The organism is Viridibacillus sp. NPDC093762 (genome assembly GCF_050279675.1).
Classification (GTDB): Bacteria; Bacillota; Bacilli; order Bacillales_A; family Planococcaceae; genus Viridibacillus.
The window spans coordinates 1-43,976 of the sequence record NZ_JBNNUK010000026.1 but is presented as its reverse complement, the minus strand read 5'-3'; the positions used below and the strand labels follow the sequence as shown (position 1 = coordinate 43,976).

General features: G+C 35.7%; 41 protein-coding genes and 1 pseudogene. 36 read left to right on the top strand and 6 right to left on the bottom strand.

The window, feature by feature from the left end:
• The first annotated feature begins 351 nt into the window (after positions 1-351).
• The 12 genes and pseudogenes from ACQKM9_RS19985 (at position 352) to ACQKM9_RS19930 (ending at position 12,553) form a co-directional block, all read left to right on the top strand.
• On the top strand, positions 352-1,806 hold the full coding sequence (locus tag ACQKM9_RS19985) for a metallophosphoesterase family protein (RefSeq protein WP_427736133.1): 1,455 nt from the start codon (positions 352-354) through the stop codon (positions 1,804-1,806).
• Positions 1,803-2,210: an ABC-three component system middle component 6 gene (locus ACQKM9_RS19980; protein ID WP_241747058.1), complete on the top strand. Its 408-nt coding sequence runs from the start codon at positions 1,803-1,805 to the stop codon at positions 2,208-2,210. Before ACQKM9_RS19985 ends, ACQKM9_RS19980 begins: the two co-directional genes overlap by 4 nt.
• 2 nt (positions 2,211-2,212) lie before the next feature.
• The gene (locus tag ACQKM9_RS19975; protein ID WP_427736132.1) at positions 2,213-3,973 is read left to right on the top strand and encodes a DUF2326 domain-containing protein; all 1,761 of its coding nucleotides are present in this window, start codon (positions 2,213-2,215) and stop codon (positions 3,971-3,973) included.
• A gap of 672 nt (positions 3,974-4,645) precedes the next feature.
• Positions 4,646-4,882 (top strand): dUTP diphosphatase, encoded by a 237-nt coding sequence (locus ACQKM9_RS19970; protein WP_427736131.1) that lies wholly within the window; start codon positions 4,646-4,648, stop codon positions 4,880-4,882.
• Positions 4,883-4,911: 29 nt separating this feature from the next.
• Positions 4,912-5,103, top strand: coding sequence for a Gp37-like protein (locus ACQKM9_RS19965; RefSeq protein ID WP_427736136.1), 192 nt, complete (start codon positions 4,912-4,914; stop codon positions 5,101-5,103).
• Between the two features lie 242 nt (positions 5,104-5,345).
• A complete protein-coding gene (locus ACQKM9_RS19960; RefSeq protein ID WP_427736130.1) occupies positions 5,346-6,221 on the top strand; it encodes an HNH endonuclease in 876 nt (291 codons plus the stop codon).
• A 123-nt stretch (positions 6,222-6,344) separates the two neighbouring features.
• Positions 6,345-7,127: a hypothetical protein gene (locus ACQKM9_RS19955; protein ID WP_427736129.1), complete on the top strand. Its 783-nt coding sequence runs from the start codon at positions 6,345-6,347 to the stop codon at positions 7,125-7,127.
• Between the two features lie 313 nt (positions 7,128-7,440).
• Positions 7,441-7,536: pseudogene (locus tag ACQKM9_RS19950) on the top strand (sporulation initiation factor Spo0A C-terminal domain-containing protein); the annotation flags it as partial.
• Positions 7,537-7,726: 190 nt separating this feature from the next.
• Positions 7,727-8,311, top strand: a complete 585-nt coding sequence (locus ACQKM9_RS19945) for a site-specific integrase (RefSeq protein WP_427736128.1) — start codon at positions 7,727-7,729, stop codon at positions 8,309-8,311.
• Between the two features lie 210 nt (positions 8,312-8,521).
• Positions 8,522-9,499 (top strand): tyrosine-type recombinase/integrase, encoded by a 978-nt coding sequence (locus tag ACQKM9_RS19940; protein WP_427736127.1) that lies wholly within the window; start codon positions 8,522-8,524, stop codon positions 9,497-9,499.
• Between the two features lie 755 nt (positions 9,500-10,254).
• Complete coding sequence (locus ACQKM9_RS19935; RefSeq protein WP_427736126.1) at positions 10,255-11,829, top strand: FapA family protein; 1,575 nt, start codon at positions 10,255-10,257, stop codon at positions 11,827-11,829.
• Positions 11,822-12,553, top strand: coding sequence for a glycerophosphodiester phosphodiesterase (locus ACQKM9_RS19930; protein ID WP_427736125.1), 732 nt, complete (start codon positions 11,822-11,824; stop codon positions 12,551-12,553). Before ACQKM9_RS19935 ends, ACQKM9_RS19930 begins: the two co-directional genes overlap by 8 nt.
• Here the strand turns inward: ACQKM9_RS19930 and ACQKM9_RS19925 are convergent.
• Positions 12,550-12,801, bottom strand: a complete 252-nt coding sequence (locus ACQKM9_RS19925) for a DUF2627 domain-containing protein (protein WP_038184901.1) — start codon at positions 12,799-12,801, stop codon at positions 12,550-12,552. The genes ACQKM9_RS19930 and ACQKM9_RS19925 overlap by 4 nt on opposite strands.
• Positions 12,802-12,937: 136 nt before the next feature.
• Between ACQKM9_RS19925 and ACQKM9_RS19920 the strand changes: the two genes are divergently transcribed.
• The 12 genes from ACQKM9_RS19920 to ACQKM9_RS19865 all read left to right on the top strand — a co-directional run bounded on the left by ACQKM9_RS19920 (position 12,938) and on the right by ACQKM9_RS19865 (position 29,536).
• Entirely contained in the window at positions 12,938-14,986 is a 2,049-nt protein-coding gene (locus tag ACQKM9_RS19920) for a sigma 54-interacting transcriptional regulator (protein ID WP_427736124.1), read from the top strand.
• A gap of 196 nt (positions 14,987-15,182) precedes the next feature.
• Positions 15,183-16,277, top strand: coding sequence for a branched-chain amino acid dehydrogenase (bcd, locus tag ACQKM9_RS19915; protein WP_427736123.1), 1,095 nt, complete (start codon positions 15,183-15,185; stop codon positions 16,275-16,277).
• Positions 16,278-16,463: 186 nt separating this feature from the next.
• Positions 16,464-17,891: a dihydrolipoyl dehydrogenase gene (gene lpdA / locus ACQKM9_RS19910; RefSeq protein ID WP_427736122.1), complete on the top strand. Its 1,428-nt coding sequence runs from the start codon at positions 16,464-16,466 to the stop codon at positions 17,889-17,891.
• Between the two features lie 16 nt (positions 17,892-17,907).
• Entirely contained in the window at positions 17,908-18,924 is a 1,017-nt protein-coding gene (locus ACQKM9_RS19905; RefSeq protein ID WP_427736121.1) for a thiamine pyrophosphate-dependent dehydrogenase E1 component subunit alpha, read from the top strand.
• On the top strand, positions 18,924-19,907 hold the full coding sequence (locus ACQKM9_RS19900; RefSeq protein ID WP_427736120.1) for an alpha-ketoacid dehydrogenase subunit beta: 984 nt from the start codon (positions 18,924-18,926) through the stop codon (positions 19,905-19,907). The genes ACQKM9_RS19905 and ACQKM9_RS19900 overlap by 1 nt, the downstream gene beginning before the upstream one ends.
• A 19-nt stretch (positions 19,908-19,926) precedes the next feature.
• Positions 19,927-21,228, top strand: a complete 1,302-nt coding sequence (locus ACQKM9_RS19895; RefSeq protein WP_427736119.1) for a dihydrolipoamide acetyltransferase family protein — start codon at positions 19,927-19,929, stop codon at positions 21,226-21,228.
• A gap of 118 nt (positions 21,229-21,346) precedes the next feature.
• Complete coding sequence (locus ACQKM9_RS19890) at positions 21,347-23,050, top strand: methylmalonyl-CoA mutase family protein (protein WP_427736117.1); 1,704 nt, start codon at positions 21,347-21,349, stop codon at positions 23,048-23,050.
• Positions 23,047-25,200 (top strand): methylmalonyl-CoA mutase, encoded by a 2,154-nt coding sequence (scpA, locus tag ACQKM9_RS19885; RefSeq protein ID WP_427736116.1) that lies wholly within the window; start codon positions 23,047-23,049, stop codon positions 25,198-25,200. Before ACQKM9_RS19890 ends, scpA begins: the two co-directional genes overlap by 4 nt.
• Positions 25,200-26,279: a methylmalonyl Co-A mutase-associated GTPase MeaB gene (meaB, locus tag ACQKM9_RS19880; RefSeq protein WP_427736115.1), complete on the top strand. Its 1,080-nt coding sequence runs from the start codon at positions 25,200-25,202 to the stop codon at positions 26,277-26,279. The genes scpA and meaB overlap by 1 nt, the downstream gene beginning before the upstream one ends.
• A gap of 656 nt (positions 26,280-26,935) precedes the next feature.
• Positions 26,936-27,376 carry a BrxA/BrxB family bacilliredoxin gene (locus tag ACQKM9_RS19875; protein ID WP_427736114.1) on the top strand — a complete coding sequence of 147 codons (441 nt, stop codon included), beginning with the start codon at positions 26,936-26,938 and terminating at the stop codon, positions 27,374-27,376.
• Positions 27,377-27,455: 79 nt separating this feature from the next.
• The gene (locus ACQKM9_RS19870; RefSeq protein ID WP_427736113.1) at positions 27,456-28,454 is read left to right on the top strand and encodes an aromatic acid exporter family protein; all 999 of its coding nucleotides are present in this window, start codon (positions 27,456-27,458) and stop codon (positions 28,452-28,454) included.
• A gap of 542 nt (positions 28,455-28,996) precedes the next feature.
• Entirely contained in the window at positions 28,997-29,536 is a 540-nt protein-coding gene (locus ACQKM9_RS19865) for a GNAT family N-acetyltransferase (RefSeq protein WP_427736112.1), read from the top strand.
• A gap of 365 nt (positions 29,537-29,901) precedes the next feature.
• Here the strand turns inward: ACQKM9_RS19865 and prli42 are convergent, their stop codons facing one another.
• Positions 29,902-29,994 (bottom strand): stressosome-associated protein Prli42, encoded by a 93-nt coding sequence (prli42, locus tag ACQKM9_RS19860; RefSeq protein ID WP_427736111.1) that lies wholly within the window; start codon positions 29,992-29,994, stop codon positions 29,902-29,904.
• A gap of 124 nt (positions 29,995-30,118) precedes the next feature.
• On the opposite strand from prli42, the gene mce reads away from it, so the two are divergent.
• Both mce and ACQKM9_RS19850 read left to right on the top strand, forming a co-directional pair.
• A complete protein-coding gene (gene mce / locus ACQKM9_RS19855) occupies positions 30,119-30,529 on the top strand; it encodes a methylmalonyl-CoA epimerase (RefSeq protein WP_427736110.1) in 411 nt (136 codons plus the stop codon).
• Positions 30,530-30,535: 6 nt separating this feature from the next.
• Positions 30,536-32,083, top strand: a complete 1,548-nt coding sequence (locus ACQKM9_RS19850; RefSeq protein ID WP_427736109.1) for an acyl-CoA carboxylase subunit beta — start codon at positions 30,536-30,538, stop codon at positions 32,081-32,083.
• 365 nt (positions 32,084-32,448) lie between these two features.
• Here the strand turns inward: ACQKM9_RS19850 and ACQKM9_RS19845 are convergent, their stop codons facing one another.
• The gene (locus tag ACQKM9_RS19845) at positions 32,449-32,958 is read right to left on the bottom strand and encodes a GNAT family N-acetyltransferase (protein ID WP_427736135.1); all 510 of its coding nucleotides are present in this window, start codon (positions 32,956-32,958) and stop codon (positions 32,449-32,451) included.
• Positions 32,959-33,246: 288 nt separating this feature from the next.
• On the opposite strand from ACQKM9_RS19845, the gene ACQKM9_RS19840 reads away from it, so the two are divergent.
• The 5 genes from ACQKM9_RS19840 to rnz all read left to right on the top strand — a co-directional run bounded on the left by ACQKM9_RS19840 (position 33,247) and on the right by rnz (position 38,028).
• Complete coding sequence (locus ACQKM9_RS19840; RefSeq protein WP_427736108.1) at positions 33,247-34,365, top strand: M20/M25/M40 family metallo-hydrolase; 1,119 nt, start codon at positions 33,247-33,249, stop codon at positions 34,363-34,365.
• Positions 34,366-34,393: 28 nt separating this feature from the next.
• Positions 34,394-34,879: a chemotaxis protein CheW gene (locus tag ACQKM9_RS19835; RefSeq protein WP_427736107.1), complete on the top strand. Its 486-nt coding sequence runs from the start codon at positions 34,394-34,396 to the stop codon at positions 34,877-34,879.
• 304 nt (positions 34,880-35,183) lie between these two features.
• Positions 35,184-36,434: a DNA polymerase IV gene (locus ACQKM9_RS19830; RefSeq protein ID WP_427736106.1), complete on the top strand. Its 1,251-nt coding sequence runs from the start codon at positions 35,184-35,186 to the stop codon at positions 36,432-36,434.
• A 25-nt stretch (positions 36,435-36,459) separates the two neighbouring features.
• A complete protein-coding gene (locus tag ACQKM9_RS19825) occupies positions 36,460-36,648 on the top strand; it encodes a hypothetical protein (protein ID WP_427736105.1) in 189 nt (62 codons plus the stop codon).
• 432 nt (positions 36,649-37,080) lie between these two features.
• Complete coding sequence (gene rnz / locus ACQKM9_RS19820; RefSeq protein ID WP_427736104.1) at positions 37,081-38,028, top strand: ribonuclease Z; 948 nt, start codon at positions 37,081-37,083, stop codon at positions 38,026-38,028.
• Positions 38,029-38,133: 105 nt separating this feature from the next.
• Here rnz and ACQKM9_RS19815 read toward each other — a convergent pair whose 3' ends face one another.
• Together ACQKM9_RS19815 and ACQKM9_RS19810 are read right to left on the bottom strand one after the other, a co-directional pair.
• The gene (locus ACQKM9_RS19815; protein ID WP_427736103.1) at positions 38,134-38,580 is read right to left on the bottom strand and encodes a VOC family protein; all 447 of its coding nucleotides are present in this window, start codon (positions 38,578-38,580) and stop codon (positions 38,134-38,136) included.
• A 190-nt stretch (positions 38,581-38,770) separates the two neighbouring features.
• The gene (locus ACQKM9_RS19810) at positions 38,771-39,964 is read right to left on the bottom strand and encodes a YbfB/YjiJ family MFS transporter (RefSeq protein ID WP_427736102.1); all 1,194 of its coding nucleotides are present in this window, start codon (positions 39,962-39,964) and stop codon (positions 38,771-38,773) included.
• A gap of 1,043 nt (positions 39,965-41,007) precedes the next feature.
• Here ACQKM9_RS19810 and ACQKM9_RS19805 point away from each other — a divergent pair.
• Complete coding sequence (locus ACQKM9_RS19805; protein WP_427736101.1) at positions 41,008-41,289, top strand: phage holin; 282 nt, start codon at positions 41,008-41,010, stop codon at positions 41,287-41,289.
• Positions 41,290-41,427: 138 nt separating this feature from the next.
• Positions 41,428-42,021 (top strand): hypothetical protein, encoded by a 594-nt coding sequence (locus tag ACQKM9_RS19800; RefSeq protein WP_427736100.1) that lies wholly within the window; start codon positions 41,428-41,430, stop codon positions 42,019-42,021.
• A 184-nt stretch (positions 42,022-42,205) separates the two neighbouring features.
• Here ACQKM9_RS19800 and ACQKM9_RS19795 read toward each other — a convergent pair whose 3' ends face one another.
• On the bottom strand, positions 42,206-42,520 hold the full coding sequence (locus ACQKM9_RS19795) for an antibiotic biosynthesis monooxygenase family protein (RefSeq protein ID WP_427736098.1): 315 nt from the start codon (positions 42,518-42,520) through the stop codon (positions 42,206-42,208).
• Between the two features lie 162 nt (positions 42,521-42,682).
• On the opposite strand from ACQKM9_RS19795, the gene ACQKM9_RS19790 reads away from it, so the two are divergent.
• The 3 genes from ACQKM9_RS19790 (at position 42,683) to ACQKM9_RS19780 (ending at position 43,842) form a co-directional block, all read left to right on the top strand.
• Complete coding sequence (locus tag ACQKM9_RS19790; protein WP_427736097.1) at positions 42,683-42,865, top strand: hypothetical protein; 183 nt, start codon at positions 42,683-42,685, stop codon at positions 42,863-42,865.
• A 21-nt stretch (positions 42,866-42,886) separates the two neighbouring features.
• A complete protein-coding gene (locus tag ACQKM9_RS19785; RefSeq protein WP_427736134.1) occupies positions 42,887-43,186 on the top strand; it encodes a DUF305 domain-containing protein in 300 nt (99 codons plus the stop codon).
• Positions 43,187-43,452: 266 nt separating this feature from the next.
• Complete coding sequence (locus tag ACQKM9_RS19780) at positions 43,453-43,842, top strand: hypothetical protein (RefSeq protein ID WP_427736096.1); 390 nt, start codon at positions 43,453-43,455, stop codon at positions 43,840-43,842.
• Positions 43,843-43,976 lie beyond the last annotated feature (134 nt).

Sequence of the window (43,976 nt, the reverse complement as noted above, 5' to 3'; positions counted from 1 at the left end):
CGACGTTGACGTGACATAATAGCACGCTCCTTTAAGTTGGTAGTCTAAGTGTACTAGCCCTTATTTTTTATGTCCAACTTAGTGTAGCCGATTCAATGATATAAGAACAAGGATTGAGTCTCTTAGAAATCAACAACAAATAAAGTTGAAGAGTGGAATAAAAACAAAAAAAGTAAACGTTCTGAAGAAATATTAATAAGAACTTTAAAATATAGAATAAAGGCCTTGGAGAAGAAAAAAGAATATTGAAAAAACAATTAGAGAAATTATATGGTGAGCTATACCAAAGTTCATAAAAAAAGTGCAATTCTGCTTATCAATTTGAGAATACAATTAAAGGGAGAGAGAAATTTGAATTTGCGTTTTTTACACATAACTGATATACATTTCCATTATAGCAACTATAATACAGTAAAAATGAGAGATGAGTTAATTAAATATATTGATGAACTAAAAAAAGAAAAGGATTTTGATTTTTTATTGGTAACTGGTGATATTGCCAATCAGGGTGGTTCTTATAATGATCAGGTGAAAACATTTCTAAATAGTATTGTGGAAACTATGAATATTACAAAAGCAGATGTGCATCTTATACCCGGGAACCATGATCTCACAAGAGGTGAAATGAGAACTATGGTTATAGACAGTATTTTAAGAGATCCTTCACCATCAGAAAAGCTTGACAGCCTTAAAGCAGAAACATATCAAACATTGATAAATGCACAATCAAATTTTTTCACTTTCTATAACGAATTTTTTGGGGAAGAATATCCAAAAGAAAAATTACACTTTGTCAAAAGCACTAATAACTACAATATATTATCAATTAATACATGTCTGATTTCGGATAAAAAAGGTGAAGAAGGGCATTTATTAATAGGAAGAAAAAGGTTCTATGATTCTATAAGAGAATTGTCTTCTAATAAAGATGAAAGTAAATTGAACATTGCAATTGGCCATCATACATTAGGATGTATTGAACATAGTGAGAGAAGAACTATGCAATCAAATTTTGATGATGCTGAAATTGATCTATATATATCGGGTCATGTTCATGATCCATCTCATAATATAACTCTAAACACTAGTGATAACCCATTTATTGAATTGGTTAGTGGAGCAATATTTTCTGATTCATATGCAGTACCTGGGTTCGTAGTAGTGGATATGAATTTGGAGGATGGTAATGCTGAGGCTTGTTATCACATTTGGAATACCTCAGATGACTATTGGTCAGTTAATAATCAAGTGAGCAGAAGAACTAAAACTGGGAAATTGGCTTTTAAATTAGAAAGGCTTTCAAAAAAAAAAGAGTTTGAAATAAAAGAGATCTATTTGCCGAATGATAGCGATGATATTGATGAAAATGAATTCAAACAATTTATAATTGATTTTCATGAAAAATTAAATTTTGAAGGCCCAACTCGAAGTAGTCTAGACAACAAAATTGAATTAGATAAAAAATTCTATAATATGAAGTGTAGTCCTACGTTCAAAAAACGATTTGATAAATTCTCTCGGTTTTTCGGAACGATTTATAGCATTATGGATTCCACAGCATATGTTAGCGCAGATAAGAAAGATCTTATAGCTGACATTATCATTGATAAATATTTAGAAATTCATAATATCTATAACAATGGAGATGAGATTTTTATCCGAATCGTTGAACAAATAATATTAGAGAATGGGAATTCGTTCCCATATTCTGAATTGATGACACAGAAGTATGTAAAGATTCTTACTGCATGGAGTATATTTGAATGCGATATTTTTAATGAAGATAAAAGGTGTGTAGAGCAATGAATAGTTTACATTATAGAGACTCCAGCGAGATTCTTAAGTTTTCTATTGCGAATTTCATAAAAAAAAATCGTACCCTTTCTTTGGGAAAGGAATGTATTTCTTTGGATAAATATAGGGAATCAAAAAAGATTGAGGTGAGTAAAACCACAATGAATTACTTTCTACTAACAAAGTACCGTTCTGTTGAAGAAAATGTCTTGTTTACAGCAAAGGTTCTATATGAGCTTTTAGAAACAAAAAATAAACATGTAGATCAGTTATTTCTTGAGTTTTCAAATAAACAAGGAATTACAATCAATATGAATGTTGAGAGAATCTTATATTTAGCTTTAACTTTTTTATTCTCATTAGGAAAGATAACAATAAATGAAAACATGATTGAAAAATTAGAGAATGGGGATTAGATATGATTTTAGATAGATTATATATTTTCACTCCGAATGATGGGCAAATTTTAAAAGAGTATCCATTTAATAAAAAGGGTGTAAATATAATTTTAGGTGAAAAAAGAGAAGCAAACAATGAGACTAATGGTGTTGGTAAATCAACTATGGTTGATTGTTTATCATTTTTACTTGGAAAAACAATTCCAGATTACTATCAAAATAATGGGGATTTATTAGAGAAGAATATCTATATTGCTTTAAAGGTAAGTCTTAAGGACACCACACATTTTCTAGCGAGATCGTTTAATGATCCTCAAAAAGGATTCGTGTTAGAAAACTCTGAAATGCTTTCGATGGATGTTTCTGAATGGAAAAAGGTATCTCTTAAGTCCTATAAGAATTACGTTGAAAATTTAATATTGACAGAAAAAAGAGAGAACATTACCTTTGCTGGTTTAAGGGAATATATCATAAGGGATGAAAAAACTGGGTTTAATGATATTTTGTTACCTAATAGAAATGGGTTGAAGCAATATATATTATTAAATTACTTGTTTACTCTACCTTATCAAACAGAATCTGAGATTAAAAAATTACGAGATATCATTGAAAAGATGAATAATGAAATAAAAATCATTGAATCAATGAGTGTAAACATAACGGATTTAAAGGTAAGAGAAGAAGAAGTTATTAGTCAGATAGATGAACTTGACAAAGCGATAGAAGAAGCGAAAACAGTTACTCATTTTCAAAATAGCACTGAAAATTATACTTTAGTAAAAAAAGAACTTAATGATATTCAAAATAAAATCTTTGAATATGAACATATTAAGAATCAGTATCAAAAAAACATTGAAAATTTAAAGGGAAAAGTAGATGAAATAAAACAACTTGAAGACGTTGAACAATTTTATAACGATTTAGTAGGTTTCTTCCCTAATGATGTAAGGGAAAATTACAAGAAAGTAAAAGAATTTTATGATTTTATGGTTGATAGCAGAGGAAATTATTTTAATGATAAAATAATCAGTTTAGATAGCAAGCTTAAAAAGTTTTATAGCGAAAAAGAGGTTTTAGAGAGAGAACTAGAAGAAACTTCAAAAATATTTAAAAGCGAGAAATATATTGAAGATATATCACTAATAATGGATAAAAAAAGAAATAAAGAAGTTGAACTTGCTGAAATTAAGGTTAGGATAAATGATTATAATAAAAAGAATGAAATAGTTGAAAATATAAATGAAATTCAACATAAGGTCTTGAGAATTAATTCATTACAATATGATGAATTTCTCTCCTTTAATGACACAAAAAAGAAACTCCAAACTTTATTTAACGTGCTGGTTGATGTTACATATAAACAACATGGCTTCCTTGATTTTGAATACGATAATCGAATTAGCTACAGAAGTAATTCTACCACTGGAAGAGTGAGAATAAGTTGTTCCATCCCTGATGAGAGATCTCATGGTCGTTTGCATATGAAAATTAACATGTTTGACTTAACGTGGTTTTTGCACAGAGTATTAAATAATTCTGATATAAACTTTTTAATCCATGATGGCTCTTATTCAAATCCTGACCCATATGTAAAAGGAGTACTATTAAAGTATTTAGATAATAAGTTGAAAGAAAATTCAATAGGACAGTATTTTGTAACTTTGAATAAAACAGAATTATTAGAAGCTGATTTGGAATTTTTTGAAGATGAGGGTATGGTAGTAGCAAAATTAGACAGATTAAACGATGATAAGAACAGGCTCTTTGGCTTTAGATTCTAGAGTATACATTTGACATGTTTCAGCTATAAACGAAAATCCATTAACAGTTGATCATTATCATTTATTTGTAATTCAAGCTGTGTAGCACAGCTTTCTAAGTCTCTTTGATTCACTAAATTGATTGATATAATTTAGAAACTCTATACAACATAATGATTTAGATAAAAATTTTTAGAGCATATTTGTCTTATTAGATGGGCAGTTTCCAGAGTTTATAGATAAAGGGTATTTACATTTTCAAAAATTGTTGAAGCAGCAGAAGATACAATGTGTAAACTTTCATCGTTAGTTTAATCTTGTTGTTCACTCTGGAATTTCTATGCTTAAGTGCTGGAAATTTAGTTAGTTGAAATATAAGATAAAACATGTGTTCTTGGATTTTCACTCTACACATTTTCTACGCAATCTAATCAAAAAAAACAGTGGCACCAACGCTTCAGGAGGCTATTAAATTCCCTCCTGGGACGTACAGTTAAACACAGTTCAAGCCTTGATGTGACAGGTTTTGGAACAGATAAGGGATGCTAACACAGATTATAACACTGTGGGAGTATCCCTTTTTTGTCCCTACAATGATCTAATATCTTCCAACTTAAATATATGGAGGAATCAGTATGACAAAGAGAAACAATAATTTTGATGTAGCACAGATATTAGCCTATTCGGTTGGCTTTGAAAAGCGGTGTAGCAGTTTTAAATAGTCCAGGTACTATTGATGCAGGTTATAGAGGGGAGATAGGTGTGATACTTATAAATCATAGCAATGAGATACTTCATGTGGAAAAACATATGAAGATTGCGCAAATGGTAATTCAAAAACTTCCTGAAGTTGAACTAGTTGAAACTAATTTGGAACTAGATGTATCAGATAGAGGAGAAGAAGGGTTTGGATCTACAGGTCTAAAATGATTAGTTAGAAGGGTTTGTTCTAATCTCTACTGAATAAATTTTGTAATAGTCAAAATGCGCTATTCGTGTATGGGCGTGATTGGCAGTTAGGGGATTATGTCACAATCAAACATGATGATTGGGGAGTACAGAAAAAAATGCGTATCATTACAATTAAAGAGGTCTTAGATGAAAATGGATTTAAACGATTCGTTGAATTTGTGAGAATATACCTTCGGTAATTCACATGAAACAAGAGATAAAAGTATAATTGTTCATCTATTTAATTGGGTGTACTCTCTTTGTGTTTAATTCTAAAGTCGAAAAACACGCCATTACTATTAGTAAGGTTTGTAATAATGTTATGACCATTGTATGTACGTATGTAAGATACTTTTCAATATATATAGCTAATTTCGGATAAAAACTGTAGTTAAGGAGATGACTATAAGTGGGCTAATAAAGCACAAGGAGGATTTATAAAATGGATACTAAAATGCTACTTAACACAGAATTAGATTTAATTAGCTTTATTAAAGTATTTGGTAAGTATGAAAGCTTTGCAGAAGTTTGGAAAATCCATAAACAGTTAAAAAAACAAAATGTAGAATTTACATTTGAAATGTATAATATACTATTTGATTTTGCTTTAGAGTATAGTGATGGAAAAAAAGTAATTCGTAGAATGAAAAAGTCCAATTTTGAAATTGAAAGTTTAACATATAATAGATTGTTTTGGAAGATTATTTACGAGGATGAAATGGATAATGCAATAGCTCATTTTGAAAGGGTTTTTAAAAGACCTGCATTATTTGATATGTTTTCAAACCCTACAATGAGAAAATATGAAAATGATACAGCTATTGAAACAAGAGAAAAACTAAAATATAATTATAATTTATTATTTGTAGTTGGTGACTTAACGGAAGAAGATTTTCAATTAGAAATACAAAGTGGAGAAGTTTTTCTTGATAAGTCCTATGATAGTCCAAGATTTATTAAAAGATCTGTTAAAAGTATAATTCGTAACCCTTTAGTTTCAGCAAAAGCTATTAATGATGCTAACTTTCAATGCGAAATTAATTCACAACATGAAACTTTTATTAATGCTAGCACTAGAAAACAATATATAGAAGCTCATCATTTGATTCCTTTAAAATTTCAAGAGCAGTTTGATTACTGTTTAGATGTAGTACCAAATGTTGTTTCGTTATGTCCAACTTGCCATAGAAGATTTCATCATGGGTTACAGAAAGATAAAGCAAGAGATATCGAAATTTTATTCATTAGTAGAAAAAATGAATTGTCATATTGGGGATTTGAAATAACTTTCGATAAGTTATTATCTATGTATAATTAATAATGAAACAAATATAGTGACTTTAATTTAGAGTAGTTAAAAATAACTGCCCTTTTTCATTTTATATACAATCATTTACTTTTTTATAGTATTATAGTTATATTATAGTTGAGGAGTGTTTATATGAAAAAGGTATATTCGTTTATATTAATGACTTTATTATTTGTTTCGTTTCTTTCTTTTAACTCTAATTATGTGAAAGCAGAGACATATACGTGGGGGAAAGTAACAATAAATGATCAAACAATGATTGGAAAGATACAAATAAAGAAAAAAACTAAAACTTATACAGAAATACGTGGTAAATATCTAGAGTTCGATACAGTGAAAAAAGGAAAAGAATATGGCGTGTATAGCTATGATGATAAAAATAAAATGTTGAAAATATCTAATAATTTATATGTTAAGAAAAATAGTAATGTTAAATATATGTCTATAGATTCACTAGTCGGAAAAGGTACAGTACAAGGTGTGGTGTCATATTATTACAATAACTTTATTGGATATAGACCAGATGTAAATGCTAGGGTTTCTTTGATTTCTTATGACTTGAATAAAGCTAATTATACTCCCTATCAACTTCAAATGTTTGGTATGTATGGTCAAGTACCTAGTGGCGATAAAAGTTTGTATTTCGCTAATGTAGATGGTAATGGTAATTACTCAATAGAGAATGTTAAACCAGGAAAATATATTTTTGTGATACGTTCTAATGGTAGAGTAGAAATAAGAATAGACGAATCAGCAAGTGGTATCTATGCTGATGAAATTAAAAGAATAATCGGTGAACCAATTGCAGATTACTTTATTGCAAATAATTTAAAACACTATAAGTATTATGTGAATGAAGTAACTGTTAGTAAAGATAGAGTTGTGACTATTAGTAAAAACTTTGGGTTGTATTGAAACCTAAGTATATGATGGCATGTTACTTAAATGTGATGTGCTTTTTTTATGGAATAAATTAGAGATTAAAGTTAATACAAAAATGATTTTTTTACACAATATCTACCTATATAAATGTGTGAATTGTCTAAATAACAATTCTCAAGTTAACTAAATAAGTTTTTGGTTTCATTCACCTTTACATCTCTTCTGGCTATTTGGTAAGATAAAGATAACAATACGGAACTAAATACCAATAAACCGTATAAAACAATACCAATAAACCTATAGATAATTTAATTAATTTAAGCGTTAGAAATCTTTATATATCAACGGCTATACTGTCCATCACTTAAAGAGCAAACCAACAAATAGCGAATTCATCGCCATGATTGCCGATAAAATTCGTATTGAAACGGTTGCTAGCTGAAAGGGTTAGGACATTGATAAATCTGGGTTTTAAGGTAGTTATCAGTTGTCAGACTTCGAAATTATTCATAATTATTCACAGATAAACTACCTAATTGAACCAATAATTAACTAAATATATGCGTGTAAATACTAGCGCACTTTCATTTATTGAGTTTTCAAAAATTCGATTAAGTTGGAGGTGTGTTTTTTTGCGTTCAAAAAGGAGGCAGATTTTAGAATTCGACTTACATGTGGATAGTTTCATGTTGCATTGTGATGCTAAACATTTATCTGCAAAGACATTAAAGAGCTATGAGCAAACATTAACGTTATTTGGAATTTATTTAAAACAGGAGTTGAAAATTGAAGATGCTACAAAGATTAAATCATCACATATAAGACATTACATTAAGTATTTGAGAAGTAGGGGTAAATACACTGTTACGGCTTCAGATAGGTCTTTAGAAATTAACTATCCAAATAGACGAGAAGATTATCAAAAGCCAATGAGCGATGTCACAATAGCAAATTACACAAGGAATATGAAGGTATTTTTTAATTTTTTGAAAATGGAACAAGAAATTATTGAAAATCCCATGAATACTGTAGAAGAGATTAAACCGAAGCGAAAGCAGAAACAACTATTATCACCAGTAGAAATTAAATTGATGTTAGGTGCTTATAATCTCACGAAATTTCACGAATATAGAACGTGGGTACAACTACATTTGATTTTCGACATACCCTTTTATACAAATTCACAATCTACTAATAATAAGTTATACATTTTATGATGTAGCCATACGAAAGTAATCTTGTTCTAAAGTGTAAATTGAGGTTTATACAATCTAAAGGAAAGTATTACAACTTAAAGCGGGGTGTGATATATTTCATTTAAGGTTAATGAGGTGGTTTAGAATAAAGTATTGCAAATTTATTTTAGAAAAGTAAAAAAACAAATTAATTGCTCGCTACAGAAGCAAATGGAGGAAAGAGAAGGGAAAATGGATATATCAGAATTCAAGGAGAGATTCATAAAAGAGCATCGAGTAGTCGGTAAGAATGGAGATATTAAGCCCTACTCTGATGAAACAAAAAGGGTAGTTAGAATCTTATTCGAAAAAATAAGGAATAGTGAAAATAATTACAATAAAGACGTTTATGCATTCGATAATACTCAATTCGAAGAAGCTTTAAAGTCATTAAAGGCTACTACTGTAAGAAGTCTTCAAAATTCAATATCAACATTAGAACAATATATAGATTTTGCCCTTGAAAAAGGTCAAGTATCAAAGGAAAAAGGGAATATTGCAGCTCAGTATAATACAAAGCATAAGATCTCAAATCTATTAGATGAAAAAGCAGAAGAGAATATGATTCTTACTAAATCAGAAGTCGATTCTTTAAGTGGGTATGCTCAGAATGCACAAGATGGAGTAATCCTTTGTTTACTATTCGATGGTGTATCGTATAAACGTAAATTTGTTGAGTTAAGAAATATCCGTATTCAAGATTGTGATATTAATAACATGGTTATTAATATTCCTCAATTAGTTGATGAGGATACTGGAGAGGTATTATCACCTAGAACAGTTCCAATTAGCAATCATACAAAAACTATGATAGAGAGCGCAATGAAAGAAGAGAAGTACGTAAGTCTTAAAGGTGAATCAAAACGCAATTACAAGATAGCTAGCAGTGATTATATCTTACGAGGTCTTCGAAACAACTTTCAAATTAAATGGGAGAATGTTTCTCAGAGAATAATTCGTATCGCAGAGTTAGAAGGGAATGAGTATTTAAACGCTACAAATATTTCATATAGCGGACAAATTCACTATGCGAGAGAGTTGATGAAAGAAGAAGGATTGTCGATTGTTGAAGCGTGTAGACGAATTATTATACGATTTAATATTAATGATAACGAATCTGCATACTTTTACTTAAAAGGTCGTATCGAAAAGAATAGAGGGACGTTTTAGGGTAGTTGTCAGTTGTAAGTCAGCAAAATTATTCACCGATAAACTGCCTAATTGAACCTATAATTAACTGAATATAAGCGTGTAAATACTACCGCACTTTCATTTATTGAGTTTTCAAAAATTCGATTAAGTTGGAGGTGTGTTTTTTGCGTTCAAAAAGGAGGCAGATTTTAGAATTCGACTTACATGTGGATAGTTTCATGTTGCATTGTGATACTAAACATTTATCGTCAAATACATTAATTATTCTAAAATACGGATAGGTCAACATAGTAGTGCTTAATTTACGCATAATTTTTCAATTTCATGAATTTTGGCGAAGAAATACTAGTGAACTTTATGAAAATACTAGAAAAAAGTAAATGGTATGGCTTCTTTTTAATTAAATACAATTTTGTAACATAGAATTAGTGTATAAATAGATATACGAATATTCAAAAAAATGGTACTATAACACTATATATATCTATTGCCTTAAAGTACCTAAATATCTACTAATCAACCTTCGCAACTTTCTTTTATAGATAGAATAAATGTATAGAGGTTCTGTTTATTTTATTGATATAATAAATAGACGGATAATTTCCATTTAACTAGTATTTAAAACTTCTAACTAATGAATATCTATTAACTGAAATTTAATTTATCAAGACTTGTTTTGAACGCGATTTTTTGGCGTTATTCTGTAAAAAAACAATTTAAAAACGATAATAAGTATAGATATTTATTATCGTTTTGAAGGATGGGGAGAAAATGTGCTAATTTTTGAAAATGATTATTTTTTTTTAAAAGAAGAAAATGAAAAGGTATTTTTAAAGACAGTAGGGGAAGGGTTTCCACTTAAGGAATTCGACAGTATTTTGAAAAAATATCCACGTATTAAACTGTCGAGCTTTGCTATTTTAAGAAAAGTGACTGCTACAGTGACGGAGCAATTTGAGGAAATTGGTATTTGGTTGCCGCCTATAGAAATTGTGACTTCTCGAGATCGTATGACTGCCACCATGTATGTCCACGAAGATCCGAAAACTGTGTTTACAGATGGTACTAAAATGCAGGAACAAATCAAAGAATTTGCAAATAATATAGGAATAGTGCATGGTTTTGTAGATTTGACTCTAGATACCGTATTATCAGGAAAACCGACTGTAGTTGCAATAGGAACGCCAGCAAAACCAGGGAAAAATGCAAAAATTACATATATAGAGCAGTCAGAGAGAAAACCATTGATCCGTGATGATGGTAAAGCGGATTATTTTGATATGAATTTTATCTCTGAAATAGAAGCCCATGCATGGTTAGGAGAAAAAATTCCTGCAGATTCAGGAGAACAAGGGAAGAATGTATTTGGCGAAAGCATTCCTGCATTACCAGGTAAAGACGCACCGTTAAAATATGATCAGAAAACTGTGTATGAAAAAGTTGATGAAGACGGAAAAGTAACCATCTATGCAACTGAGGGTGGAGTTTTGGATGATTCAGATGGATTCTTGTCAGTTCAAAAACATCTACCTGTTCCAAATGATGTTGGAGTAGGAACAGGAAATCTAAATTTCGATGGATCCATTAGTATTAGAGGTACAGTACTAGCGGGTTATTCAGTAGTAGCAACAGGTGATATTTCGATAGATGGCCCTGAAGGTGTTACGAGTCCGAAATTAATCGAATCTATAAATGGTGATGTTTATATTCGTGGCGGTATTTTTGGTAACGGTGAGTCGGTTGTACGCGCAGGTGGGAATATCTTCGTTAAGCATACAAATGAAAGTACGTTAATTGCAAAAGGCGACATTCAAATTGGGTCATACGCACTTGGATCCAATTTAAAAGCGAGTAGTATACTAGTTAATGAGTACAAGGGGAAAATTATTGGTGGACGTGCAGAAGCAACTAGTACTATTACTACTGCGATTTCTGGAAATCGCTTAGAGCGTAAAACGGAATTAGTTATTACAATGCCGGATCGAAAAGAAAGCATGCAAATAGTGAAAGAAAAAGCCGAAGAGATGAAATCTTTAGAAGCTGATATTGTAAATATTAAAGCTCGCATTACGCCATTATTAGATTTCATCGATAAGATGAATGGTGCGCAGAGAAAAGCGTTTGAGGATTCAAAAGTATTGTTACAAGAAAAAGAAAATGAATTAATGAAGATTGATAAAGAGGTGCAAACTATTTTGCAATCATTAAAAAGTATGGGAACGGAAAAGATTCAAATTACGAAGGAAGCTTTTCCAGGAACATATATTCAACTTGGTAAAAAATCGACGACATTAAATACGCAGACTTGTGGTAATTTTAAATTGGAGCAAGGCGAAATCAATGCCTAGACCCTTAGTTTTTGCACATCGAGGCGCCTCTGCTTGTGAGATGGAAAATACACTCAATGCATTCAAAAAGGCAGTTGAACTGAATGCAGATGGTATTGAGTTAGATTTGCAAATTACTAGGGATGATGTTCCTGTTGTGACACACGATTTAGATTTACGTCGCGTTACAGGAAGACGCAGGTTAGTAACAAATGTATCATTAGCAGAAATAAAAAGATTACGCGTAGGTAGACCATTTACTCGTAGATACTCGGGTCAAGAAATGCTGACACTGGATGAGTTAATAGCTTGGGTAGAGAAAAATCCTATCGCATTGAATATCGAATTGAAGGAATCCTTTATCGATAATCCTTTTGTATTAGAAATTGTTATAAATAAATGCTCCCACTTACCAAATGTACATTATTCATCTTTTTTCTTGGAAGTGTTGGAACATGCTAAGAAAATAAACAAACATATTGAAACTGCACTTATTGCCACGAGAAAGCTCAATTGGCAGCAGTTAAAAAACCTTCCATATATCGATGCTATTCATGCTAACAAAACATGGTATTATAAATCTGAATATTTAGATGCATGTTTAATAGCTAAAAAGAAGTGTCGGTTCTATAACATTACTGGTGATGAAGAGTATCTCAAAAATCCACATAAAGCCGTAGTTGGCTGGATTACAGATTTTCCTGGAAGAGTTAGATGTATACAAAAAAAGGACGCTGACCATTAACGGTCAGCGTTCTTTTGATTTGCAAATTTAGCTGAAACTTTCCCTTTTTTGCGATCGCGATGCAATAAAAAACCTGCAAAAAAGCCAAAACCAATGACAAAAAGTGCAATGCCAATAATGAATTGTAACCAAAGAAATGGTATTGGATCCACAAGCTTAGCAAATAAAGTGTCGCGCATTAATTTAATTCCACCTGCAGCCATTAAACCAGGTATAAGTAATACGATAAACGCTGCAAAACGTGCCATATACTTTCACTCCTCTAATCTATATTCATTTTTACCTGTTGGAGAAGCGTTGTCAAGGAAAGAAAGTTCAGATATGATGAACTTACATTGAATTATGCAAAAAATTGCACAATATTGTGAAAGGAAGTGAAGTTCCTTGCAAAGCATTCTAATTATAGGTGCAGGTGTTGGAGGTACAGCTATATTACAACTATTATCCAAATCTGAGCAACTTAGCACGGTAGCGATTGTAGATGTACGAGAGGATGCACCAGGGCTAGAGCTAGCTAGAGAAGTTGGCATTGCTACGGAGCAAGATTGGCGAGTTGTTTTAACAGATGAGATTGATATGGTGGTTGATGTCACAGGAGAACCTTCTGTATTTGAAGAACTGTTGCAGGCATTGCCGAAACGTACAGTTCTTATCCCAGGGGCAATTGCTTACTTAATTGTTCAATTGTTGAATGAAAAAGATTATTACATAAATAAAACCCAACATGCCGCATATAAACAGCAAATCATCTTCAATTCAATAGAAGAAGGTATGATTGGCATCGACCCACAAGGTCAAATTATCTTCTTTAATAGAAGTGCCGCACGAATGACCGAGGTTACTGTCAAAGAAGCAATAGGGAAACATATTAACGATATTATTATAAATAGTGCTCTACCACGTGTGTTTGAATCCGGTATAGCAGAAATCAATCAAGAACTGAAATTGTCCAATGATAAGAAAATTGTAACGTCTCGTTTTCCGATGATTGATGGTAGTGGGAATCGAATTGGTGCATTTGCTGTATTTAAAGATATATCAGAGGTCGTCAATTTAGCAGAAGAAATAACAAATTTAAAAGAAATTCAAATGATGTTAGAGGCGATCATTCAATCAAGCGATGATGCCATTTCCGTAGTAGATGAAAAAGGTAGAGGGATACTTGTTAATCCTGCGTATACAAGAATTACTGGCTTAAAACCAGAAGAAATTTTAGGGAAACCTGCTACGATTGATATTTCAGAAGGTGAGAGTATGCATTTAAAAGTTTTACAAACGAAAAAGCCTATTCGTGGTGTAAATATGCGACTAGGACCAAGCAAACGTGAAGTCATTGTGAATGTTGCGCCAGTTGTTGTGAATGATAGCTTAAAAGGAAGCGTAGGGGTTATACATGATATGACAGAAATGCGGTCCTTAACGAAAGAGTTGGATCAAGCGCGCACGATTATACGAAAGCTTGAATCTAAATATACATTTGAAGATATTATTGGTGATTCAGAAGAAATGGGCATTTCCATTGAACAAGCGAAATTAGCTGCAAAAACACCAGTTACAGTATTTTTGCGAGGAGAGTCAGGGACAGGTAAAGAATTGTTTGCGCATGCAATACATTCTGCAAGTGATCGCATTTACAATAAGTTTATCAGGGTAAACTGTGCGGCGATTGCTGAGCATTTACTAGAAAGTGAACTATTTGGTTATGAAGAAGGAGCCTTTACGGGAGCGAAACGTGGTGGAAAGCGCGGGTTATTTGAAGAAGCTGATAAAGGAAGTATTTTTCTTGATGAAATTGGAGAAATGTCTTTAAATACTCAGGCCAAACTATTGCGGATTTTTCAAGAGGGTGAAATTGTCAGAGTTGGTGGAACAAAGCCGATTTCAATTAATGTACGAATTATAGCAGCTACGAATGTAAATATGGAAAAAGCATTGTTAGAAGGTACTTTCCGAGAGGATTTATATTATCGATTAAATCGAATGCCCATTCATATACCACCGCTACGTCAACGAAAAGAAGATATACCGCCTTTAGTAGATCGTCTTCTTGTTAAGTTGAATCAGGAATACGGACGTAATATTCATAAAGTGACCTCAAACGCTTTAATGTTATTAATCGGGCATGACTGGCCAGGGAATGTGCGAGAGCTTGAAAACGTCTTAAGTAGAGCAATGATTTTCATGCAATCAAACGAAACTATTTTAGATGAGAGACATCTACCAAAAACACTTTTCCATTCCGTTCATCAAGAAAGTTACGTTGAAAAGTCTTTTTATGAAGGAACACTTGCGGAGCAACTTGAACAAACAGAGAAACAAATATTGCAACAAGTATTAATCGATAGCCAAAATAACAAAATGCAAGCTGCAAAAAAGTTAGGGATATCTATCCGTAGCTTGTATTATAAATTAGAGAAATACAACCTCGCATGATTTTGCATGCAAAAAACTGCATACCGCGCAAAATGTTGCATGTTTGAAAAAGACGAAATGTTGTCAAATATAGCATTTTGTCTTTTTATATGTTGGCACGCTTTTTGCTAATAATATAGAGACCTAGAAAACTAGGGTAAAAGATGACTAAGTTCTTTTTTAAAAGATTGGTCAACATATCAAAGGGGGCATTACAATGGAAATTTTCAAATACATGGAGAAATATGATTACGAACAATTAGTGTTTTGTCAGGATAAAACTTCAGGACTAAAAGCTATAGTAGCTATACATGACACAACTTTAGGGCCGGCACTTGGTGGCACTCGTATGTGGACATATGCTTCAGAGGAAGATGCAATTGAAGATGCTTTGCGTCTAGCACGTGGCATGACTTATAAAAATGCAGCTGCGGGGTTAAATCTTGGTGGAGGCAAAACAGTAATCATCGGAGATCCTTTAAAAGATAAAAATGAAGAAATGTTTCGTGCGCTAGGAAGATTCGTACAAGGCTTGAATGGTAGATATATTACAGCAGAAGATGTAGGTACAACTGTAGCAGATATGGATTTGATTCATGAAGAAACAAATTATGTAACCGGTATTTCACCTGCATTTGGTTCTTCGGGTAACCCATCGCCAGTAACTGCATATGGTGTATTTGTGGGCATGAAAGCAGCTGCTAAAGAGGCATTTGGTAGCGAGCACTTGGAAGGTAAGAAAATTGCTGTACAGGGCTTAGGAAATGTAGCGTACACACTGTGCAAATATTTACACGAAGAAGGCGCACAATTAATCGTCACAGACATAAATGAAAGTGCTGTAAAGAGAGTGGTAGAGGACTTTGGTGCAACTGCGGTTGACCCAACAGATATCTATGCCCAAGATGTAGATATTTTTGCACCATGTGCACTTGGTGCTATTATTAATGATGAAACTATTCCACAACTAAGAGCAAAAGTCATTGCAGGATCAGCTAACAACCAGTTAAAAGATTCAATTCACGGAGATATTATTCATAATGAGGGTATTATTTATGCGCCAGATTATGTTATTAATGCAGGTGGCGTAATCAATGTCGCGGATGAATTATATGGCTACAACCGTGACCGTGCGATGAAGCGAGTAGAAGGAATTTACGATAATATAGCGAAAGTAATAGATATTGCAAAACGTGATGGGATTCCAACTTATTTAGCTGCTAATCGTTTAGCAGAAGAACGTATTGAGCGTATGGCAAAATCACGTAGCACATTTTTGCAAAATGGAAAGCACATTTTATCTAATCGTTAATAAAAGGGCCGTTCAGAAATAAGGTAGGGGTACTTCATTTCTGAACGGATTTATAATGGGAGAAAAGTTTACGAACTGCAAATAAGTTTGTGATTTTATTAGGCTGGCATTGGGGAATGTCAACTACGAAAATGTTATATTGTAATAGAGCTTGTTTTACTAGGTTTGATGAAAGGAAGTGTGCAAATGGCTAAGGACTATGATGTAGTTATTTTAGGTGGCGGTACAGGTGGCTACGTAGCAGCAATTCGAGCAGCAAAACTTGGATTAAAAACAGCCGTTGTTGAAAAAGGGAAGCTAGGGGGTACCTGTTTACATAAAGGTTGTATTCCAAGTAAAGCATTACTTAGAAGTGCGGAAGTATTCGCGACAACAAAGAATCATGCATCTTCATTTGGAGTAAATACAGGAGAAGTAACGCTTGATTTTAGTAGAGTGCAGGAAAGAAAAGATTCCATTGTGGCACAATTACATCAAGGTGTGCAAGCATTGATGAAGAAAGGCAAGATCGAGGTTTATGAAGGAATTGGTCGAATTCTTGGACCTTCTATCTTCTCGCCAATGCCTGGGACAATTTCGGTTGAACTGGCAAGCGGTGAGGAAAATGAAATGCTTATTCCTCAAAATGTTATTGTGGCTACAGGTTCTAGACCACGTACGTTACCAGGGTTAACAATTGACGGTGAATTCGTCATTACTTCTGATGAAGCGCTTACGTTAAAAGAGCTTCCATCATCCATTCTAATTGTTGGTGGTGGTGTCATCGGGGTTGAGTGGGCATCAATGTTAAACGATTTTGGTGTTGAAGTAACTGTTATTGAATATGCAGACCGTATTCTACCAACTGAAGATCAAGATATTTCAAAAGAAATGAAGAAATTATTAGAGAATAAAGGGATTAAATTTGTAACTTCTGCAAAAGTATTAGCAGAAACGCTGTCAATTGCAAATAATAAAGTATCAATAGAAGCAGAAGTATTGGGCGAAAATCAAAATTATAATGCAGACAAAATACTTGTTTCGGTTGGCAGACAGGCAAATGTAGAAGGAATAGGGCTAGAGAATACAGAGATTGTTGTTGAAAATGGTTTTATCCAAACAAATAATCACTTTCAAACGAAGGAATCCCATATATATGCCATTGGTGATGTCATTGGTGGTTTGCAGCTTGCACATGTTGCTTCTCAAGAAGGTATACATGCTATAGAGCATATTGTAGGAATCGCAACTGAAAAAGTAGATGATAAATGGATTTCTCGTTGTATTTACTCAAGTCCCGAGGCAGCTAGTGTTGGTTTAACTGAAGAACAGGCGAAGAAAGAGGGAATTCCTATTAAAGTCGGTAAGTTTCCTTTTAAAGCAATTGGCAAAGCACTTGTTTATGGAGAGTCAGAAGGCTTTGTGAAGATGATAGCTAACAGTGAGACGAACGATCTTGTAGGAGTGCACATGATTGGGCCACATGTGACAGATATGATTGCTGAAGCGGGCCTTGCAATGGTGTTAGACGCAACGCCATGGGAAATTGCGCATAGTGTTCATCCACATCCGACATTAAGTGAGGTACTTGGAGAAGCGGCATTAGCAGTTGATGGTAATGCAATTCATATGTAAGAAGGAGCTGGTAGAAATGGTTAAAAAGCTTGAAAATCGTCATGAAGCAATCGGATTAACAAACGAGGATGTATTGAAAATGTACGAAACAATGTTACTTGCACGTAGAATCGATGAACGTATGTGGCTGTTAAACCGTGCTGGTAAAATTCCGTTTGTGATTTCCTGTCAAGGGCAAGAAGCAGCGCAAGTAGGTGCGGCCTTTGCACTTGACAATAATAAAGATTATATTGCGCCGTATTATCGTGATATGGGGGTTGTCCTTCACTTTGGTATGACGACAAAAGAGTTAATGCTATCGGCGTTTGCAAAGGCGGAAGATCCAAACTCAGGTGGACGTCAAATGCCGGGTCACTTCGGCCAAAAGAAAAATCGTATTTTAACAGGATCATCACCTGTTACGACACAAGTCCCTCATGCTGTTGGGGTTGCACTTGCGGGTAAAATGCAAAAGAAAGACTTCATCACATTTGTTACTCTCGGAGAAGGTTCTTCTAACCAAGGAGATTTCCATGAAGGCGCAAACTTTGCAGGAGTCCACAAATTACCAGTGATCATAATGGTTGAAAACAATAAATATGCGATTTCAGTACCCGTAGAAAAACAATTAGCTTGCAAAAATGTTTCAGACCGCGCAATTGGATACGGGATGCCAGGTGTGACTGTAGATGGTAAAGATCCAATTGAAGTATATAAAGTAGTTAAAGAAGCAGCAGACCGTGCTCGCAACGGAGAAGGACCTAGTTTAATTGAAACGGTAACTTACCGCTTAACTGCCCATTCTTCTGATGATGATGATCGCCAATATCGTACGGCAGAAGACTTAGCAGAAGGCCGTGCTACAGATCCAATCATTACATTTGCAAAATACTTGCATGAGCAAGGGATTCTAACTGATGCTCTTGAAACAGAAATCAATGAACGCATTATGACAGAAGTAAACGAAGCGACGGATTATGCAGAGCAAGCTCCATATGCTGCTCCAGAAGATGCGCTAAAATTTGTCTATGATGAAGATGGAGGGAGTATTTAATGGCGGTTTTATCCTATATTGATGCAATTACTCTTGCGATGAAGGAAGAAATGGAACGCGATGAGCGTGTTTTTATATTAGGTGAAGACGTTGGCCGAAAAGGTGGCGTTTTTAAAGCAACTCAAGGATTATACGATCAGTTTGGCGAAGACCGAGTGTTAGATACACCACTTGCAGAATCCGCGATTGCGGGTGTCGGAATCGGTGCTGCAATGTACGGTTTAAGACCAATTGCTGAGATGCAATTTGCTGACTTTATCATGCCAGCAGTCAATCAAATTATTTCAGAGGCATCACGTATTCGATACCGTTCAAACAATGATTGGACTTGTCCGATAGTAATTCGCGCACCATTCGGAGGCGGAATTCACGGTGCTCTATATCATTCGCAATCAGTAGAGGCTGTATTTGCAAATCAGCCTGGTTTGAAAATAGTTATTCCATCTACTCCTTACGATGCAAAAGGTTTGTTAAAAGCAGCTATTCGTGATGAGGATCCGGTGCTGTTTTTTGAACATAAACGAGCGTATCGCCTTATTAAAGGTGAGGTACCGGAAGAGGATTATACGATTGAAATCGGCAAGGCGGACGTGAAACGTGAAGGGGAAGACATTACTGTAATTACTTATGGTCTTGCAGTACACTTCGCATTACAAGCAGCTGAACGTATGGCACAAGACGGTATTTCCGCTCACATTCTAGATTTGCGCACGATCTATCCGTTAGATAAAGAGGCAATTATTGAAGCGGCATCTAAAACAGGAAAAGTACTACTTGTCACTGAAGACAACAAAGAAGGTAGTATTATTAGCGAAGTGGCAGCGATCATTGCAGAAAACTGCTTATTCGATTTAGATGCACCAATAAAAAGACTTGCTGGACCAGACATTCCGGCAATGCCATATGCACCGACGATGGAGAAATACTTTATGATTAATCCAGAAAAAGTTGAAAAGGCAATGCGCGAATTAGCGGCGTTCTGATGCAAAGGAGGAGAAATTCATGGCAATTCAAACAATTAAGATGCCTCAACTTGGGGAAAGTGTTACGGAAGGTACAATTGAGAAATGGTTAGTAAAACCTGGTGATACAGTGCAGAAATACGATTCTTTGGCGGAAGTGAATACGGATAAAGTCACAGCAGATTTGCCGTCATCTTTCTCTGGCGTCATTAAGGAGTTAATCGTTGGCGAAGGCAATACATTAGCTGTTGGGGAAAGCGTCTGCACAATTGAAACAGAAGAGGTAATTGAGCAACAACCTATTTCACAACAGGCAGAGCAAATCTCACAGTCAGTATCAGCATCAGCTCCTCAAAGAACGGTAAATACGTCAGCAGTGAGTTACGGTGCGGGTAAGGCACGCTATTCACCAGCAGTTTTAAAGCTAGCGCAAGAACATAATATAGATCTTCAACTAGTCGAAGGTACAGGTGCCGAAGGGCGAATAACACGAAAAGACGTTCAAAAACTTGTAGACAGTGGAAACATTCCAACAAGTAGTCCAGTAGCGCAACAAGCACAGGAGGCAATTACTGAACAAGTAACGCAGACTCCTGAACCACAAAAATCACAACCTGTTCCAGCCGTGCAAACAGCAACAGGTGATATTGAAATTCCTGTAACTAATATTCGTAAAGCAATCGCGAATAATATGTTACGTAGTAAACACGAAGCTCCACATGCTTGGATGATGGTTGAAGCGGACGTTACGAATCTGGTCAATTATCGTGATTCCATTAAAACTGAATTCAAACAATCTGAGGGTTATAACATTACGTACTTTGCCTTTTTCGTAAAAGCTATTGCACAGGCCCTAAAGGAATTCCCAATGATGAATTCTATGTGGGCAGGCGATAAAATTATTCAGAAAAAAGATATTCATATCTCTATTGCAGTCGCAACTGAAGATGCACTTTTTGTTCCGGTGATTAAACACGCCGATGAAAAGTCAATAAAAGGCATCGCTAGAGAAATAAATGATCTTGCAAGAAAAGTTCGTGCGGGTAAATTGAAATCTGAAGATATGCAAGGTGGAACGTTTACTGTAAATAATACGGGATCATTTGGCTCAGTGCAGTCTATGGGAATTATTAATTACCCACAAGCAGCGATTATTCAAGTTGAGTCGATTGTTAAACGTCCAGTAATTATGAATGGTGGAATGTTTGCTGCAAGAGATATAGTAAATTTATGTTTATCTCTAGATCATAGAGTTTTAGATGGATTGATTTGCGGGAAATTTCTTGCTAGAGTCAAAGAAATTCTCGAAAATACAACGAAATACAACACTTCCGTTTATTGACAGTAGTCTGAAAATCGCAATATTGCGATTTTCAGATTTTTTTATACTTTTGCGATTCGATATACTTGTGTAAAATAGGAATAGAATTACCGAAGGGGGGAAGCTAGTTAGCGTCCACATGAAGAACAATATGAAAGAAATTGAATTCTCACAAGCTAATTACGATCAATGGCAAGAATCTGCTGTTAAGGCATTAAAAGGTAAACCATTCGAATCTTTATTCACAAAAACAATCGAGGGTATTTCATTTGAGCCAATTTATACACAAGACCAACTAGTTGAGAAATTAGATGGAAAATTAGCAGAACAAGTATCGACTATTCGTTCATTAAAAACAGGTGAAGAATGCCTAGCAGCACAACAAACATTTGCTGATTCACCGGAAGCATTACTTCAAGGTGTTAAAGAATCTTTGGCAAAAGGTAACGATATTATTAATATTGATAGTCGCGTGAATTTTGCATGGGATGAAAAAACTTTGAAAGAATTGTCAGTACTTTTTACTGAAAATTCATTCAAAGTGAATATACAAAACAATCAAGATGCTTTATTAAAAGTATTTAACTATATCAAAGAAGACCAAAAAGAAGCTGTTAAAGGCTTCATTTCTAGTACAGATATAATTAGTTTAGAAGGTTTCCATAATGTGCGTACACGTAACGCTAATGTACTAGAAGGTCACTATGAAGGTGCGCATGCAGTACAGGAATTGGCTATCGCATTACTTCAAGCTGCCAGCTACATGGAAACAGAAGAAGATCTCGAATCATTTGCTAAGAAATTCTTTGTTACCTTTGCAGTGGATACTCAGTTCTTCGTTGAAATCGCTAAACTCCGTGCTTTCAGAGTTCTTTGGAAAGCGTTTACATCTGCTTATGGTATTGATAAAGACTTACCAGTAGTAATTGTTACTGAAACTTCTTTACGTAGTTTCTCTAAATTAGATGTTTACGTAAACCTTTTACGTGCAGGTAATGAAGCTTTCTCAGCAATCCTTGGTGGCGCTGACGTTTGTACAGTACACCCACATGATGTTTTATCTGCTCCAGATGACAAGTCTATCCGTATCGCACGCAACGTACAATTAGTTGTTAAAGAGGAAACACATGTAGAACATATCATTGATCCATCTGGTGGTTCATATTTCATCGAAACTTTAACTGCAGAATTAGTTAAAGACGCATGGGCACTATTCAATGAATTACAAGAAGCAGGCGGATACAATGCTGTAAAATCAAATGGACAATTAGATGCTTTATTAAAAGAAACAATGGATCAGCGTATGAAAGAAGTAGAAACACGTAAAAAATCGCTAATCGGTACGAATATATACGCAAACCCAGCGGATGAAATTGATGAGCGCAATAATCCTTTATTTGTAAATTACAATCGCTTAGCAAAACCATTTGAAGAGCTTTGCTTAAACTATGCTAAAAACCAACCTAAAGTAGCACTACTAACAATTGGTCAATTGAAACAATTCAAACCACGTGCAGATTTTGTTTCTGGTTTCTTTGCAACAGCTGGCATTGTGCCAGAAAAAAGCCCTGAAATTCAAACGGTAGATGAAGCGAAAGATTGGTTATCTGTAACAGATGCGAAATTTGTCGTAGTTTGTGGGCAAGATGAAGCGATGAAAGAATATATCCCAGCACTATTAGAAGTTAAGCCAGCACATATCTTATTAGATGTAGCAGGTAAGTTCAAAGAAGAGCAAGATGAATGGGTTGAAGCAGGCTTAAATGGCTTCATCTTCGCAGGTCAAAATATCATTGAAAAATTGACGAGCTTAACAGCAAATGTGAAGGAGGTCCAACGATGAGTAAGCCAAATTTCAAAGAGATAAATATCGATGCCATATTAACTGCTAATCAAACAGTAAAAGAAGACAAAAATTTCATGACAAATGAAGGAATAGAGATCAAGTCAACTTATACTGAACAAGATTTGGATAACTTAAAACACTTAAAAGACTGGCCAGGTATTGCACCTAATACACGTGGACCATATCCAACGATGTATGTAGGTCGTCCATGGACAGTTCGTCAATATGCAGGTTTTTCTACTGCTGAAGAAAGTAATGCTTTCTACCGTCGTAACTTAGCGATGGGACAAAAAGGTCTATCAGTAGCATTCGACTTAGCCACTCACCGAGGTTATGACTCAGATCACCCTCGTGTAACAGGTGATGTCGGTAAAGCAGGCGTTGCCATTGACTCTATTGAAGATATGAAAATTTTATTTGATGGTATTCCACTAGATCAAATGTCAGTATCAATGACAATGAATGGTGCAGTATTACCAATTCTAGCTTTCTATATAGTAGCGGCTGAAGAACAAGGTGTAACACCTGATAAACTTGCTGGTACCATACAAAATGATATTTTAAAAGAGTACATGGTGCGTAATACATATATTTACCCACCAGCTGTTTCGATGAAAATTATTGCAGATATTTTCGAATATACTTCAAACTTCATGCCTAAATTTAATTCAATCTCTATTTCTGGTTACCACTTACAAGAAGCAGGTGCAACAGCAGATATTGAGCTTGGCTACACTTTAGTAGATGGTCTTGAATATGTACGTACAGGATTAAAAGCAGGAATCGATATCGATTCATTTGCACCGCGCCTGTCGTTCTTTTGGGCAATCGGTATGAATTACTATATGGAAGTGGCGAAAATGCGTGCTGGACGTCGAATTTGGGCTCAAATGATGAGCACATTCAATCCTAAGAACCCAAAAACATTAGCATTACGTACACACTCACAAACTTCTGGCTGGTCTTTAACAGAGCAGGATCCTTTTAATAATGTAACTCGTACTTTAATCGAAGCAAATGCATCTTCAATGGGGCATACGCAATCATTACACACAAATGCGCTTGATGAAGCTATCGCATTACCAACGGATTTCTCAGCTCGAATTGCACGTAACACGCAATTATTCTTACAAGAAGAAACGTTAATGACGAAAGTAATCGATCCATGGGGCGGTTCATTCTACGTTGAAAAATTAACAGATGAGCTGATGAAAAAAGCATGGGAACATATCGAAGAAATCGAAGAACTAGGCGGCATGGCGAAAGCAATTGAAACAGGTCTTCCGAAAATGAAAATTGAAGAAGCAGCTGCAAAACGACAAGCGAAAATTGACTCTAAAGCTGAAACAATTGTCGGTGTTAACAAATTCCGTCTTACAGAAGAAGAACCAATCGACATTTTGAATATTGATAATACAATCGTGCGTCAAAAACAAATTGACCGTATCAAGGCGATGCGTGACAAACGTGATGATAAAGAAGTACAACGCTTACTTGCTCGTATTACAAATGCAACTGAAACAGGCAGTGAAAACTTATTAGCTTGTGCAGTAGATGCAGCACGTGCTCGCGCAACACTAGGTGAAATTTCGGATGCAATTGAGGTTGTTTCGGGCCGTCATAAGGCAATTATTCGCTCAATTAGTGGTGTTTATAGTGCAAACTTTTCAAATGAAGAAGAAATTCAAGAAGTACAAGATATGGCTGAAGGCTTCTTAGAAAACGAAGGCCGTCGTCCACGTATTTTAATCGCGAAGATGGGACAAGATGGTCATGACCGCGGAGCGAAAGTAATTGCAACAGCATTTGCTGACCTTGGTTTTGATGTTGATATTAGTCCATTATTCCAAACACCAGCAGAAACTGCAGCAATGGCTGTAGAGAATGATGTACATGTTGTAGGTGTAAGTTCACTTGCAGCTGGTCATAGAACTCTAGTGCCGGAACTGCGCGAAGAGTTAAAGAAAATTGGGCGAGAAGACATTTTAATTGTTGTTGGTGGGGTAATCCCAGCACAAGATTACCAATTCCTATACGACAATGGTGCTTGTGCTATTTTCGGACCAGGTACAGTAATTCCTGTTAGTGCACAAAAAGTGATTGAAGAAATCTATAGAAAATTAGGCTACGAGGAAGTGGTAGAGTAATGGACTACAACAAAGGGATGGACGATGGTGCATTATTTGTAATGGATGGTATCGCCGCATCTCATGATGGAATGGTGCCCTCAGGTCGAAAAAAATTCCGTAAAAAGAATAATGACGATATTAATATCTCAGAGCTCGCGAAGCAAGTTCTGGCTGGTTCTAGACTCCATTTATCAAAAGCCATTACTCTTTTAGAAAGTACGAATAAGTACCATAAAGAGAAGGGCCAAGAATTATTACAAGAACTATTACCCCATACTGGGAAAAGTATTCGGATTGGTATTACAGGGGTGCCTGGTGCAGGTAAAAGTACTTTTATCGAAGCTTTTGGCGGCAAATTATGTAATATGGGACATCGAGTGGCTGTACTCGCCATTGATCCAAGTTCTAGCATAACTGGTGGGAGTATTCTCGGAGATAAAACAAGAATGGAAGAGCTTACGCGAAATCCACGTGCTTTTATTAGACCTTCTCCATCAGCAGGTACTCTCGGTGGAGTGCACAAAAAATCACGAGAAACGATGCTATTATGTGAGGCAGCAGGTTATGATATTATTTTGATTGAAACAGTTGGCGTTGGACAAAGTGAAACGATCGTCCGTGGCATGGTAGACTTCTTCCTATTACTCGTTTTAACAGGGGCTGGGGATGAACTACAAGGCATGAAAAAAGGTATTATGGAGCTTGCTGACACAATTGTTGTTCATAAAGCTGATGGTGATAATGTCAGGTCAGCTAAAAAAACAGTAGCTGAATATAAACAATTTATTCATTTCCTACAACAAGCGACGCCAGGCTGGACGACGCAATCTATGGCAGTTTCATCGTATGAGAATAAAGGTTTAGAAAAAGTTTGGGATACGATTTTACAGTTCAAAGAAATCGGTGAGGAAACGGATTATTGGTCCACTAGACGTAATGAACAAACGACTGAGTGGTTCCGTTCAATGATTACAGATCATTTAATCGATTCTTTTTACGGAGTACCCGAACGTAAGCAACAAGTAAAAAGCTTAGAAGAGCAGATTTTACAAGGTCGATTAACTGTCACTCAAGGCGTCAATCAATTATTTAAATAAAAAATAAATATCACCAACTTATATAAAAAGGAAGGACCATCTGTGTAAAGTGATGGTCCTTTTGATTTCTAACTAGTAAAACATTTCAATACACTACTTATGATATAAATTGATTTACCACATAAATATCATTTTTTAAGGAAGTAGGCACATTCATAAAAAGAAAACTGATGTAGGGTGCCTTAGTAGCATTCTGTATTTATAGTGTAGGATGTTATTTTGCATGACAAACAAAACCATTACCTGTATCTGCTATTGAAATTCATCAAGCAAGTATTTTTCGCTCCATTGATGATTTTCATCTGAATATTGATGGTTCAGTAAGAATGCTTTTTATACATACGAAGGTAAGAAAATGACAATTATCGATAATAAATTATATATACAAGTTGAAAGTAAAATTGGAAAGAATAACAATCCTAGATTCGAAATTGTTGAAGATAAATGGGATTTGGGAAGTATTAGCGAAATATATATCTATTAAGACGATATGAAGGATGGCACTTTAATTTGGCCAACGAATAATTTGTGTGGAGACCCAGAATACTATCAAAACTTATAATAGTATCGGAAATCACCTTGTTTTTGAACAAGTGCTTTGAAATGCATGTATTCACCTGTTATAGTTAAATAGAATTTGAAAGGAGCGTTACAACATGAATATGGATTATGATTTGTTTATGACAGATATGCTACGCCAAGCGCGTGGAGAAATGGTCGCAAGTGGTTATGAAGAGTTGACTACACCTGAGGCAGTAGATGAAGCATTTAAACGCCCGGGTACAACTTTAGTAATGGTAAACTCAGTGTGTGGTTGTGCAGGTGGTATCGCACGCCCAGCAGCAGCACATGCTGTACATTATGATAAACGACCAACACATTTAGTAACTGTTTTCGCTGGACAAGATAAAGAAGCAACTGCTCAAGCACGTATGCACTTTGGAGAAGATCATTTACCATCATCTCCATCATTTGTTTTACTAAAAGATGGCCAAGCTGTAGCTGAAATTGGACGTCACGAAATTGAAGGACATGATCCAATGTCAGTTATTACTAGTATTCAAGCTTTATTTGAAGAATTCTGCGAAGAAGTATAATAGAAATAGGCTGTCTCTAATGTCGTATTTGACTAGAGATGGCCTTTTTAACGCTTTAAATGACAAGGAGGATATTTCAGTGAAGGGATTTTCAATAGGCTATCGTACACTGAAAACGGCAATTGGTGCAGCGATTTCAATTGGATTAGCAGAATACTTCGGCTTAGAATTTTTTACATCTGCAGGCATTTTAACGATATTAAGTATTCAAACTACGAAAAGAAAGTCACTCCATGAAGTTTATACACGAGTATTAGCGAGCATTATTGGGATGATGATGGCCTTTTTATTTTTTGAAGGTGTCGCGTATCAGCCAATTGTACTAGGCTGTATGATACTTTTATTCTTGCCAGTTTTAGTAATGTTGAAGATAACCCCGGCTTTTGTCTCCAGCGTCGTTATTATTTTACACATTTTTCACACGGGGAATTTTACAACTGGCCTATTAATGAATGAATTATCATTAATGTTGATTGGATTCGGAACCGGTTTAGCATTGAATATTTATATGCCCGATATAAAACACAGGCTAGAAAAATATCGTATACGCATTGAAGAGCTTTATACTGCAATATTTGTAGAAATCGAGAAGTATTTACGCAATGGTGACACCAGTTGGGATGGTAAAGAACTAGTAGAAGCTGTTGAAGTGTTAAACCGAGCAAAATCTTTAGCCTTTCAGGATGTTGAAAATCACTTAACTAGACGAGAAAATTTATACTATATGTATTTTGATATCCGTGAACAACAATTAGAAATAATTGAGCGTGTGTTACCTAAAATCACAGATCTTCCGGTCATTGTAGAGCAAGCTGAACTTGTAGCGGATTTTCTAGCGGATATGTCACAAAATATTAATTCAGGAAATACCGCTAATAAATACAGGGAAAAGTTGGGGGTAGTGAAAGCAGAATTTGCAAAATTACCATTACCAACAACTCATGAAGCTTTCGTTGCGATGGCGTCTTTATATCAATTCATCGAGGAAATGGATCTCTACCTTGCTAAAAAGCGAGATTTTAAAGGACTAAGCCCGTCACGTAAGCATTTTAAAAAGAAATCAAATGCTGAAAACTGACTAGTCCCCCATTTTTAATGAAAAGTGAAAATGAATCACATTTGAAGTGCATTTTTGACTACTTCAAGTGTTCCATTTTTGTTTTCATCAGAAGCATGAGTATATACTTTTTAGACGATTTCGGATGATTCACCTAGTTGATTTGCAACAGTCACTACATCAGTTCCACAACAATTCAATCTAATCGTTGCGACGAATCCAAAAACAATGAAATTTAAGTGTGTTAATATAAATATAAATGAATAACCTCTTACGAGAAAAACTCGGAGCCCTGAATTTACGCATTAACTGTTTATATTTGGTGCTCCTTTTTATGTATCTAAAAGATGAGACATACATGAAGAGAGCTTAAAACTGAATCTCAAATCAAAAGCATGATGTTCGTTTGTCAGTGAGTAAAATATATCAAATAAAGAAGTGTTTTTAAAAATATTTTGAATTTAACACCATTCCATATTTTCCTATTTTAAACTATAATATACAAATGGATATATCAATATTTGTATAGTTAAGAAAAGGGCAGTTATTAGGAGGAAGGTAAGATGCATTTAGAAAATGAAAGAATTTATTTAAGAACACTTCAGGAATCAGATGCGCCAATAATGCTACAAATTACAACAAATGAAGAAATACGTTTTATGACAGGTACAAAACCAAACTTTAATTTAAACCAGATTAAAGCTCATATAAATAATATAAATAATGATTCATCACGTTATGATTTTGCCATCTGTTTAAAAGATAATGACCAAATGATCGGCGAATTATCTATCTTTGAAATTGATGAAGAAAATAATAAAGCAGGTTTTAGAATATCAATGAGTTCTATTGAATTAACTGGAAAAGGATATGGGACTGAAGCTATAATAATTGTATTGCGCTTTGTTTTTGAAGAATTGAAATTGAATCGTTTGCAACTAGAGGTATTCAGTCATAATCTGCGAGGAATAAGAGTATATGAAAAAGTTGGATTTGTAAAAGAGGGTGTTTTACGTGAATCCTTATATTATAACGGGACTTACTCGGATGAAATTATCATGGCTATACTCAGAAAAGATTATGAAAATTTGCCATTAATATAATCTTTTTTTAGAAGTTGTGTTTCTTTGTGAAAGTGAGCTTAATTTTAAAATATTTTTTCTCTGAAATTTAAACAAATTTATTTTTTGGCCGAATTGCGTATGGCTAGGTACGGCAAGGGCATGCGATTACTAAAATTATAATAGAGATAAGACCCTGTATATTTAGTAGTCCCCTAAAAAGTGATGAGTCCCCCACACCCTTCAAACAACGAATTATATTGATATAATAATGAAGGTATGAAAAGTAGATTTTTAAGGGTTATATATAAAAAAACAGCGTAAACCGGTTTAACCCTGGTATAACGCTGTTTTTTTAGTTTGTATGGTTTAGATTACAATAGCTAATTTCAGACGCGCAAAGTAGATTATAACATTGCTAAGCCGAAAGCTAATGTAGAAATAACCATAATAATAATCATTGCATATACAACAATTTTTTGAAATTTCTTATTACTCATTTCTCGTTCGCTCCTTCTTTTCCTACAAATATTCTATCAAATTTGAAAAATTACACAAGTGCTAGAGTTTTTATTATAAATTATGTACAATTGTGTTATACAACAAAGAAGGAGTTGGGGAGAAGTGGAGAACGTAGACCACATCGGTATTGCAGTACGTAATCTTGATGAACAAATTACATATTACACAGATGTGTTGGGCTTACCTTTGTTAAAAATAGAAGAAGTTGTGACCGAGCAAGTTCGTGTAGCATTTATAGATGCAGGAAATACACATATTGAATTACTTGAACCGATGAGTAAAGAAAGCGCTATCTTTAAGTTTATTGAAAAAAGAGGCGAAGGTATTCATCACGTTGCTCTAGGGGTAAAGGGTATTGAAGGGAAGATGGCAGACCTTCGCGAACAAGGAGTTCGCCTACTATCAGATGAACCACGTCCAGGCGCTGGTGGCTCAAAAATGGCCTTTATTCATCCAAAGTCATCTAATGGAGTGCTTTACGAGTTATACGATAAAAGTGAGTCGGGGGAGTAATCATCTATGGATATGTTCGATAAAATCAATGAGTTATATGATAGAAAACGTGAAATTGAATTAGGTGGCGGTGATGACCGCATCGTAAAACAGCATGAAAAAGGTAAATTAACTGCACGTGAACGTATTAACTTACTAGTAGACGAAGGTACTTTCGTTGAGATCAATCCTTTCGTCAAACATCGAACTACAGACTTTGGTATGGATACAAAAGAAGGACCTGGAGATGGCGTTGTTACAGGTTACGGTAAAGTAAACGGTCGTCCAATCTACCTGTTCTCACAAGACTTTACAGTTTTCGGCGGTGCACTTGGGGAAATGCATGCAATGAAAATTGCGAATGTTATGGATTTAGCGGCTAAAAACGGCACTTCTTTCGTTGGCTTAAACGATTCTGGTGGTGCTCGTATCCAAGAGGGTGTTGTATCTCTGGATGGATATGGTCATATATTCTACCGAAACTCAATTTATTCTGGTGTGATTCCACAAATCTCAGTTATTATGGGACCTTGTGCAGGAGGAGCGGTATATTCACCAGCAATTACTGACTTCGTATTCATGGTAGATAAGACAAGCCAAATGTTCATCACAGGACCAAAAGTAATTGAAACAGTAACAGGAGAGAAAATTTCTTCTGAAGATTTAGGTGGCTCAAAAGTTCATAACTCAATCAGTGGAGCTGCACACTTCCGCGGGCCATCTGAAGAAGAGGTATTACAACAAGTACGTGATTTACTTGCTTACCTACCTCAAAATAATGAACAAAAACCACCAAGTATTGAACCACAAGATAATGACGATTATTTAGAAAATATTATTGAATTAGTTCCAGTAGAAGCGACTCGTCCATATGATATTCGCAAAGTTATTGAAGAAATCGTTGATCCAAGTTCGTTTATGGAAGTACATAAAGAATTTGCGAAAAATGTCGTGGTAGGGCTTGCTCGCATTAAAGGAGACGTTGTGGGTCTAGTATGTAACCAACCAAAAGTAATGGCTGGAGGACTTGATATAGACTCATCAGATAAAGCATCTCGTTTCATTCGTTTCTGTGACTCATTCAATATTCCAATCATCACATTTGAAGACGTTACGGGCTTCTTCCCGGGCATTAAACAAGAACATGGTGGTATCATTCGTCACGGCGCGAAAATCCTTTATGCATACTCAGAAGCAACTGTACCGAAAATTACAGTTATCCTGCGTAAAGCATATGGTGGTGCATACGTGGCACTTAACTCTAAAGCAATCGGTGCTGATATGGTATATGCTTGGCCGAACGCTGAAATTGCCGTTATGGGACCAAATGGAGCAGCGAACATCATCTTCGCTCGCGAAATTGATAACAGCGATGATCCAGAGGCAACACGTGCTGCGAAAATTGAAGAATACCGAGAAAAATTTGCAAATCCATACGTAGCAGCATCTCATGGCTTAGTAGACGATGTAATCGACCCACGCGAAACACGTATCAAACTGATCCAAGCTCTTGATATGATGAAAACGAAAAAAGAAACAAGACCAGCTAAGAAACATGGGAATATTCCTCTTTAATGCTGAGGACGTCCGTTTAAAGGAAGGTAGCCAAAGAACGCCACATCCTGTGGCAACGGCTATCTGACCCACATCGTGTGGGCCCGCGCCAGGCACTGGAGTGCTCGAAACAAAAGCATTACTTCAGCTTTTGTCTGAGAGACCGAAGTGACCCAATCAGCTTGCGTCTGAAGCGATGTCCTGTCGTATCGGTTGCATGACTAACATCCTGTTAGCCCAAATCGCTTATTAATACAAGACAAGCATAGAAAAACAGTCAAGACCAACATTCATGAACAGCACCTCCAATCGTTAGGGAAACTAACAGTTGGAGGTGTCTTTTTGACCAGACAAATATTTGATAAGTAATCAGTTGTAGTTAAATATTATTTTTTAAGGAACAGCTCCATATATTCTGAATCATAATAATCATTATTGATTTTAAGTGCGCCTTTTTCTATTCCATATGTTTTGAAACCCATATTAATATAAAGATGCCTTGCATTATCATTAGTTGTTATGACTTCTAAATTTATTTTTTCTAATGATTCAATTGACTTTGCATGATTGATTACCGTCGAAATGAGTGCTTTACCTACGCCTAACCCACGAAATTTAGGACAGACATACATGGCAAAAATATTAGCCCTATGATGAAGTTTTAAAGTAGATTCTTGAACCAAAGTTACAACACCAATTAACTCCTTGTCATTGAAAGCCCCAAATGTGAAAGTTCCTTCGGTCGATAAATTTTTTAACACATTCTCAACAGGTGATTCTCTTCTAATAGCTTCTTCATAACTTGAAGAAAATGCTTCAGGGTTATTTTTTAATGCTTCCAATCTCAAATCCCAATAACTTTTTGCATCTAATGCTGTTAACAATCTAATATCCATAAGTGCTCCTTTCAAATAGTAATAGTGACAATTAACAGAAGTAATAAAAATAAAATTATTCATTTTCACTTTAAATAAATTCCCCTCACATCAATAAAAATCCTTCAAATTAGTGGGGTGAATATTCAATAAATATCACTTTGCATGCAGCTAAAATATATGTAGAAGCCAATATTCATTTGAAATTAGAGAATGGCTAAGTAAATTACAGGAGTTTACTTAAATTCTATGCTAAAATAAGGGAATAAAAAGGTAGTAAAATCTAGTATATTAAGGGGTTCTTTCATAATGACAAGTCGTATCGTAGAAGAATTTTTGGAACTCGTACAAATTGATTCTGAAACATTCCATGAAGAGAAAATTTCACCTGTATTAAAAACTAAATTGGAAGCATTAGGATTTGAAGTCGAAGAAGATGATGCAGCAAGCCGTAATGGCCATGCTTCAGGTAACTTAATCTGTACCCTACGCGGGAATGTAGAAGCACAACCGATTTACTTTACTTCGCATATGGATACTGTAGTACCTGGTAAAGGAATTAAACCAATCATCAAAGAAGATGGCTATATCCATTCTGATGGTACAACGATTTTAGGCGCGGATGATAAGGCGGGAATAGCAGCACTTCTTGAATTACCAAAACGATTAAAAGAACAAAATATCGCGCATGGTGATATTCAGTACATTATTACTGCTGGCGAAGAGAGTGGTTTAGCAGGAGCGAAAGAGCTAGACCCATCTAAAATCTTTGCTAAATATGGCTTCGCTGTTGATAGTGACTGTAAAGTAGGTGGCTTCGTAACTGCAGCACCTTTCCAAGCGAAAGTAGAAGCTGTTATCTATGGTAAAACAGCTCACGCTGGTGTTGCTCCTGAGAAAGGAATTTCAGCTATTACAGTTGCAGCAAAATCAATTGCAGCGATGAAATTAGGTCGTTTAGATGCTGAAACAACAGCAAACATTGGCCGCTTTGAAGGTGGACAAGCAACGAATATCGTTTGTGATGAAGTGCATATTTTAGCTGAAGCCCGTTCAATTAATGAAGCGAAATTAGAGGCACAAACTGCCCATATGAAAGAAGTTTTCGAACAAACTGCTGAAAAAATGGGTGGTAAAGCCGAAGTAACTATTAAGCGCATGTACCCAGGTTTCCGTTTCACTGAGGAAGATTTAGTCGTGAAAGTGGCTCAAGAAGCAGTTCGTAAAATTGGTCGTACACCAGAAATTTTGACAAGTGGTGGGGGTAGTGATGCAAATGTGATCGCTGGATTTGGCATTCCTACAGTCAATCTTGCTGTTGGCTATGAAGACATCCACACAACAAAAGAACGTATCCCAGTTGAAGAATTAGAAAAACTTGCGGACTTATTAGTGGAAATTGTAAAATGCGCAGCTGAAGTTAAATAACACATATTACAAGAAGAGGTAGAAGCCAATGTCTAGTAGTAAAGTAGTCGTTTTCCGTTGTGGTCAAGAAGAATATGCGGTTCCCATCGATCACGTCGTATCGATCGAGAAAATGGACCATGTTAATCCCATTCCACATTTACCAAGCTATGTAACAGGTTTAATGAGAATGCGCGGAGAACTAATGCCGATATTAGATTTCGAGCAAATCTTATACAGAGGTCAGGCAGCGGGAGATCAAGTACGAATAGTTGTCCTACAAACAGACGATTTCCTATTTGGTCTACTCGTTGTCGAAGCAAAAGAAATACTGGATATTCCAGCTGAACACTTGCAACAAATAGGTCTAGTGAATTATTCCAAAACAAAATATTTCACAGCAGTTGCCAATCTAGAAGAACGAATGATTACAATCGTTTCGCCTTCAGTACTAGTTGACTCGCTTGAAGGAATAAAAGAACTTAAAGCCTATATGCAAAAATTAAAAGAAGACGAAAGAGTAGCAAAAGCTTAGTTCGTCTTGAGATAGAGCATTCTTAGTCAATGACTGAGAATGCTCTTTTTATTTCTATATGCTTTTTTACGCCGTTTAAAATGGCTTGTGAGTCTTAGAAATGAACTTAGGCTAGAGTGGAGGTACACTGTGCCATTGTATGAAGTGGAAGAAAAAATAAATGGTTATTTAGCAAAATGATTTTAATATGGAGAAGAGAGAATAGTTAAAAGGTACTACTAGATCTTATAAGGATGGAAACACCAACATCTGTTCGTTATTTTTGCTATAATATTCATAATAAAAGAAGCAGGAGAGATGTGTGATGGCAGAGCGGATACAAAAAGGGCGAATAATTTTTCATATCGATATGAACTGTTTCTATGCCTCTGTAGAACAATCACATGATCCAACACTTAAAGGCAAAGCAATCGCTATTGCAGGGAACCCGAAGGAGCGACGTGGCATTCTCGTCACTTGTTCGTATGAAGCGCGTGCAAAAGGGGTTTACACGACGATGGCAGTGTGGGAAGCAAAGCGAAAATGTCCGGAGCTCATATTGTTGCCACCGAATTTTGAACGCTATCGTATCGCTTCAAAAGCGATATTTGACATACTTCGTACATATACCGAACTTGTAGAGCCCGTATCAATCGATGAAGGTTACATCGATGTTACGGAACTTGTAAATGGAAGAGAAGCGATAGAGCTTGCAGAATGCATTCAAAAACGAATTTTAAATGAATTGGATTTGCCATCATCTATTGGAATTGCGCCCAATAAGTTTTTAGCTAAAACAGCTTCTGATATGAAAAAGCCTATGGGTATTACCGTTTTAAGAAAACGTGAACTACCAAATATTTTATGGTCATTACCAGTTATTGAAATGCATGGTGTTGGTGAGAGTACAGCAAAAAAACTTAACGAACTAAAAATCAACACAATTGGTGATCTAGCACAAGCCTCTGAAGCCTTTTTAAAAAGTAACTTAGGTAAAAATGGTGCAAGATTAAAAGACAGAGCAAATGGTATTGATAACAGGGAAGTCGATCCAAATTCGATTTATGATACGAAAAGCGTCGGTAATTCCACAACTTTGCCAATCGATTTAGTCGAATGGGATGAAATTCGTAAAACAATCGATGGTCTTTGTGAGAGAGTTGCAAAACGCCTTTCAGCTAAAAATTTAGCAGGCCATACGGTATCCATCCAAATTCGAGATGCTGATTGGCATAACTCAAGCCGTAGTAAAACCTTTGCCAATGCTATTTATAAAAAATCAGATATCTTAGAAATAGCCAATGATTTAGCAAAAAAACATTGGCATGGTGAACCCGTTCGATTACTCGGCGTGACAGTGAGTAATGTGATTGACCGCAAAGAAACAGCAGAGCAGTTATCTATTTTTAACTATGAACAACACGCTAAAGAGGAGCCAATTATCCAAGTAGTCGAGCAGCTCCAAAAGAAATTTGGTAAAGAAATCATCTCAAAAGGTATGAAAGAAAAGAAAAAGCCCAATTATGAATCTCAAACGAGTTTTAGCAAAGACTTTTTGGAAGATCATAAGGATTAATAAAAAAATCTTTGGGTGGAGCTTTATGGATAAGAAAAATCTAGGGTATGGAAGTTTAAAAGTAGTCTGCTCTGACGATTGCGGAAGTGCAACTAAAAAAAAGAAGTTACTTCAAGAACTTACTTTTGCTTTTGCGAAAAATGATAATAGTTTCATTCTTGAGCATTTGAAGGAGGATGTAAGTTGGTATATTGTTGGAGAAATGCACATCTAGAGTGAAAATTATGTTGTTTAAATATTGATATGCATGGAAAAAACAGGGGTAACAGAGTTACATATTAAGAACATCATAACGCATGGAAGAACGGGTTCAATCAATGGCACCGTAATTTTAGAAAATAAGATGAACTATGCTTTCTGTGATATCTATAATTTCACCGTTGCCGGAAAAACCTCAAAGATAATAGAAATAAGATCGTTTGTAATGGAAGTAAAATAAAATGAATTTTGCAGTCATTAAAAAAGCCCTAATAATCTTAAATGTAAGTAATTCATAGATGAGATGTGTATCAATGTCCATATGGTGATTGATACGCACCTTTTTTTGTTATACTAGCATTAGCAATACGAAAGCATAAATGGCAAGGAATCATTATGAGGATTCTTCATATGTTGATCATTGTATATACCGTAAGGAGGACTTCATTTGCATATACAATTTTTGGGTACAGGTGCTGGGATGCCGTCAAAAACACGGAATACAAGTGCACTAGCTGTGAAATTATTAGAAGAACGCGGTACATTTTGGCTGTTTGATTGTGGTGAAGCAACGCAACATCAAATTTTACATACGACACTAAAGCCAAGAAAATTAGAGAAAATATTTATCACTCATTTACACGGAGATCATATCTTTGGGCTTCCTGGCTTACTTAGCTCTCGTTCTTTCCAAGGTGGAGAAGAATTACTTACCATTTATGGACCTGCAGGATTAAAGACTTGGATAGAACAAACATTACAGTTATCTCAAACTCATCTTAATTATCCTATAGAATTTGTTGAGGTTACTGAAGGTGTAGTGTTTGAAGATGATGGATTTGTGGTTAGAGCAAAACCTTTACAGCATGTCGTACCTTGTTTTGGCTATCGAATTGAACAAAAGCCGCTACGAGGGACATTGCAAATTGAAAAAGCAATAGCGTTGGGTGTTCCTAAAGGCCCATTATTGGGTCAGTTGAAAAATGGCTATGATATTACATTAGCAGATGGTCGAATAGTGAAAAGTAGTGACGTGACAGATCCACCTAAAGATGGCTTTATCGTTACGATTTTAGGAGACACACGCTTCTGTGAAAATGCCGTTTTACTTAGTGAAAAGGCAGATATTGTCGTGCATGAATCAACATTTGATCATGCAACGGAAGCGCTGGCTGCTAATTACGGTCACTCCACAAATATGGATGCAGCAAATATAGCTATTAAAGCAGGAGTAAAAAATTTATTGCTAAATCATTTAAGCGCAAGATTTTTCCCTCAAGATATAAAGAACATGTTGCAAGAAGTACATGAAGTATTTGAAAACGCCTATATCGTTGCAGATTTTGAGGAATACGAATGGCATCAAGGAAAATTAGCTCCTATTAGTCAGCAATAGTAATAAGAAAAAGCTATCCATTAATTTTTGGATAGCTTTTTTGCAATGAGAATAGAGTAACAACAATGCTGTTTGAGTCAAATAGAGCTTTATCAAAGTCTGAAATTAACCTTCAGTAATAATTAACATATCATTCTCATCGAACTCCCAATTCTCTCCGTAAGCAACTTCCCAGTAATAGCCGTTTGGATCTTGAAAATAGCCACTATATCCACCCCAAAACACTGTCTCAGGTTCTTTCACAATTTTCGCACCGGCTTTTTTTGCTAATACAAATATTTCATCAACTTCTTCTTTTGACTTTCCATTATAAGCAAGGGTAAATCCGCTAAAGCCATTGCTAATTGCAGGTGGATTATCTTCATCAATATCTTGTACTAAGCGATCAATTGGAAAGAGAGAAATTTTAGTTCCTCCATTATTAAAGAAAATCACATCTGGATCGGCGTCGTTTCCGTATACAAATACTTCAAATCCAAGTCCATCTCGATAAAAACGTAATGATTTTAACATATCTTTAACACCCAAAGTAACTAAATTTAAACGATTCATTCTCCAATCCCCTTTAAATTACTCTATTTTTTAAAGCCGTATAGATGTAATTCTATTTAAGTTTCAAATAACCTTCTTTTATTAGATGACAGACCTTTTTACGTATAGAAAAAGCATATTTTGAAAAACCTCTTTCAAAATATGCTCAGAACTTTATAAAAATTTGAAATTAAAAATTCACTTGGAGTAATTACTTAGCTATATTTTTAAAAGCCATATAACTTTCCGTCTCGTCTCTTTCCGTCGTCCTCCATTTTCCGAACAACATAAGACAAAGTGCAATTGCTACAACACTTCCAGCAAAGATGAGCGCAACATTGTAACTTTTATAAAAAGCTGCCAACTTGCCAGCAATTAATGGTCCAATAATTTGCCCAAGTGCATAGAGGGTCGTTAAAGCAGAAACAACACTTGCGCTCTTTGTTGGAAATAGCTGTCTTGCATAAGACGTGGTCATCGTCACGATTCCTACAAACGTCATACCAAATAAAAATGCCGATGTCATTACACCGAAAATAGTCGGAGAGACGATTGGAAGTAAAATACCAATGACTTGCAAAATATACGCAATCGAAATGATACGAACAGGTGAATATTTTGACATCAACATAATCCAAAGTGGAGCAGATGGAATGGCACCGATACCCACAACAACCCAGCTATATGATGCATACTCTCTTAAATTAGGAATTTCATGAATAATATCAACTAAAAACGTACCGGTCACAATATAACCAAGACCTTCTAGTCCGTAAGCAAGTGCCATCCAAGGCATAAATCCTTTCCATACCTTTTCAGAGACAGCGACCTTCTTATCCTGTTCATGAGCTATCAACTTACGCCACAAGAACAACGTCGTCAATACGAACAACACGGATAACATACCAAGCCCAATCCAAGCGCCTTGCCATGAGAAAGCCGATTCCAGGATAGGTACGAAAATGCCCGAAAGCGCAATCCCTAAACCAATACCGCTAAAAATATAGCCGGACCATTTCGTCAACAAATGACCAGCAAGATAATCCATCAACATACTAGAAGTTAATACAAACATCAAGCCGCCTGTAATCCCTGCAATCAAACGCAAAATCAACCAAATCCACAGACCATCAAGCATCCCCATACCAAAAACAGAAAGTACATTGATGATTGCGCACCATCCAAGAATCCCCTTTGGATGGCGGGTTATAAAACCAGCCCAAAGTGCCCCAATGAAATAACCTACATAATTTGCAGAAGCTAGCATCCCTGCAGTTTCTACAGACAATCCAACATCTTGTCTCATAAATGGCAAAATCGGCGTAAGTGCAAAGCGGCTAATCCCCATCGCCACCACTAAAAATAAAATTCCCCCAATAATCATCCCAGCATGTCTTCGATTCACCAAAGCACCCCCATATGTAGAAAAAAAGACCAAAAACCTTAATAACAGTATAAATTAGTAAAAGTGTTTTGGATATAGAAGAAATTGTAAAATCATTGAAGAGCTAAGGGGAATGAGCGGTTGGAGATGGAGGTTTTGAGTAGTGTTAGAGCGAGAGCGAGTAGTGTTAAAGGGAGAGCGAGTAGCGCCAATGAGAGAGCGAGCAGCGCCAAAGAGAGCCCGAGCAGCGCCAAAGAGAGCTTGAGTAGCGCCAAAGGAGGAGCGAGTAGCGCCAAAAGGAGCCCGAGTAGCGCCAAAGAGAGAGCGAGTAGCGCCAAAGAGAGTGAGTAGCGCCAAAGGGAGCCCGAGTAGCACCAAAGAGAGAGCGAGTAGCGCCAAAGGGAGCCCAAGTAGCGCCAAAGGAGGAGCGAGTAGCGCCAAAGGGAGCCCGAGTAACGCCAAAGAGAGCCCGAGTAGCGCCAAAGAGAGCGAGTAGCGCCAAAGAGAGCCCGAGTAACGCCAAAGGGAGCCCGAGCAGCGCCAAAGAGAGAGTGAGTAGCGCCAAAGAGAGTGAGTAGCGCCAAAGAGAGCCCGAGTAGCGCCAAAGGGAGCCCGAGTAGCGCCAAAGGGAGCCCGAGTAGCGCCAAAGAGAGAGCGAGTAGCGCCAAAGAGAGTGAGTAGCGCCAAAGGGAGCCCGAGTAGCGCCAAAGAGAGAGCGAGTAGCGCCAAAGGGAGCCCAAGTAGCGCCAAAGGAGGAGCGAGTAGCGCCAAAGGGAGCCTGAGTAACGCCAAAGGGAGTGAGTAGCGCTAAAAGGAGCCCGAGTAGCGCCAAAGTGAGAACGAGTAGCGCCAAAGGGAGCGAGTAGCGCCAAAGAGAGCCCAAGTAGCGCCAAAGAGAGCCCAAGTAGCGCCAAAGGGAGAGCGAGTAGCGCCAAAGAGAGCCCGAGAAGCGCCAAAGCCAATACGAGCAATCCATAGCCAAGCAAACACTCTACAATTATCATACTTCCAAGCAAGAAAGCATCAACTGGAACATATGTATAACTATATAAAGGGGGATGGAAATGAGGATAAACTGGAAAATTCGATTCAAAAACCCGCAATTTTGGTTTCATATGTTTTTGGCAGTCACTTCGTCTATAGGGGGGTATCTTGGTATAACTGGAAAGGATATCAGTACTTGGCCGAAATTATATGATGTTCTAATTCAAGCTATTTCAAATCCTTTTGTTCTATTTTCGGTGATTGTTGCTATTTATAATTCTGTAATTGATCCAACAACGAGCGGAATAAGTGATAGTAAACAAGCTCTACAATATACAAAAGTAAAATGTGATGAAAAATAATAATCATGAAAAGAATCGGTACAAGAAGACCACACAAAATATAATTTAATTAATACATTAAACTGAGGAGGAAATAGAACTTCTAAAATAATAATACCTCTAATAATTGAAGCATCATTTATAGATGGGAGGGGTACTATGAATGTAACAGAATTTGTGGATGCATTAATTGATGAGATGATTTGGCCAATTGTCATACTACTAGCTATACTATTGTTTAGAAAGCAAATAGGCTTTATACTAATGAATCTCACCAAATTTTCTTTCAACAATATAGAGTTGGATTTTGGAAAAAAACTAGAAGATTTAGAAAAGAAATTAAATAACTCTAACCTAATTGCGAATAAACTTTTTGAACTTGATAGTATGGACAGTGAAATTCTCAAAATTGCAAAAGAATCACCAGGCGAGTCGATTTCAATGATTTGGGGAATGGTAGAAAATGAACTACAAACTACAGTACACCGACTTGGTATCAACCAGTTAAATGATGAAGTAACATTTTCACATAAAGACATTCGCCTATTAAAAGAAAATGAACTAATAGATGGAGAAATATTTACAACTTTTAATGAACTTAGAGACATGAAAGTCCAGCTATCAAGAGGCCAATTTATAAAAAAAGAACCGACATATACAGATGCTTTAAAATATTATGACCTTTCAAATAAAATCATCATCATCTTCAACGATGTAAATATTACGGTACTTTTATCAGAAGAGCAAAAATAGATTAGTAGAATTCCTCCTTGTTAAAATATAAAAAAGCGCTAAAATTTAGCGCTTTTTTATATGCGGGGAAAAGTTATTTCATTCAACTTGAATCGAACTGATATATCTTTAATCACCTTTTAGGGTAAAATCAATCTTTACTTCATTCTATACAATCCATTTAGCCAATACAAAGGCGAGAAGATTACTTAGTATACTCGCGCTCGACTTTACAAACTTTTACACTGTAATTTTGATACCAATTGTTCATCCCTTTTTGCTGGGCAACTTGATGTGCTTGATTCTTCTTCCAATTGCTGATTGCCTCTAAGCTATCCCAATAGGAAATGGTAATACCGTAACCTGATGAATCCCGAACACTTTCTACTCCTAAAAAACCAGGCTGTTGGCTCGCAAGTTGATCCATTTTTTCTGCCATAATACCATATCCGTTATCACCTTCAGTTCGTTGACTCGAAAAAATTACAGCATAATGCGAACCCTTTGATTCATGAACCATGCTCATCAGTCTCCCTCATACATAAAATTCTATTAACTACTAGATTATACTATTGAGATTTAAAAAGAGAAATAAATTCAGAAGTACTAAACACTCAGTTAAACCTATGACACAGCATTATAAACACCTACATACACTATTCAAAAAGGGGAGTTTAGTCTAATGACTAGCAATTTCCCTTTAAGTATTGTGACGAAAAAATATTTGAGAGCGTACTATAAAATCTTAGATACGATGATAAAAAATATGACTAATGTAACTCTTACGAACAGTATTTCAGATAATTTTATACTGCAGATGATTCCACATCACAGAGCCGCAATCACAATGTCTAAGAATATTTAGCGATACACCACAAATCTTGAAATACAAAGTATTGCTACGAATATTATCGCTAATATGCAATCTATACAGAATAAGTGTAGTAACATAATCAACACAGATTATGAAAATTCACACTATATGAATGGGTTTAAAGTAATTGCAGATAGGATGTTTAGTGAAATGTGCTCAGCCCAAATTACAAACGATGTAAATGCAAACTTTGTTAGAGAAATGATTCCACATCATGAAGCTGCCGTCCGAATGTCCTATAACGCACTTTTGTTTAATATTTGTTCAGAATTAAAACCGGTTCTCTATGCTATCATCAGTTCGCAATGTTAAGGTATTTAAAAAATGCAACATCTGCAATGGCATCTTGGTCGATGTTGAAACTATTGAAAGAGTAGATGAAAACGCAAATTCTAACAAGGTTAATGGCTTTTTTGATTAGGTATTTTATATATCTTTCCTGGTTTTTAGAACTAAAAAGTGATTGTCCATAAAAAGCAACCACATTAGGTGTATTAATCAATTGAATAAGGACAACTTCCTAATTATGTATATAAGAATATTTTACAATATTGAACGAAGAAAGGAGTGATGAGAAGATGTTCTATTATGATCCATATGGTAATAAAGTAGCGATCAATCCCTTTTTGAATCCAGTTCAACTTACAAGATTTGTAGGTTTTATGGTGGATATCCAGATGAACAACGGACAACTGTATTGTAATGTTCGATTGGATTCTGTTAGTGATTGGGGTAATGAAAGGACAAATCCTAATTTTGGCGGAGTACAGATTACAAGATTTGTTAACGGCATTCCACAACAACTACCCCTACATTCAAGAGATATACAAACGATTACTCAAGCCGGTCAGCTATGCCAAAATACGCGACCTCCTTTTCCACCACAACCACCAAATCCTCCGAGACCACCAAGACCACCAAGACCGTCATGGTGTAGGTTCGCACCTCCGGGATTCCCAGGTTGTTAGGAAAGTGAATAACATATTAAAAAACAGGGTTTATATGCAATGAACTGCCCCGTAAAAGTTAGACACCATTCTAACTTTTACGGGGGTTTTTTTATGGCAAAAGTACGAGTTGAACAACGTATTCAAGCGGTTCA

Bases quoted from the DNA above. Each gene is read 5' to 3' on its own strand.
- ACQKM9_RS19845 (WP_427736135.1), bottom strand. From the start codon at position 32,958: ATGGATATTAGATTGTTAACAGCATTAGATGCAAAAAGTTATTGGGAT.
- lpdA (WP_427736122.1), top strand. From the start codon at position 16,464: ATGGCTAAGGACTATGATGTAGTTATTTTAGGTGGCGGTACAGGTGGC.
- ACQKM9_RS19825 (WP_427736105.1), top strand. From the start codon at position 36,460: ATGGATAAGAAAAATCTAGGGTATGGAAGTTTAAAAGTAGTCTGCTCT.
- ACQKM9_RS19875 (WP_427736114.1), top strand. From the start codon at position 26,936: ATGAATATGGATTATGATTTGTTTATGACAGATATGCTACGCCAAGCG.
- meaB (WP_427736115.1), top strand. From the start codon at position 25,200: ATGGACTACAACAAAGGGATGGACGATGGTGCATTATTTGTAATGGAT.
- ACQKM9_RS19835 (WP_427736107.1), top strand. From the start codon at position 34,394: ATGTCTAGTAGTAAAGTAGTCGTTTTCCGTTGTGGTCAAGAAGAATAT.
- ACQKM9_RS19890 (WP_427736117.1), top strand. From the start codon at position 21,347: ATGAAGAACAATATGAAAGAAATTGAATTCTCACAAGCTAATTACGAT.
- prli42 (WP_427736111.1), bottom strand. From the start codon at position 29,994: ATGAGTAATAAGAAATTTCAAAAAATTGTTGTATATGCAATGATTATT.
- ACQKM9_RS19940 (WP_427736127.1), top strand. From the start codon at position 8,522: ATGGATATATCAGAATTCAAGGAGAGATTCATAAAAGAGCATCGAGTA.
- ACQKM9_RS19805 (WP_427736101.1), top strand. From the start codon at position 41,008: ATGAGGATAAACTGGAAAATTCGATTCAAAAACCCGCAATTTTGGTTT.
- ACQKM9_RS19980 (WP_241747058.1), top strand. From the start codon at position 1,803: ATGAATAGTTTACATTATAGAGACTCCAGCGAGATTCTTAAGTTTTCT.
- ACQKM9_RS19955 (WP_427736129.1), top strand. From the start codon at position 6,345: ATGAAAAAGGTATATTCGTTTATATTAATGACTTTATTATTTGTTTCG.
- scpA (WP_427736116.1), top strand. From the start codon at position 23,047: ATGAGTAAGCCAAATTTCAAAGAGATAAATATCGATGCCATATTAACT.
- ACQKM9_RS19800 (WP_427736100.1), top strand. From the start codon at position 41,428: ATGAATGTAACAGAATTTGTGGATGCATTAATTGATGAGATGATTTGG.
- ACQKM9_RS19925 (WP_038184901.1), bottom strand. From the start codon at position 12,801: ATGGCACGTTTTGCAGCGTTTATCGTATTACTTATACCTGGTTTAATG.
- ACQKM9_RS19865 (WP_427736112.1), top strand. From the start codon at position 28,997: ATGCATTTAGAAAATGAAAGAATTTATTTAAGAACACTTCAGGAATCA.
- ACQKM9_RS19795 (WP_427736098.1), bottom strand. From the start codon at position 42,520: ATGGTTCATGAATCAAAGGGTTCGCATTATGCTGTAATTTTTTCGAGT.
- ACQKM9_RS19850 (WP_427736109.1), top strand. From the start codon at position 30,536: ATGGATATGTTCGATAAAATCAATGAGTTATATGATAGAAAACGTGAA.
- ACQKM9_RS19960 (WP_427736130.1), top strand. From the start codon at position 5,346: ATGGATACTAAAATGCTACTTAACACAGAATTAGATTTAATTAGCTTT.
- ACQKM9_RS19930 (WP_427736125.1), top strand. From the start codon at position 11,822: ATGCCTAGACCCTTAGTTTTTGCACATCGAGGCGCCTCTGCTTGTGAG.
- ACQKM9_RS19830 (WP_427736106.1), top strand. From the start codon at position 35,184: ATGGCAGAGCGGATACAAAAAGGGCGAATAATTTTTCATATCGATATG.
- ACQKM9_RS19900 (WP_427736120.1), top strand. From the start codon at position 18,924: ATGGCGGTTTTATCCTATATTGATGCAATTACTCTTGCGATGAAGGAA.
- ACQKM9_RS19895 (WP_427736119.1), top strand. From the start codon at position 19,927: ATGGCAATTCAAACAATTAAGATGCCTCAACTTGGGGAAAGTGTTACG.
- ACQKM9_RS19780 (WP_427736096.1), top strand. From the start codon at position 43,453: ATGTTCTATTATGATCCATATGGTAATAAAGTAGCGATCAATCCCTTT.
- ACQKM9_RS19815 (WP_427736103.1), bottom strand. From the start codon at position 38,580: ATGAATCGTTTAAATTTAGTTACTTTGGGTGTTAAAGATATGTTAAAA.
- ACQKM9_RS19840 (WP_427736108.1), top strand. From the start codon at position 33,247: ATGACAAGTCGTATCGTAGAAGAATTTTTGGAACTCGTACAAATTGAT.
- ACQKM9_RS19905 (WP_427736121.1), top strand. From the start codon at position 17,908: ATGGTTAAAAAGCTTGAAAATCGTCATGAAGCAATCGGATTAACAAAC.
- ACQKM9_RS19975 (WP_427736132.1), top strand. From the start codon at position 2,213: ATGATTTTAGATAGATTATATATTTTCACTCCGAATGATGGGCAAATT.
- bcd (WP_427736123.1), top strand. From the start codon at position 15,183: ATGGAAATTTTCAAATACATGGAGAAATATGATTACGAACAATTAGTG.
- ACQKM9_RS19790 (WP_427736097.1), top strand. From the start codon at position 42,683: ATGACTAGCAATTTCCCTTTAAGTATTGTGACGAAAAAATATTTGAGA.